Here is a 55,766-nt window from a genome sequence, read left to right as displayed (position 1 = left end):
CCCCCCCCCCCGCCGATGCCGTGTGGCAGGCGAACTGGCTGCGTGACCTCGGTGGCGACGACATCGTGATCGGGCACTGCGATCCGGGCCCGTGGAACATCGTCGGCGAACACGGGCGGCCCGACGCGTTCATCGACTGGGAGTTCGCCGGGCCGGTGGACCGGTTGTGGGAACTCGCCGTGACGGTGTGGCTGAACGCGCAGCTCGTCGACGATGACGTCGCCGAGTTGCAGGGCCTGCCCGATCCGCATGCCAGGGCTCGTCACGCGCGAGCGATCGCCGACGGGTACGGCCTGGCCCGAGCCGCGCGCGACGAGCTGGTCGATCGGCTTGCCGACGTCGCGATCCACAACGCACGTCACGAGGCGGTCGCCGCGGGCGTGACCATCGACAGCACCGCGGCGATTGCCGGCAACGGTTATCCCGTCCTGTGGGGCATCACCTGGCGAGCGCGAAGCGCCTCGTGGATCGCCCGGAACCGCACCATGATCCGCCGCGTGATGATCGAGTAGCCGGCTGCTCGCGGGCGCGAGCTCCGAGCTGGTTCTCATGGGCGTTATGAGGCACGAATAACGCCCATGAGAACCAGCTGGAAGCGGGCGCCGCGCCGCTGGCGGGACCACAACCCTCGTCGCGAACGGTCCGGCGGCGCCGGGCGGCGCAGGGATGCCGGTCGCGGGATGTGAGGATGGCGCGATGCGGTCCGAGCAGCGCCCCCGCGGTGAACCGGTGCTGGCCCGTGCTGCCCGGATCCTGCAGGCTTTCACGCCGGAGGAGCCGGAGCTGTCGGTGTCGGAGGTCGGCCGCCGGGCCGGGTTGCATGTGGCGACCGCGTCGCGGCTGATCGCGGCCATGGTGGGGCTGGGACTGCTGGCTCGTACGCCGGCCGGCCGGGTGCGGATCGGGGTGCGGTTGTGGGAGCTGGCACAGCGGGCCTCTCCGACGCTGGGGCTGCGGGAGGCCGCCATGCCGTTCCTGGAGGATCTGCACGCTGTCATCGGTCACCACGTGCAGCTGGGTGTCCTGGACGCCGGTGAGGTGTTGTTCGTCGAGCGGTTGTCGGCCCGTGACGCGGTGGTCAACGTGACCCGGATCGCCGGGCGGCTGCCGGTGCACGCGTCGTCGACCGGGCTGGTCCTGCTCGCCTGGGCGCCGCGTGAGCTGCAGGAGCGGGTGATCACCGGTCCGTTGAGCGCCTACACGCCGGCGACGGTGACCAGCCCGGCGCGGCTGCGGGCGCTGCTGGCCGGGATCCGCAGGCAGGGTCACGTGGTCTGTGACGGTCACATCCATGCCGACGCCACCGGGGTGGCCGTGCCGGTGCGGTCGGGGCCGGACCCGGCGGCGCCCGTGGTGGCCGGGCTGTCGGTGATCGTGCCGTCGGACGGGCGGGCGTCGTCGCTGGTGCCGGCGTTGCAGGCGGCGGCGCGGGGGATCGCCCGGCGGGTGGGGGGAAGTTCGTCTCTCGTTCAGTGAGAAGGACGCTGTTTCCGCTGTGACCGGGGTCGCATTCTGGCGGCCTCATGTCACAGGAGGTTCACGTGGCGGAAACACGAACCCTGCGGGTCACCGGCAAGGAGCCGGTTGCCGACGACGTGGTGGCGCTGACCCTGGCCGACCCGGGCGGGGCGCGGCTGCCCGACTGGACGCCCGGCGCCCACATCGATGTGATCCTTCCCGGCGGGCTGACGCGGCAGTATTCGCTGTGCGGCGATCGGTGGGACGCCCACTCCTACCGCATCGCGGTGCTGCGGGAGCGCGGCGGCCGCGGCGGATCCGCGTACGTCCATGATGTCCTGGCTGTCGGTGGGGTGGTCGGGCTCGGCGGGCCGCGCAACAACTTCCCGCTCGTGCCCGCCGGCCGGTATCTGTTCATCGCCGGTGGCATCGGCATCACCCCGCTGCTGCCGATGATCGCGCAGGCCGAGCTGCTCGGCGCGGACTGGCAGCTGCTCTACGGCGGCAGGCGCGAGGCGAGTCTCGCCTTCGGCCACGATCTTCTGGGGTACGGCGACCGCGTGCACCTGCGGCCGGAGGACCGGCACGGGCTGCTGGACCTGCCCGGCTTCCTCGCGAGGTGGCGGCCCGGCACCCGGGTCTACTGCTGCGGCCCGGCCCCGCTGCTGGCCGCCGTCGAGCGGGCCTGCGCCGGTCTGCCACCGCACACGCTGCGGACCGAGCGGTTCGTCGCGTCCGCGGCGGCCGGGCTCGCCCGCGGTGCGCCGTTCGAGATCGAGCTCGCCCGGTCGGGGACCGTGCTGACCGTGCCAGCCCACTCGTCCGTCCTGGACGTGGTCACCGCGGCCGGCGCCGGCGTGCTGTCGTCCTGCCGTCAGGGTGTCTGCGGCACCTGTGAGATCACCGTCCTCGCGGGCGAGCCGGAGCATCGCGACAGCGTCCTCGACGACGCCGAGCGCGCCGCCGGCACCCGCATGTTCGCCTGCGTCTCCCGAGCCCGCTCCGACCGTCTGGTGGTGGACCTGTGACAGCGCCCGTCTCGCACGCCGACCCGTTCGGCCACGACAACCTCGAGGACCCCGGCCCGCTGCACGAGAGCCTGCGTGCGGCCGGCCCGGTGGTCCGGCTGAGCCGCTACGACACGTACGCCCTGGCTCGCTACGAGCACGTGCACGCCGCACTCACCGACTGGCAGCGATTCCAGTCCGCCGCCGGGGTGGGGCTGAGCAACTTCCGCCACGAGAAGCCGTGGCGGCCGCCGAGCCTGCTGCTGGAAGCCGACCCGCCCCGGCATGACGCCCCACGCCGCGTCCTGTCGGCGATCATCGGCCCGCGTGCGCTGCACCGGCTGCGCGAGCGGTGGGCGGCCGACGCCGCCGACCTGGTCGACCGGGTGCTCGACGACGACGGGGGTGTCGTCGACGCGGTGCCGGCGCTGGCCGAGGCTTTCCCGCTGCGGGTCTTCCCGGACGCGGTGGGCATCCCGGCGGACGGCCGCGAGAACCTGCTGCCCTACGGCGACCACCTGTTCAACGCGTTCGGCCCGCCCAACGACCTGGTGGCCGCGGGCGCCGGGCGGATCGCCGGTCTGTCCGCCTGGGTGGACGCGCGGTGCGCCCGGGAGGTGCTCACCGCCGATGGGTTCGGCGCCGCGATCTGGGCCGCCGCCGACCGCGGTGACCTGACCCCTGACCAGGCTCCGCTGGTGGTGAGATCGCTGCTGTCGGCCGGCGTGGACACCACCGTGCACGGGTTGTCCGCCGTCCTCTACGCCCTCGCGACCAACCCGCGGCAGTGGGAGCGGCTGTGCGCGCAGCCGTCGCTGGCCCGGGTCGCGTTCGACGAGGCGGTGCGGTGGGAGTCGCCGGTGCAGACGTTCTTCCGCACCGCCACCACCGACGTCACGGTGGGGGAGACCGTCATCCCGGACGGCGCGAAGATCCTGATGTTCCTGGGCGCCGCCAATCGTGACCCCCGCCGCTGGGACGACCCGGATCGCTTCGACCTGGGCCGTGACCCGTCCGGCCACGTCGGTTTCGGCATGGGCCTCCACCAGTGCGTGGGCCAGCACATCGCCCGGCTGGAGGCGGAGTCCCTGCTGACTGCCCTGGCCCGTCGCGTGTCCCGGATCGAGCCGGCCGGGCCGGTCGCCCGCCACCACAACAACACGCTGCGCGCCTGGCGCAGCATCCCGGTCCGGTTGCACCGGAAGTGAGAACCGTTTCATAAGCGCCCAGTCGTGGCGCACATCCGAGGAGACTCCATGCCAACACGTATCCGGCGCCAAATGATCATCTTGAGCGGCGCCTTCGTGGCCATGATCGCGGCTGGCGCCTTCGCCGGTCCGGCCCCGGCTGCAAGAGCCGGGACCACGCCCGACTTCGGCCCTAACGTCAAGATCTTCGATCCCAGCGTGCCGGTCGCCGACATCAACGCGTACCTGCAGAGCATCTCGGCGGAGCCCGAGTTCGGCACCGGCCGCCACGCGGTCTACTTCAAGCCCGGCGTGTACGGCAGCGCCGCCGGCCAGAACACCCCGTCGACCGCCACCGGCATCGTCAACAGCGAAGTCGGCTACTACACCTCGATCGCCGGGCTGGGCTCCTCGCCCGCCGACGTGCGGATCAACGGCGCGCTGCACTCCGAGCCGCGCCAGAACGCCGACGGGTCCTCCGACGGGCTCACCAACTTCTACCGTTCGCTGGCCAATCTCTCGATCAACCCGATCCAGCGGCCGGTCGGAGCGGACGCCCAGCGGGCCCGGCCGGAGGGTGTCGCCGCCGCGCACACCATGCGCTGGGCCACCTCGCAGGCCTCGTCGCTGCGCCGGGTCGACATCCAGGGCGACCTGGACCTCAACGGCGCCTACGGGGCCACGCTGTTCGGCGCGGAGATCGCCGACAGCCGCGTCAGCGGAACTGTCCACAGCGGCGGTGACACCGGGCCGGGCCAGGCGCAGTACTACGTGCGGGACAGCCAGATCGGCGGCTGGAGCGGCGGATCGGCCAACCTGGTCTTCTCCGGCGTGCGGGGCGCGCCGGCCGGCGATCTCACCGGCCGCGGCATCACCACCCTGGCCGCCACCCCGGTGTCCCGGCCCGCTCCGTTCCTCACCTCGCGCGGCGACAACTACTCGGTCTTCGTACCGAAAGCCCGCATCAATGCCTCCGGGGTGAACTGGGCGACCGGCAGCACCGCCGGCACCAGCATCCCGATCTCCCGGTTCCACATCGCGAAGCCCGGCACCGACACCGCGGCGACGATCAACACGGCGCTGGCGGCCGGCAAGCACCTCATCCTGACGCCGGGCGTCTACCGGCTCAGCGAGCCGATCCGGGTGACCAGGGCCGGCACCGTGGTCATGGGGATGGGCTACGCGACCCTGGCGCCGGCCGGCGGGCAGTCCGCGATCGAGGTCGGCGACGTCAAGGGCGTCGTCGTCGCGGGTCTCGTCGTCGACGCCGGCATCGGCGGCACCGTCCTGGTCAGGGTCGGCACCGGCAACGCCACCGCCATCGGCGACGCCACCGACCCGACGACCCTCAGCGACCTGTTCGTCCGCGTCGGCGGCGCCCGGCCCGGCTCCGCCACGATCGCGCTGCGGATCGACCAGAGCAGGGTCGTCCTCGACGACACCTGGCTGTGGCGCGCCGATCACGGCGCCGGCGTGGGCTGGACGAGCAACACCAGCGACACCGGGCTGGTCGTCAACGGCGCGGAGGTGACCGCCCTCGGCCTGTTCGCCGAGCACCACCAGAAGAACCAGGTCGTCTGGAACGGTGAGCGCGGCCGGACGGTCTTCTACCAGAGCGAGTTCCCGTACGACCCGCCGAACCAGGCCGCGTGGATGGACGGCGTCAGGGAAGGCTACGCGTCGTACAAGGTCACGCCGGGCGTGACGACCCACGCGGTCACCGGCACGGCGATCTACACGCTGTTCACCGACTCGACTTTCGCCGGCGCGCCGGTGCACGCCTGGACCGCCATCGAGGCGCCCACGCGTGGCAGCGTGCGGCTCACGTCGATGACCACCGCGGTCATCGCCCTCGGGGGCGGGATCCGGCACGTCGTCGGCGACAGCGGCGCCGCGGTGGACGCGGCCCGGCCGAACCAGGTCGTGCCCGGGTTCGCCGCATCCGCCCGGCTGGCGTCCTTTCCCAGCTGATCTCAGCTGGCAGGCGCGGTCACCCTGGTGGAGGCGCGGGCGATGAGCTCGGGCTGGAAGACGACCTGCCGGTGACCGTGCCGGCCGGGGTCGTCGATCTCCTCGAACAGCAGCTGGGCGGCGACGCGGCCCAGCTGCTGCCGGGGCTGGCGCACCGAGGTGAGCGGGACCGCCGCGGCGGCCGCGAAGGCGATGTCGTCGTAGCCGACGATCGCCAGGTCGCCGGGGACCCGCAGCCGTTCGCGGGTGACGGTCTGCAGGACGCCGAGGGCGAGCAGGTCGTTGGCGCAGAACACCGCGGTGGGCCGGTCGGCGGCGGGCCGGCGGGCGAGGCCGGTCGCGGCGGCGCGGGCGGCGGCGACGGTCAGCCCGGTCGTCTCGATCACCTCCAGCCGCGCGCCGGCGGCGTCGGTCACCGAGCGGGCGCCGGCGAGCCGTTCGGCGACCTGGTGCACGGTGAACGGGCCGCCGACGAAAGCGAGGTGCCGGTGTCCCCGCTCGACCAGGTGGGTGGCGGCCAGCTCACCGCCGACCCGGTCGTCGACGGCCACGGAGCACAGGTTGCGGTGCCCGGATCCGCGGTCGAGCAGCACCACCGGGGTGCCCCGGGCCACCACGTCGCTCAGCGCCTCGGCGACCTGGTTGACCGGGGTGAGCAGGATTCCCTGCACCCGCTGGCTCTCCAACTGGCCGAGGAAGCGCAGCTCGCGGCCGGGGGCTTTGTTGCTGTTGTAGAGCATGACGGTGAGGTCGCGGTCGTCGGCGACCTCCTCGGCGCCGCGGGCGAGGTCGGCGAAGAACGGGTTGGTCACCTCCGGCACGATCAGGCCGATAGTGCGGCTGCGCCCGGCGACCAGGGCGCGCGCGGCGGCGTGCGGCACGTAACCGAGCGCGGTGATGGCGGCTTGGACCCGGGCGCGGGTGGCGGGCGCGACGGCCTGGGGCCGGTTGAGCACGTTGCTGACGGTGCCGATCGACACCCCGGCGCGGGCGGCGACGTCCTCGATCGTGGCCATGGTCGGCAGCGTACGCGAGACGCTTCAATTCCTGGTACCCCCGGGTGCAGGAGAGGCCGCCGCGATCGCAGTGCCCGACCTCCGGTTATTGAATCGTTATAAACGCTGTTGCTCCAGGTAACGTGCATGTTTCATGTGGATCAACGGAACCCGTTCATGTGAGGTTCTTGACGTCCAGGACCGGCGCGCTGACTCTTTAGACGCTTCAACGAAACTTCACCGCGGTCATGTAGGAGGACCTGTGGCATCCCTGTTCCGGCCCAAGACCCTGGTGGCGCTCGGCGCCGCCACCGCGCTCGCCCTGACCACCGCCGCGTGCGGTGGCGACGACTCCTCGTCCGGCGACTCGGCGGCCAAGAACTTCTCGTTCCTGGCCATCAACGAGAACACCACCATCGCCAAGACCCTGACCTCGCTGAGCCAGAAGGAGTGCGCCACCGAGAACACCGCGCAGCCCCTGGAGATCAAGAAGCAGGCGCAGGCCAGCCTCGACCAGCAGCTGCAGCTGCTCGGCGGCCAGGGCGCGCTGCCGCAGCTGTTCACCGCCGCCAACGCGCCGTCGCTGACCAAGCAACTGGCCGGCAACGGCTCGGTGCTCGACGCCGCGAGCGTCTCGCAGGGCGTGCAGCCCGCCGCCACCTCGGTGATCAAGAGCCTGTACGACGACAAGCAGCTGGTCCTGCCGACCGAGCTCAACATCGAAGGCATCTGGTACAACAAGAAGCTGCTCGCCGACAACGGCATCACCGTGCCGGCCACCTGGGACGACCTGGTCGCCGCGTTCGCGAAGCTGCAGGCCGCCGGTGTCCAGCCGATCTCCCAGGCCGGCAAGGGCGGCGACGGCTGGGGCGTGACCCGCTGGGTCGGCAACTACCTGCTGCGCAGCCAGGGCCCCGACGCGCTGAAGAAGGTCGCCGACGGCTCCGCCAAGCTCACCGACCCGCAGTATGTGGCGGCCGCCGACGCGATCGCCGACCTCGGCCGCAAGGGCTACTTCGGCAAGTCGCCCACCTCGATCGACTACGCCACCGCGCTGAACACGTTCGAGACCGGCAAGGCCGCCTTCATCTACATGGGCTCCTGGGCACTGTCGGACTTCAACGACCCGGGCAAGAACAAGATCGGGGCGGACAACGTCGGCTTCCTGAAGTTCCCCACGGTCGCCGGAGGCAGCGGCACCGCCGACCAGATGCCGGCCAACGTCGGCACCGCCGTCGCGATCGCCAAGAAGTCGTACGAGAAGGACCCGAAGACCCAGGCCTGGGTCAAGTGCATCGTCGCCAACTACGGCACCGTCGCGCTGCGCGACTCCTCCCAGATCACCGGCTTCGCGGCCGACGCCGGCGTGCAGGTCCCGGCGCTCACCAAGCAGATCCAGGACGAGATCGCGGGCGTACAGACCAGCGTCCTGTGGTTCGAGGCGTACTTCTCCGCCAAGGCCACCACGGTCAGCCAGAACAGCGGTGGCCAGCTCGCCGGCGGTCAGCTGACCGGCGAGAAGTTCATGCAGACGGTCACCTCGAACCTCGGCTGATCGCCAGGGAGCCGGCATCGGCCGGCTCCCTGGGAAGAAAGGACAAGCGTGCACAGCGTTCTCGGTGACCGGAAATCGGTCGCCCTTCTGCTCGGACCGGCGCTGCTGGTCTATTCCCTGGTCATGCTGGTGCCGATGCTGTGGTCGCTGGGCTACACGTTCTACACCGGCAGCGTGATCTCCGGATTCACGTTCACCGGGCTCGACAACTTCACCAAGCTCTTCGACGATCCGGCCCTGCCGAGCTCGCTGTGGTTCACCGTCAAGTACGCCGTGGTGATCACCGCCGGTCAGGTCCTGATGGGCTACCTGCTGGCACTGCTCTACGTGTTCTTCCTGCGCCGGGCCGGGTCCGTCGTGCGTACGCTCATCTTCTTCCCGGTCATCCTGCCGACCGTCGCGGTCGCGCTGCTGTTCCAGAAGTTCTTCGAGTTCGCCCCGCAGACCGGGCCGGTCAACGCGCTGATCGAGGCGTTCGGCGGCACCGGCGTCGACTGGTTCGCCACCCCCGGGCACGCGTTCCTGGTCGTCGCGCTGATGGACATCTGGCGCTCGATGGGCTTCTACGCGGTCCTGCTCTACGCCGGGCTGCTCGACATCCCGGACGACCTGATGGAGGCCGCCGCGCTCGACGGCGCCACCACCTGGCGGCTGATCCGCAGCATCATCGTGCCGCTGTCCCTGCCGGTGCTGGTCTCCTCGCTGGTGTTCAGCATCAACGGCACGCTCAAGGCGTTCGACTCGATCTACGCCCTGACCGGCGGCGGGCCGGGCAGCGCGACCACCCCGCTGACGCTGTACATGTACCAGACCTCGTTCGCCTACGGCGACTACGGATACGGCTCGACGATCGCACTCACGCTGACCGTGCTGTGCCTGCTGGTCACCGTCCTCATCTTCCGCGCGACCCGCCGCGACGCAGGACAGGAGCAATCGTGAAACTCACCCGCACGCTGCGCCGTCTGCCCGGTCACGCCGTCGTGGCGCTGTTGCTGCTCGTGGTCGCGTACCCGCTGATCTGGTTGTTCCTGGGGTCCTTCAAGACCCAGGACGAGTTCCTCAACGGCTCGACCACCGCGCTGCCGCACAGCTTCACGAACTTCGCCAACTACTCCCAGGCCTGGTCGTCGGTCGCCACCTACCTGCAGAACTCGCTGCTCACCGTGCTGCCGGCGCTGGCGATCATCGTCGTGTTCGGCACCGCCGCCGGCTTCGCGCTGGAGATCCTGGTGTGGCGGGGCCGGCAGACCACGCTGCTGCTGTTCCTGGCCGGCATCATGATCCCCGGCCAGATGATCCTGCTGCCGCTGTTCACCGTCTACTTCAACCTGCACCTGACCGGCACGCTCTGGCCGCTGATCATCACCTACACCGCGACCGGCCTGCCCCTGACCGTGTTCATGATGGCCACCTACTTCCGGGCCGTCCCGCGGGAGGTCTTCGAGGCCGCCACCATGGACGGCGCGAGCATCATCCGCTCGTTCGTCTCGGTCGCCTTCCCGATGATGCGCAACTCGGTGCTGACCATCGCCCTGGTCCAGTTCTTCTTCCTCTGGAACGACCTGCTCATCGCGCTGACCTTCACCACCGACGACGCGCAGCGCACCGTGCAGGTCGGCCTGCTCAACTTCACCGGGCAGTTCGGCGTCGTCGAATACGGCCCCACCTTCGCCGCGATCTGCATCAACGTGCTGCTCATCCTGGCCATCTACCTCTTCCTCAACCAGCGCGTCATGCGCGGCCTCGCGGCCGGCGCGGTAAAGGGCTAGAACCTTGAACCACGATCACACTCAGCTTGCGCGTACGACAGTGAGCGCACCCCGCTTCGAGCACCACACCCGCCCGCTGGGCATCGGCGAGCGCACCCCCCGCCTGTCCTGGCAGGTCACGACCGAGCGGCCCGGGTGGCGCCAGACCGCGTACGAGATCGGGATCGGCGCCTGGACCAGCGGCCCGGTCACCTCGGCCGACAGCGTCCTGGTGCCCTGGCCCGGACCCGCGCTGACCTCCCGCGAACGCGCCGAGGTCCGCGTCCGGGTGTGGGGCGAGGGCGACGCGGAGCCCAGCGCGTGGAGCGAACCGGCCACCGTCGAGACCGGCCTGCTGGACGCGGGGGAGTGGACTGCGGCGTTCGTCGGCGCCACCGACGACACCCCGGGCGACCGCCGGCCCGTGCTGCTGCGCCGCGACTTCACCGTCCGCGACGGCCTGCTGCGCGCCCGGGTCTACGCCACCGCGCACGGCCTCTACGAACTGGAGCTCAACGGTGCCCGCGCCGGTGACGACGCGCTCGCACCCGGCTGGACCAGCTACCACCACCGGCTGCACTACCAGACCTACGACGTCACCGGCCTGCTCCGGCCGGGCCCCAACACGATCACCGGCTGGCTCGCCGACGGCTGGTGGCGCGGCGAGTACGGCTGGAACCGGATCGGCGAACGCTACGGCGCCGACACCGGACTGCTCGCCCAGCTCGAACTGCACTACGGCGACGGCACGACCGAGCGCGTCGTCACCGACGGCTCGTGGACGTGGGCCCACGGCCCGATCCTGCGGTCCAGCATCTACGACGGCGAACACCACGACGCCCGGGTGACCCCGGCCGGCCGGCAACCGGTCCGGGTGCTGCCACCGGCGACAGCCGAGCTGATCGCACCCGCCGGCCCGCCGGTACGCCGCATCGAGACGCTCGCCCCGGTCACCGTGACCCGCGTCGACGACGACACGCACCTACTCGACTTCGGGCAGAACCTGGCCGGGCGCCTGCGCCTCACCGTCGACGGACCGGCCGGCACCCGGATCGGCCTGCGCCACGCCGAAGTGCTGGAGAACGGCCGGTTGTGCACCCGCCCGATCCGCACCGCCGCCGCCAACGACGTCTACATCCTCGACGGCACCGGCACATCCACGTGGGAACCACGATTCACCTATCACGGCTTCCGGTACGCCGAGATCACCGGCTGGCCCGGCGACCTCGACCCGGCCCGCGTGGCCGCCGTCGTCTGCCACGACGACCTCACCCCGGCCGGCGGGTTCACCTGCTCCGACCCGCTGCTGCAACGCCTGCACGACAACGTCCGCTGGAGCATGCGCGGCAACTTCGTCTCCGTGCCCACCGACTGCCCGCAACGCGACGAACGCCTCGGCTGGACCGGCGACCTGCAGGTCTTCGCCCCCACCGCGGCCTTCCTCTACGACGTCACCGGCGGGCTCACCGACTGGCTCGCCGACGTGGCCGCCGAAACCGGCGACGACGGCCTGGTCCCGCTCTACGTCCCGCACATCCCGACCACGTTCCCGCAGTTCCACTGCGCGGTCTGGGGGGACGTCACCACCGTCGTACCGCTGGTGCTCCACGACCGCTCCGGCGACACCAGGCCGGTTACCGGCGGATACGAGACCGCCCGCGCCTGGGTCGAGGGCTGCCGCCGGCTGCTCGACGACCGCGACGTCATCTCCCACGGCCTGCAACTGGGCGACTGGCTCGACCCGGCCGCCCCGCCGGACCGCCCCCAGCAGGCGCGCACCGACCCGTACCTGGTCGCGACCGCCTACCTCGCGCACTCCGCGCGGCTGCTGGCCCGGCAGGCGACCCTGATCGGCAAGACCGACGACGCGACAGTCCACACCGAGCTGGCACACCGGGTCACGGCCGGCTTCCGCCGGGAGTTCGTCACCGCGTCCGGCCGGTGCGCCTCCGACACCCAGACCGCGTACGCCCTCGCCCTCTGCTTCGACCTGCTGCTGCCCGGGCAACGGGCCCACGCCGGCGAACGGCTCGCCCAGCTCGTGCGCGAAGCCGAGTTCCGGATCGGCACCGGATTCGCGGGCACACCCCTGATCCTGGACGCGCTCACCGCCACCGGTCACCTCGAGGAGGCGTACCGGCTGCTGCTGTCCACGGACTGCCCGTCCTGGCTGTACCCGGTCACCATGGGCGCCACCACGATCTGGGAACGCTGGGACAGCATGCTGCCCGACGGCACGATCAACCCCGGCGACATGACCTCGTTCAACCACTACGCGCTCGGCGCGGTCGCCGACTGGCTGCACCGCACCGTCGCCGGGCTGGCGCCGGCCGCGGCCGGATACCGGTCACTGCGGATCGCGCCGCAACCGGGTGGGGGCCTGACCCGGGCCTCGGCGTGGCACCTCACGCCGTACGGCAAAGCCTCGGTGACCTGGCGGCGCGAAGGCGCGACCCTGCACGTCGAGGTGACCGTCCCACCCGGCTGCGACGCGGACGTGGCATTGCCCGGGCAGACGTCGGTGACCGTCGGCAGCGGGGAGCACACCTTCGCGGTGCCGTTCCGCCCGGCCGGGGACGACCCGATCCGGCCGTTGCCGCCGCGCGAGCACTTCTGAGCCGGCCCGGCGGCTCCCGCAGGTTCGACCATCGGGCCCTCACGCGGGCGGCTCCCGTAGGCTCGACCGTCGGGAGCCGCCGTACCGGGTGGCGGCTAGGACCAGGAGATGGCAGTGGCACGCGCGACGATCCGGGATGTGGCTCGCGTGGCCGGCGTCTCCGACGGCACGGTGAGCAACACGCTCAACCGGCCGCACCTGGTCAACGCCGAGACCAGGGACCGCGTCATGCGGGCTATGGCCGAGGTCGGCTACGTGCCGAACGCGGCAGCCCGCGCCCTGCGCAACGGCCGCAGCCGCACCATCGGCCTGGTCGTGCTCGACTTCGGCAACCCGTTCTTCGCCGACGTCGCCACCGGCGCCGAACAGGCCGCGACCGAGGCCGGCGCCGACCTCGCCCTGTTCGACACGGGCCTGGGCCGGCACGACCGTGAGGACCGCCTGCTGCGCCACCTCGCCGAACGCCGGCTCGACGGGCTGATCATCACGCCCAACGACGTCGACCACCCACGATTCGCCACCATCGAGGAACGCGGCACCCCGATCGTCGTGCTCGGCCGCGAAGTGCCCAGCCGCCGGCGCAGCTCGGTGCGCAGCGACGACACTCTGGGCGGGGAACTCGCCGCCCGGCACCTGCTCGACAGCGGCCACCGGCACCTCGCCTTCGTCGGCTGGCGCCACGACGAGCGCTACCAGGGCGCCGGTCACGTCACCACGGCCGGGGGCGCCCACCTCACCTGGATCGGCGTCGACAGCGACGGCATCGGCGACGGCCTCGCCGCCGGCGCGCGGCTCACGGCACTCCCGGCGGCCGAGCGGCCGACCGCCGTGTTCTGCGCCAACGACCTGATCGCGACCGGAGTGATCCAGGCGGTCACTCGGGACGGCCTGCGCGTGCCCGAGGACCTCGCCGTCGTCGGCTTCGACGACACCGACCTGGCCAGTGCCGCGTGCGCGGTCGAGCTGACCAGCGTCCACCAGGCCGCGGCCGAGATCGGGCAGGCGGCGGTCCGGCTGGTCCTCGAGGAGATGAGCGCGGCGGGCCGCACCCCGCGCGACGTGGTCTTCGAACCCGAGCTGGTCGTCCGCGAGTCCAGCGCCACCCGGGTCAGACAGCGCTGAACAGTCGGTGGCCGGTTTCCGGGGGCAGGCGTTGCCTGCGGAGTCAGATGCGGCGCCGGTCGCCGGGGCGGCTGAAGGCCGAAGGGCTGTAGTAACGCGTGACGGTGCCGTCGGCGGCTGTCTCACGGCTGTAGTGCTTGAGGAAGTCCCAGAGCAGAGGCGGTTCCTCGGCGGTGGTGTTGTGGGATCGGTAGAGGTTCCTGGTGAGTTTGAGAATCGGGACGCGGGCGGTCCTGTCGTGCCAGGTCCAGCTCTGGAATCGGTGGTGGAATCCGCTGCGCCGGCCGGCGACGGTGTCCACGTCGGCGAGGGTCAGCCCGTCCACACCGAGGTGATACTGCGCCCAGCTGTCCATCTGGTTCTGCGTGTCGTCCCACAGCGTGCCGACGAAGCCCTGGATGTCGCCGTACCCGTAGATCATGTAGTTCGGGATCTTCTGCCGGCCGGCCGGGTAGGTGACGCCGTCGAGGACGACGGTTCCGGCCGCACTCGGCGCGGCCGGGAAGGAACTGGACGCGACCGCGGCGAAGTACTCGGGGAACGCGATGGCGAGGTTCTGCGTGACACCACTGCCGGCGGACTGGCCGGTGGAGTAGAAACGGGCCGGGTCGACGTCGTAGCGGACGGTGACGGTGTCCCGCAACTGACGGAAGAAGGCCAGTGAGTCACGGTGACTGACCACCACGGAGGTGCGACTGTACTGCTCGCCGACGATGACGAGGACGATGCCCTCGCGATCGGCGACCTTCCACCACTGGGTGGCGTCGACGAAGACCTTGCCGGTCTGGCTGTCGCCGGGCCAGACGAACACGACAGGCGCTTTGCGGCGGGCGGATCGGGGCCGATGGACGAGGTATTCGCGGACGAATCCGGCTACCCGCATGGTGTGGACCTCGATGCCGAGTCGCCGGAAGTCGGCCCGTTCGTAGAGCTGGTTGCCGTAGGCGAAGGAGTTTTCGTAGCGGGTGTAGCCGGTGAGGAACGCGATGATCTGGCCGGTGGTGGCGCGATGTGACCGGACGGCGACCCGGGAGATGGGCCCGGCGTGGGAGGTCATCCACCGGCCCGAGCCGGGGCGCTGCCGGTAGACGGTGCCGAGCACCCGATCGTGACGGCCTGACGGGACGGTGTCGTTGGAGCGTTTCCAGTACGCCAGGCTGGCCGTGAACCGGCGTGTGTCCGGGCTGATGTACCAGGTCGGCAGCACTGTCTCGGCGTAGCGGACGAGCCGGAATCCGGCGGGGAACTCGACCGGGGTGTAGGCCGTCCGGCCGTCGTACTGACGCGACGCGTACGAGGCGAGGTAGGCGGCGTCCAGGCCGGGGGAGTCCACGTACGCCTGAGCGATGACCTTGAGCGGGTTCGCGACCGCCCACGCCTCCAGGACCGGTGCGCCTGCGCCGTACCCGACGAGGTAGCTCTCGCCGAAGATCGAGAAGTAGTTGTTGGCCTGGTAGAAGCCGAGCGCCGCCGTCACATAGGCGGCTTCCGGCTCGGCCCCGGCCCAGCCCGACGGGCCCGGTTCCAGGACGAACAGGGCCTCCTGCCGCTGGTCGGCCGCGGCACGCCAGCCCGATGCCTGGAGGAACTCGGCGGTGTCGGCACCGTCGGGCACCGCGACCACCGTGAAGTAGGAACGGATGGGTGTTTCGGCCGAGATGTATACCTTCGCGGTCCGGGTGGTGCCGCCGACCTCGAACGACTTGGTCCAGTAGCCGGTCATCTCCCGCGGCAGCTTGTTGGCCCGTGAGTAGTCGTATGCGGGATAGGGACGGCCGTCGAGAGGCTTCGCCCGGTCGGGAGCGGGTGCGGCGTGCGCCGGGGCGGCGAGCGGTGTCAGCGCGGCGCCCGCGGCCAGCGCGGCGGTGCCCTGGAGCAAGCGACGTCGGTCGATGTTGGTCATGGCGCGACCGTAGCGGCGATCCGCTGTGCGGTACATCCGGGCCGACTGATGGCGCTCAATACGTCAAGTCGGTGCTTGCGCGTTGCGAAACGAGGAGTTTATCTGGATGGTGGATCGAAGCGCGGTACCGGAGGTCCGTCTGGTGGACCACAGTCGAGACCCGTCCGGCGTTGACAGCGGCCCGGCGACATTGCAGGCTGTTCGGCACGTACTCACCTGTTAGTACATTCCGGTCCGGGGAGGCTGATCGTGCTGACTTCGAGCGGCCGGGCGAACGCCGCTCTGGCGGCCCGCTCGGCGTGGGTCGGCAGTGCCTTGGAGTACTACGACTTCTTCCTGTACGGGACAGCCGCGGCGCTGGTCTTCGGCCGGGTCTTCTTCCCCGAGGGCGATCGGGCCGTCGGCACCCTCGTGTCACTGGCAACCTTCGGTGTCGGCTATGCGGCGCGCCCGCTGGGCGCGATCGTCCTCGGCCATGTCGGTGACCGGCACGGCCGTCGGCGGGTCCTGCTCCTCACCGTCGTGGCCATGGGCATCACGACGTTCCTCATCGGCTGCCTGCCGTCGTATGCCGTGATCGGGATCGCCGCGCCGATCCTGCTGGTGCTGCTCCGGCTGCTGCAGGGCTTCTTCGCCGGTGGCGAGCAGGCCAGCGCCAACTCCGCGACGCTCGAACATGCTCCGGACGGTCAGCGGGCCTACTTCAGCAGCTTCACCCTCATGGGCACCCAGGGCGGCCAGGCGATCGCCACGATGGTCTTCATCCCGGTGGCCGCTCTGCCGGAACACTCCCTGCTCACCTGGGGCTGGCGGGTGCCGTTCTGGATCAGCGCGGTCGTCGCGGTCGTCGCGGTGCTGATCCGTCGTTCGCTGCAGGAGACCCCGGTGTTCGTCCGCGGAGCCGAGCGCGACGACGTCGCCCGGGTGCCGCTCGCGGAACTGTTCCGGCACCACTGGCGGGCCGTGGCGCGGGTCGTGTTCGCCGCGCTGATCGCCACGCCCAGCACGATCTTCACCGTCTGGGCGCTGTCCTACGCGGTCAACACGCTCGGCCTCGACAGGACGCCGATGCTGTGGGTGGGCGTGCTGGCCAACCTGGTCGCGATGGCCGCCATCCCGTTGTGGGGCCGTCTGTCGGACCGGACCGGGCGCAAGCGGCAGTTCATCGCCGGGTCGATCGGCAGCGCGGTGATGACCTTCGCCTATCTGTGGTCGATCAGCACGCGAAGCTATGTGCTGATCGGCATTGTCGGTGTCCTGTTCTTCGGCGTCGTCTACACCATGACCAGCGCCGTCTGGCCGGCCTTCTACGGCGAGATGTTCCCGGCCCGGGTACGGCTGACGGGCACCGCGCTGGGCACCCAGATCGGATTCGCGATCGCCGGGTTCGTCCCCTCGATCATCGGCTGGGTGGTCGGCTCCACCCGTGACGCGTGGCTGGGCGCCGCGGTGATCACCGCCTTGCTCTGCCTGGTGAGCATCGTCGCGGTCAGTACCGCGCGAGAAACCTTCCGGGTGCCGACCGCGCGGCTCGGCGGGTCCTCCGAGCCGCGCGACGACGCCGCGAACGTGGCCGCCTGATGCTGGTCCGCGGCGCGACCCCGGGAGTGTCGACCGTGTACGCGCTGCAGTACGGGTGCCGGGCCGGCGTCCGTGGTGAGCACTTCCTCGGCTGGGACGCCGCGAGCGGCGAACGGCACGACATCGCGTACTACGCCTGGCTGGTGCTCTCCGCCGATCGGACGATCCTGGTCGACACCGGAATGGACCCGGCCGCCGATCCGCCGCTGACCGGCTGGTCGTTCCGGACGTCGGTGCCCGCCCTGCTGGCCGGCAGCGGGATCGCTGCGGCCGGCGTCGACACCGTCGTACTGACCCATCTGCACTACGACCACGCGGGCGGCGTCCGATCGTTGCCCCGCGCGCGGGTGTTCGTCCAAGCGGCGGAACTGGCCTACTGGGCCGGACCCGCGGCGAAGCGGAACACTCGTGAAGCGTGGCTGAGCGACCGCGACGATCTCGGGCACGTCGCGGCGCTGCTGGACACCGGCCGGGCGGTCGCCCTCTCCGGGGACCACGAGGTCGCGCCCGGCGTGTCGGCACATCTGGTCGGCGGCCACACGGCGGGAATGCAGATCGTCGCGGTTCGGACGGCATCCGGGCCGCTTGTGCTCGCCTCCGACGCGCTGCACTTCTTCGAGAATGCCGAGACTGACCGTCCGGGCCCGATCCTGCATTCGATGCCGGATGTCTACGCCGCGTTCGACCGCGCCCGTGAGCTCGCCGCGGGCGGCACGGTGGTGCCCGGCCACGACACATCGGTGCCCACCAGGCTGGGAATCGGGCAGGCGCCCTCCCTGCCGGTCGGGGTGACCAGGCTCGCCTGAACGCGCTCACCGTCAGTTCCATGCATCGTCGTTCGGATCCTCGCCCAGCACCAGTGCGCTCTCCCTGCACAGGTCCTCGCCGAACAGCTGGTTGCCGCGCGTATCGGTAGCCCACGTCTGATCCGCGAGTGCGGCGATCACGCGCCAGGAGCACTCCTCCTCGACCCGCCACCGCCTGACCTGCCGCGCGATCTCCGGCGTCAAGGTGATTCCCCACGCTTCCAGCACGCCACCATGGTGGAGAACACGGTGCTGGGCCGCATCCGGATTTGCTGCCGGCGGCCGGAGCAACGGACGTGGTCGCCGGATCGGGGCCTCGAGGAGTCCGAAACCCGTGATCCGTCCAGCAGAATGACCGGTGTGGATGAGAAGCGTGCGACGACGTGGTCCGCCGACCCGGCCGCGCCCACCTCAGGCATCATCATCGGCATGATCGCCATGGGCATGTCTGCTGCGCCCGGCGTGATCCTGCTCGCCTCGTTCTTCACGAGTTTCTCGTCGAAACTGTCTCGAGGCATGTTCCTGACCTTTGTCCTCCTGGACGTCGTTCTGCTGGGCGTGCCCGCCATCCTGACGGTGCTGATCTGGCTCGATTACCGCCGGAAACGGCGAGAAGTGGTCAAGGTCCGGCTGAGCCATTCCGAGATTGCTGTGACTCGGGCGGACGGCACCAAGGACCGCTACCCCGTCTCGGCGCTGACCGGAGTCGTGGTCGACGGCGAGCACTGGACCGACCGCGCTAGCCTTCGCACCACCGTGCTGAAGTTCCGTCGCTTGAAGCTGACCTTCGGCGACGTGGTGGAGCAGACCCGGCCGGGCCATGCCGAGGACGACAAGTCGTTCGGCGCGGCCCTCGACGAATTGGGAGTCCCGATCAAGCACGGTCTCTACATCGACTACGACACCACCGCCTGACGGTCACCGAGCCGACGATCAGCCGGTGCCGCGCTCACGCATCACGCTCGGCCGGTTCTGCCGCATACGATCCGCGTTCTGCGGGCCGATTCTGTGCTCGTTCGCCCGGGATGAACCGGTGGCTGCGGAACGGATCAGCGCTGGGAGGTCGACTGAAGGTGGGTCAGGGCTGTCACTGAGCCGATAGCCGGCCGGGATTCGGGATGGCTTGCGTACTGGTTGATGGCGTGGGTCAGGAATGCGGCGCTCACGCCTGCGGCCGGGAGCAGGGTGCGGCCACCAGCGCGGAAGCCGCGCTTGCGTACCAGGTCGAGGCGTTCGACGCGCAGAACCACCCGGTGGGCGTCACGGGGGTATGCCGGTTCTACCGTGGCCAGGGCTTCCCACGGTACGAAGAGACGCCCGTACACCTGCCGGTCGATGATCCCGTCCGGGGTGAGACGCACTCCGTACCGGCCCAGTGCCGCCCACCAGAAAGCGGCCAGTTGCCCGCCGATGATGACCAGGGCGGGTGCCGCGAACGCGAAGTCCAGGCCCGTGACGAGTCCCTGGGTTGTGGCACCCAGGAGGAACACGGCGAAGAAGGTGTAACCCGCGGACCCGAGGACGACAGCCGGGTTCGCCGGGACGTCGAGGGCGGGAACTTCGGGCCGTGCGATCAGCTTGGCCGGGTGGAAGGTGCGGCCGACGACGGCCGCGCACAAGATCAACGGAAGGACCGGCAGGACGCCGATCACGAGATCGAGCCGCAGGGAGTGGCCATCGCCTGCCGTGTGGCGAAGCACCTGGAGCAGGACCGCGACCGACAGCGACACGACCAGCACCGCCACCCGCCGCCGGGCCACCCACTCGAGGATGTTGATCATCATGGCGACAGGCTAGGTCGCGAAGGCCGCTCGCATAACCAGTTCTACGGGCACCGGTGCGCCACCAAATGGCTCGGGAGGGCTGGGCGGCAACTCACTCAGCTGCCGTCCGTGCGCTGTGCGATCGGTACTTTCCGGCGGTGGACGTCGAGCACCACGGCCATAGGCAGCCGGGACCCGCGCCGACGCGACGTCCTCATCTGCCGCTGAGCGAGCTTGTTCCGACGGCTGGCATGCCGGCGCCCGACGCCAGGTCAACGGCCGTTCGTCGACGACCGATCACACACTGATCGGGCCAGGGCCACCTCCCAGGCTTCCTTCGCCGTGCACGCGATATCAGGGATCACTCCCGATCCTTCCCAATTCGAGCCGGTGACGGCGTCGATCACGGTGCCCTCCGGCAGCAGGCCCACTACCTGGCCGGTCAACTGCACCGGTGTGACGTGGTCGGCGGCGCCCCGGGTGGTCTCGCCGACAATCACGGCACGGCCTCGTGCCTGGAGGTGGTAGGCCAGCGCCTCCGCCGACGAATAGGTGCGCGAACTCACCAGCACGGCCAGATCCTGGGTCACCGCCGAGCCGGCCGGGCGCGCGCGCGTCCACCACTGGCGACGCCGGTCCCGATAGATCACCTCGGACAATGCCTGCGCGTCGTCGCCAAGAAGACACTCGGCGATCAGCGCAAGAGTCCCCGGGTCGCCGCCCCCGTTGCCACGAAGGTCGAGCACCAGTCGCCTGGCACCGTGCGCAAGGGCGAAGGCAGCCTCGAGATACGGGCCGGCGAAGTCCACCGGATCGAGGGTGTCGAGAGTCAACGTGAAGGTCCCGTCCGCCAGGCGCCGCACCTCGCGGACCCCGGCCGCCCGGTCTCGTACCTGTTCCGGGCCGACCGGGGGCCAGCCGCGCGACCGGGTGTCCGGATCCGCCGTGGCGCCTGCGTCGAAGTGCAGTTCGAGGTGCCTGGTGTGCACCTGCGCGAGGCTTTCGACGGCACGGCAATCGGCTGCGGTCAGCAGTTCCGGTCGGTCGCCGAAGGCGGTTTCCAGATCGGCCGCCAGCCGGTCGAGACGTGGGCCTGGCGGCATGAGCCGGTGTAGCCAGCGGATCAGGTGATGAACGAATTCGGTGACCCCGGTCTGCTCGCCAATCCCCATGGTCAAACGGTAGAGGGCACCTGGGCGCCCGTCACGGTTCACCACTCTGCCCTCGGCAGAGCCATCGCTGACGCGGTTCCCGAAGCGCCGTGGGTGGTGCGCGCTCATCTGCCGCCGTCCGCGTCTTGTTGGCAACTGGACCATGGGCGTGGCGTTGCTGTGCGAGGATCCGCGGCGTGACGTCATCGGGGGTGAGGAAGGCTGACCGGCTCCGTCGTGCAGCCGAGTCCCGAACTCTCGTGCGCATCAAGCGGTCTCCGCGCAATGCCGACCGAGTCGACGGCATCGTGGTCGCCGTCGGCTCCCAGTGGGCCTTGATCGCGCGTACCGGTGATGGAGGCTTCTTCGAGGGTTCGGTCGCCATCCGCGTCAAGGACGTGGTGAAGGTCAGGAAGGACTCCTCGTTCCAGGAGCGCTTCGCCCGGACTCAGGCCGAGTGGCCGCCCACCGCCCCGCCAGGTCTCGACCTGGACACGACAGCGGGTCTGCTCAGGGGCATGAGCGCGATCTCGCCGCTGCTCGGCATCGAGCAGGAAAGACGGTTCCGCTCGCAGATGGCGTGGATAGGTGTCGTCGCCCAGGTCACCGAACGGTGGCTGTGGCTGCACGAAGTTCGCCCGGATGCCACCTGGCACAAGCGGCCGCGCGGCTACAAGCTTCGCCGGATCACCAAGGTCTTCATGTCGGATCGCTACCTCACCGCCCTCGCCGCCATCGCCGGGACGGGCCCCGCACGCTGACACCGAAGGCGTCCTCAGCCGGCCGATTCCTCACCTTCCTGAGGGAGGCATGTCGTCGTGAACCGTCAGGGCTGGGAGCAGGCGGAGCGCAGCCGCGATACCGGCGAGCACGGCAACCCCGCGGGCCCGGCGGCGATTCGTTGTCATGGGTTGCGGTGTCGGCAAGAGTGGTCCGGAGCTGAGGAAAGGGAGGGAGATCATGGGGCGGTGGTCGGGACGGTCGAGCGGATCTGGCGGTATCCCGTCAAGTCCACCGGCGGCGAGATGGTGGACGAGGCCGCCGTGGATCTCCGGGGTCTGGCCGGTGACCGGCTCTACGCGGTACGCGACGCGGAGCGGTGTGTGATGACCAACGAGGCCCAGCAGGATCTGCCGCATTCCCCGCTGATCCTGCGAGCCGTCGCCCGGGCACATGACATGCGGCTGGACGCCCTGGCCACGGTCGCGCAACCGGGACGTGTGCGAGTGGGGGACACCGTCGAGCTGACCTGAGCGAGGTGCTGGACGCTCAGCCCAGGATGGCCGGTGGGCGCGCTGGCGAAGCAGGCCCGCCGTAGTTTCCGGACCGGGAACAACGCGCCGGCGTACGTGCGACGCCGACGCGTTGCGGCCCGACGGTCACCAGCCCACAGGGCCGTTCACGTCGAAGAAGCTGCCAGTGGGCCCGTCCGCCGCGAGCGTGGCTGCGCGCACGACGACCTTGGCGCCTTCAGCTGGGGGCTGCGCCGCAGGGTCGGGGTTCATGTCGGTGGCGTTGGCCCCTGGGCACACCGAGTTGACCTTGATCGGTGTGTTCTCGAGTTCGACGGCCAGCCATCCGGTGAGCGCGTTGAGGAGGGTCTTCGACGCGGGGTAGGCGAAGAACGGGAGCTGCTCGAAGGGACTGTCTGGAGACACGACCGTTGTGATCGACGCGAGGGTGGTGCTCACGTTCACGATGCGGCCGGCCTGTGCTTGCCGTACCAGCGGCAGGAACGCCTGGGTGACGCGCAGCGCTCCGTAGAAGTTCACGTCCAGTGAGCGCCGGAGCGTCTCCAGGCGCACCGTACTGGGACGGCCTTCTCCCTCCGGGAATCCCGCTCCGGCGTTGTTGACCAGCACGTCCAGGGCGCCGGTCTCGTCGCCGATGCGGGCGGCAGCGGCCCGGACGCTTTCCGTGTCAGTCACGTCGAGGCTGACCAGCCGCACGTCGCCGTCACCGGCGAGGTCCTTGACGGCGGCTTCGCCGCGCTCCTGGTCGCGACTTGCCAACCAGACGGTGAAACCCTGCCGGGCGAGCTGGCGTGCAGTCTCGAACCCGATCCCCTTGTTGGCGCCTGTGACGAGCGCCGTCTGCTTCGTAGCGGTCATGATCTCATGCTGCAGGCCAAGCGCTGTACGCTCCATAACGTGACGTCCGAATTTCTGTACAGATCGTCCAGGGAGTCCTCGCCGCTGGCATCCAGCGATCCGATCGCTGACGCCATCGGACTGCTACGCCCCCGCGCCGTGGTGGAGCCCGGTTTGCACGCTGCGGGAGCGTGGGCGCTACGGTTCGATCCGTTCCCGCATGTGAAACTCGGCATCGTCGTGCGGGGCGAATGCTGGCTGGCCCTGCAAGGGCACGAGCCTGTGCTGCTGCGAGAAGGCGACTTCTATCTGCTGGGCAACCCGCCGCCGTACGTGCTGGCCAGCGCACTCGGCGAAGAGCCGCGCGCCGCGACGTCGTTGTGGGACAACGCCACGAACGGCGCTGTGCACATCGGGCCCGAGGTCGAGGAGGACACCTACCTCTGTGGCGGGCACTTCTCGTTCGACGACACCAACGCCTCCATGTTGATCGATGTGCTGCCGCCACTGGTGCACGTCCATGCCGCGGATCCTCGCGGGAAGCTGCTGGCACACCTGAGCCAACTGCTGGTCGCCGAAGTCGAGACCACCGCCGTCGGCGGCTCCCTGGTCCTGGACCATCTCGCCCAGATCTTGTTCGTCCACATGCTCCGCGCTCACGCGGACCACGCCGACCAGCCGACCGGCTGGCTGGCAGTGCTCAACAACGACGGTATCGGAGCCGCACTGCGCGCCATGCACGCAGACGTGGCCCACCGTTGGACACTCAAGGAACTTGCCGCCATCAGCCGCATGTCACGATCGGCGTTCGCCTCATCCTTCAAGAGCCAGGTCGGAACCCCGCCGCTGGAGTACCTGATCGAGTGGCGAATGAGCCTCGCCCGCGATGCCCTGCGCCGCGGCACACGATCGATCTCCGAACTCGCGTTCGCAACCGGCTACGAATCCGAGAGCGCGTTCAGCACCGCGTTCCGCCGCGTGGTCGGCTCCTCGCCCAAACAGTTCCGCAACGCAGCACAGCACGCCATGAAGACCGACCCGAGCCAGCAGCGAACTCATGAGGAGTTGGCGACCGCACGAGCCTGACGGTGACCGCGACGACCGCTGGCGCCGCGGCTCTCCCACGAGGGGTGTCTCGCAGAAACGGTCCATTCTGCTGGAAGCGACACATGCGGGCCGGTCAGGACCCAGGTTGGTAGACCTCGATCTTTCCGGTCGGTCGCGGGCTGAAGCTGTCGTTGAAGAAGTATTCGCCGCGGCGCCTGAAGGTGTAGGTGAACGATTCTCCCGGCTGGAGGCGGATGTCGAACAGTCCTTCGAAGAACTGGGTCGCGCCGTGCACGTTGACGTTGTCGGCCGGGTTGAGGAAGGTGACCGTGGTACCGACCGGCACCCGCAAGTGGGTCGGGGCCATGGCGTTGACGGCGGTCGACTCGGTGCTGCCGATCGTTCCGGTGGCGGCGTCGTAGGTGCGGGCCAGCACCACGGTGTTGTTGACCGCGCTGCCCTCCACCGGGCGGCCGGAGACCGGGCGGCGGATCACCGGCGGCGGCGGTGCGGGCGCGGGTGGCACCGTGCCGCCGAGTTTGAAGGCCCAGAGGAAGTCTCCGCGCGGCGCCGAGTCACCGTAGGGGATGCCGGTGCCGCCCGCGTACACCGCGAGGTACTGGACACCGTCGACCTCGTACATGATCGGACTGGAGCTGATCGCGGCACCGGTCTGGAAGCGCCACCTCTCCCGGCCGTTGTGCGCGTCGAGGGCGAGCAGGTTGCCGTCCGGCTGACCGATGTAGATCAGATCACCGGCCGTGCTGAGCACCCCGTTGCCGTGTGCCAGCGAGTACGGCATGCGCCGCTTCCAGCGCACCCTGTTGGTGCTCGGGTCGACGGCGACGACCCCGCCGGTCTGGTACTCGCCCGGCGGGCGGAGCCCGTTGCTGGCCTCGGTGAGCGAGTGCGCGGCGGCGACGTAGCCGTACCCGGTGTAGACGAGTCCGGTGGAGTGGCTGAACGACTGGTGGTTCCAATCGGCGCCGCCGCCGTGGCCGGGAATGGACAGCACCGGGACATCCCAGTGCGGGTCGTAGAGCGCGCCTCGGACGTAGTTGGGCACCGCGCGGTTCGGGTCGCCGGGCACCGAGGTGCCGAGCGGCTGGTCCACCACGCGGGTCTCGGTCCACGGCCCCTGCCGCGGGAACGGCTGGGTCGGCCAGGTCTTCTGCCGGGGTTCCTGCGGCACCGGCACCTCGTCGATGCCGAGCGGCGCGGAGCCGTCGGTGCGGTCGAGGATGAAGTACATGCCGGACTTGCTGCCGTACACGACGATCTTGCGCATCCGGCCGTGGATCCGCACGTCGGCCAGGACCGGCGCCATCACGTTGTCCATGTCCCAGATGCCGTGGTGGATGGATTGGAAGTGCCAGCGGTACTGTCCGGTCGTGAGGTCGAGGGCGACGATCGAGCTGGAGAACAGGTTCATGCCCGCACGGCCGGAGCCGTCCTGCGACGAGTTGTTGCCGCGGGCGTTGCCGAAGGTCCAGTAGACCAGGCCGAGTTCCGGGTCGAGGGCCGGGTGGATCCACGGCGTCGCTCCGCCGGCCTGCCAGGATTCGCCGGCCCAGGTGTCGTTGCCGAGCTCGCCGGGGCCGGGCGTGCCCCAGAAGTTCCAGACCAGTGAGCCGTCGGCGGCGCTCAGCGCCAGTGCGGCGGCGCGGGCGCTGTCGTGGGTTCCGACGTGCAGCAGGCCGTCGTGGTAGGTGATGGCGACCTTCTCCATGGTTCCGTACCCGGTGATCTGTCGCTCCCAGACGACCGTGCCGGTGGCCTGGTCCAGCGCGATCATCCAGTTGCCCTTGCCGTGGGTGAAGACCCGGCCCTCGCCGACGGCCACGCCGCGCCTGGTCACCGTGCCCCGCGTCTGGGTGTACTTCCACTTGGTCTGCCCGGTGCGCCCGTCGACGGCGAAGACGTTGCCCAGCGCCGACTCGATGTAGAGCACGCCATCGACCACGACCGCGGTGCTCTGGTTGGTGCCGGTGGTCAGGCCGCCCTCGATCCGGTTGACCCAGGCGGCACCGAGCCGGCTGACGGTGCCGAGGTGGATGTCGTCGAGTGCCGAGTAGTTCTGGTTGCCGTAGTTGCCGCCGACCTTGGGGAAGTCCTTGCCGCCCGGTGTCGTGCAGGACCGTGCCGGTGAGGGCGCGGCGGTCGCGGGGAGCGGAGTCAGTGTCGCCGCGGCGGCCGTGACGGCGACTCCGCGGAGGACGTCGCGCCGGGGAACCTCGATTGCCACGTCAGATCCTTTCTCGACAACGGACCACTAGGCGGACCGGAGGATCCGCTGGATGGGTCACGTCAACGTAACCCCGGCATTGATCGATGGCAATGAGTTCTTCATCGGCGTTGCAGGTGCCCGCGTGTCGCCGCGATGGCCTGCCGGGCGTGTTCCTTGCCGCCGACCTGGGCGACCAGCGTCGCCCGCGGAATCTCCAGCGCATAGGGAATCCCGGCCGGAAGAGCATCAAGGATGCCGCGTACGTCGATGCCGCCCTCGCCCGGGAACAGGCGCTCGAAGCGAGCAGCGTGGATGAGCCCCTCGTTGGTGTCCGGTACCCCGGGCGGCGCGTCGCAGACGTGAGCGAAGTGGAACCATGCGGCGGGCAGCTGGCGCAGGTCCGCGACGCTGGAGCCGGATCGCGCGAAGTGCAGCAGGTCGATGAGGATGCCGGCGTTCGGCTGGTCGGCGCCGCGCAGGACGCGTACCGCCGAGGGCAGGTCCGGGGTCTCGGTCCAGGAGGGGAACTCGAGGTCGACGGTCAGCCCGAGCGGCCGGGCCATCTCGCACAGCTGCGCGAACCGCTCGGTCTTGCGGTTGCGATCGGGATCGGGCAGCTGAGTGATGACATGGCGCGCGCCCAGCTCGGCGCCGGTCTCCAGGAAGCGCTGAAAGTCCCGGGGGTCATCGCCGGGGCTGATCCGGGCCAGTTCGATGTCCAGGACTTCGATGCCGGTGGCGGCCAGGCGAAGCTTGGTGGTGCGCAGCAGGGCGGGGTCGGTGGCCAGCGGATAGTGCGGCTCCTGCGTGGTCACGCGGGTCAGGCGCAGTCCGACGTAGCGGTAGCCGGCCTCGGCCGCCGCGTCGACCAGCTCCGGCGGCGACAGGCTCAGTGCGGTCAGGTGCGCCAGCGAGTAGTCCTGGCGTACCGGGGTGGACGCGGGGGCGTCGCGCAGGGTGGCCAGCCGGCGTTCCCGGTGGGCCGCCATCCGCACCGGCGCACTGACCGGCCCGCCGTACCCCGCGTACCGGTCGATGCGCTGCACGACGGCGAAGAAGACTCTCGATCCGAGCATCTCGGTGTAGAAGTGCAGGTACGCACCGTGCTCGTCGCGGTCGTACAGGACGGAGTTCGCCTGTAGTGCGGCCACGAACCCGGGCGCGAGGTCCAGGCGGGCTCCGAGGTCGGTGTAGTAGTTGTCCGGGATGGTGAGCAGGGGCGCTCCCCGCGCGCGCATCGCCGCGGCGGCGGCCAGTGCGTCGTCGGTGCGGAAGGCCACATGCTGAGGACTGGGCACGGCGGGCGCCCAGTCGCCGCGCCGTAGCGGTGCGGTGTTGAGCGTGATCCTGACGCGATGCCGCGGATCGGTGGCGGCCCGGCTCCGGATCAGTCCGAACGGCGCGGCGATCTCGGTGGTCGCACCGGCGCGCAGGCCGAGCACTACGCGGTAGAACAGGGCCGCGTCGTCGAAGTCGTCGACGGTGTCGGTGAGCGAGAGGTGATCGGTGCCGGTGACCACGGCGGTGGTCGCCGGAGCGTCGACGGGAAGGAAGTCCTGGGCCCAGCTCTCCCGGTCGGGCCCGGTGCGCACGAGGAAGACGGCGGTGCCGTCGGGCGCGGCGATGGAGGCGAGTTCCGCCTCCTCCGGCTCGTGCAGTCGCGGCAGCACGGGGGCCAGCAGCTGCTCGGCCCGCCGGGTGGACCGCGCCGGGTCGGCGGTCTCCACCGCGAACGCGCAGACCGACGCCGTGCCGGGGGTGACGGTTCGTTGGGCGTCGAAGTTCAGCAGGATGCGGGCGTCGGCCTGCTGCCACAGCTGCACCGGTTTCGACCGGTGCCGGCCCACGTGCGCGAAGCCGAGACCGGCCAGAGCCGTGGCCACCATGGGTCCGGAGGTCTCGTCCACGGCCAGTTCGGTGAAGACGATGCCGCTCAGCTCGGGCGCCGCCGGCAGCCCGGACGACGCGCCCGGGGCGCCGGCCGTTTCCTGCAGGGCCAGCAGCGATCGCATGCCGTCGATCGCGGTGTGCCGGGGATCGGCCTGCTGGTAGACGTCGTTGAGCACGTCGAGTGCCAACGGTCCGTCGTAGCCCGTGTCGAGGCAGTGGCGCAGGAAGGTGGCGAGGTCGAGGTGGCCGAGGCCGGGGAAGAGTCGATGGTGGCGGCCGCGTTCGGCCAGGTCCATGGTCGCTCGTGCGGCGTCGGCGAGCTGGAGGTGGAACAGTTTGTCGCTGGGGATCACCCGGATGCCGGACGGGTCGTCGCCGCGCGAGAGCACGTGGAAACTGTCCAGGCACAGGCCGAGCGCCGGGTGCCCGGCACGGCGCACGATCCGCCAGGCGTGCGGGTAGGTGCTGACGTGCCGGCCCCACGCCTGAGGTTCGTACGCGATGCGCAGGCCGCGCCGTTCAGCGCGTACCGCCAGTTCCCGCAACTGTTCGGCGGCGAGCTCGTCGTCGTCCACGGCGTCGGGTGACATCGAGGAGGCGACCAGTGCCGTGCTGGTGCCGAGCTGTTCGAGCAGGTCGAACGTGTGCTCGGCGCGGCGCAGGCCGGCGGCGAAGATCTGCGGTGGGACCGCCTCCAGGTCACCGAGGCCGGCGTAGGCGTCGACGGACAGGCCACGCCGCGCGCACTCGTCCCGGATCCGCCGTGGCGACCAGGACGAGGCGACCAGGTCGCTGCCGGTCAGTTCGATGCCGTGAAAGCGTGCGGCCGCGGCCGCGGCCAGCTTGTCCTCGAGCGTTCCGGACAGGCATGACGTGGCGATGGACTTCCGGTGGGCAGGCATGGGATCAACCCAGGAAAGTCGGCCGGACGGCGGGCGGGATCGGTCCCTTGTTGCGCCTGCCCTGCCCCATCTCCTCCCAGGCGTGGGCGAGGATGCCGACGCTGCGGCTCAGCACGAACAGGCCGCGGGCCAGGGGTGCGGGGAAGCCGAGTTCGGCGTAGATGACGGCGGTGGCACCGTCGATGTTCATCGGTACCGGCCTGCTGCGTCCGGCGTTGAGGTGCGTCTCGACGGCCAGGGCGGCCCGGAGGTGGTCGCCGGGAACCACCTTCGTCGCGACCGCCTTCTCGACCAGGGTCAGCAGCGGATCCCGGCGCGGATCGCGGGTGTGGAACCGGTGTCCGAAGCCGGGCAGGTACCGGATCCCGCGGTTGCGCCACTCCGCGATCACCGAGGCGGCGGCGGCGCTCAGCTCGAGCCCGGAGGACTCCCGGGCGCGGATCTCGTCGAGCAGCAGCACGCATTCCTGGCCGGCGCCGCCGTGTGAGTCACCGAGGGTGTTGATGGCGCTGGCCATGGCGTTGTTGAGCCCGACCCCGCAGGTGGCGGCCATGCGGGCGACCGCGATCGACGGGGCGTGCGGGCCGTGGTCGACCCCGGCGACCAGGGCGGCCTCGAGCAGTGCGGCCTGCTGGTCGCCGGGGTGCTCACCGCGCAGCATCAGCCAGATCATCGCCCCGAACCCGATGGACCCGATGAGGTCCTGGACCGGCGTGCCACGCAGTTCGATGCGGTTGGGTTCGATGCGGGACACCGCGGTGCCCCACCAATCAGCGGCCAGCGAATCCGTCATGGCGAAACTCTAGCTCCGGTCCGCTGAGCGGTCTAGCAGTACCGTACAGCGGAATTTACGTCGATGAAATCAACGGTTGTGAAGGGCGAGAGATCGTCCCTATAGTGAGCGGGACCTCACAGCGGCACCCTAGGTCCGCCTGGCGGACCATGCTTACGGCGAAGGGCAGGTCCATGGCAAAACTTCCTCGGCGCGCGGTACTTCGAGGCGCCGCCGTCACCGCCGCAGCGACCGCGGCCACTACCACCGCGGCTGCGGCGGTCGCGTCGCCGGCCGAGGCGGGTGACCGCCACGCCGGTGGGAAGGAGCCCACCAGCAAGCAGCCGATCACGACGAACATCCCTCGTGGTCAGGAGCAGTACTTCGACCCGTACTACAACGTGGTCCGCGGGCAGGTCCCGGCGTCGTACCACCCGTGGGTCAGCAATCGGCAGGACCGGGTGCTGCTCTACACCCGTACGGCGGGACCGCGGCACGCCCATCTCGGCCCCGCGCTCGCCGGCGGGCTGAACCCGGCCCTGACCCCGGCGCACGTGCTGCAGAACGCGATCGTCAAGTGGCTCGGCGAGGCCGGCGTCGGCGTCGACTGGACCGAGGACGTGACCCAGTTGCCCGGCATCGGCAGCCCGTACAAGGCAGTGATCTTCGGCAGCACCAGCCGGGACACGCTGTGGAAGCACGGCACCGCGGTGCAGCCCGGCTCGGCGGTGAACACCACCACCGGCGCGCATCTGGACGCCGGGAAGACCGCGCTGCGCCAGTACGTGCGGGCCGGCGGCGGCTTCGTCGGCATCCACAACGCGATCGGCGGCACCGAGTACAACTGGCCGTACTACGAGGGGCTGTGCGGCGGCACGCAGTACTACGACCACGGCGCGTTGCAGACCGGCACGGTGGTCACGCTCGCCAGGGACTCCTCGACCGCGGGACTGCCGGCGCGGTGGGAGTTCAAGGACGAGTGGTACAACTGGATGCCCTTCCCGACCCGGGTGAAGTTCCTGCTCGGCGTCGACGAGTCCAGTCTGGCCACGCGATCGGGCACGCACCCCGGGCACGGCAGGTTCCACCCGATCTCCTGGTGCCAGTACTACGACGGCGGCCGCTCCTGGGTGACCGCGCTCGGGCACGACTCGGCCGCGTGGACCGACGGCTCCGGCTACCCCGGGCAGGCGTTCTTCAAGAAGCACATCGTCAACGGGGTCCTGTCCGCCATGGGCAACCTCCCCTTCTGCGGCTGAGGCGGGCGATCGTGGAGAGACGCAAGTTCCTGACGAGTGCGGCAGCGGGCGCGGCCGGTGCGACGGTGGTGGGCCACCCGGCCCTGGCCGCCGGGCCCGCCGTTCCCTCGCAGCCGGCGGCCTTCGGACGTACCGGCAAGGATTTTCCGAAGGTCTGCGGCGACCTCGGCAACACCAATCACTCGAACCTGAGCCGGATCACCAAACGCACCGTCAACCGGCTCGGCGGCGCGTGGCACACCAACCTGGAGGGTGGCAGCACCGCCGCCGCTCAGCAGAGCACCGCGGTGGTCCAGGACGGTGTGCTCTACGTGCAGACCACCCAGCAGAACGTCTTCGCCGTCGACGGCCGGACCGGCGCGATCAAGTGGAAGACCAACCTCGGCACCAAGAGCACCAACATGCGCGGGGTGGCGCTCGGCGAGGGCAAGGTCTTCTCCACCTCGGGCGCCAACATCGTCTACGCGCTGGACCAGCGGACCGGCGCCGTCGTCTGGCAGAAGGCGCTGATCACCGCCGACGAGGGTGGCGCCGAGAGCGGGTGCGACCCGGGCAACGGCCAGTGCGGTGGCCTGACCGGGACCCTGGCCGGCGCCGTCGTCTACTTCGACGGGCTGATCTACGTCGGCATGCAGGGCAGCACCGGAGGGGCACGCGGACGCGCGTACGCGCTGAGAGCGGCCACCGGGGAGATCGCCTGGACGTTCTGGTCGGCGCCCGGGCCCGGCGAGTTCGGCAACGACACCTGGGCCGGCGACTCCTGGAAGACCGGCGGCGCCGTGCCGTGGATCCACCCCGCGATCGACCCGGAGCTGGGCCTGGTCTACTGGACCTTCAGCGGACCCTACCCGCGTACGGACGGATCCTCGCGCGCCGGCGACAACCTGTTCGCCAACTCGATCGTGGCCCTGGACGCCCGGACCGGCAAGCGGCGCTGGCACTTCCAGTCCGTGCACCACGACATCTGGGACATGGACAACGTGATGGCCCCGGTGCTCATCGACATCGTCGTCCAGCACCGTAAGCGCAAGGTCGTCGTCTACGGCAGCAAGGTCGGCATGTACTACATCCTGGACCGGCGCACCGGCGAGGCGATCCACGGCATGACCGAGCGGCCGGTCCCGCAGGACGAGCGGCAGAGGACCGCGCCGACCCAGCCGTTCCCGGGCGGCAAGCCGTTCGTCCCGCAGGAGCCGCGGATCGACAAGGCCACCAGGCCGGTGCCGTTCTACGAGACCGGCGGCCTCTACACCCCGCACTGGGACCGGCCGGTGATCATCTTCCCCGGCGCGGGCGGCGGCGCCGACTGGGCGCACCTGTCGTTCAACCCGCACACCGGATGGATCTACGTCGGCTACGGGCTGATCAACTCCGGCTATTCCAACGCCCGCGACGGGCGGGTCAACACGTCCCGGCCGCTGGGGGAGTACTTCGCCGGGGGCATCGCCGCGGTCGACCCGGTCACCAACACGCCGGTCTGGGTCAAGGACGGCGAGTGGTCCCTGGCCCACGGCAACGGGATCCTGACCACCGCCGGCCGGGTGATGTTCCAAGGTGGGCCGGACGGCGTGCTGCACGCCATGGACGACGTGACCGGTGACGTGCTGTGGAGCTTCCAGACCGGCGCCGGCGTGCACACCAGCCCGATCGCGTACGAGATCGACGGCGAGCAGTACATCGCGGTGCTCGCCGGCGGCAACGGCCTGCCGTACCCGGACATCCCCAAGGGCGACCACCTGTGGGCGTTCAAGCTCGGCGGAACCGTCGCGCCCGCGCCCGCCCCGACACCACCGTCGAAACGCAACGACGTGCGCGCCGCACCGGTCACCGGCGCCGCGGCCGGGTACACCGTGACCATCGGCCGGGTCTGGGACGCCACCCGCGGCGCACCGGGCGCCACGGAGAACACGGTCGCGCAGAACGCGATGTCACCGCAGCACCTGACGATCCCGGCCGGCGCCACTGTCACGTTCGTCAACCCGGCGGGCAACGCGTCGGCGCACGCCGCCGTGTCGTTCTTCGACGACGAGTTCGACACCGGGGTGCTCATGCCGGGCAAGTCCTGGACCCACACGTTCACCAGGCCCGGTACGTATTTCTACAACGATGCCATCTACCCCCAGAACACCGGAAAGATCGTAGTCACGTAATCGTTCCGCGAAGGAGAGTCATGCCCACGACACCGAAGACACCGAAGCGCCGCGTCTGGACCAAGCCGCGTACCGAATGCCTGGAATCCCGCGCGGAGATCTCCGGCTACGCCGGCGCGGAACCGTGGCCGATCCGCTGACCCGAGACGAGTTCGCCGCCGCCCTGCGGGGCCTGGCCCCGCGATACTGGGACCGCCATCCGTTCCACCGGCGGCTGCACGCGGGCGGCTGCACCCCGGGCGAGATCCGCTCCTGGGTCGCCAACCGGTGGTACTACCAGACGATCCTGGCGCGCAAGAACGCGGCGATCATCGCGAACTGCCCGCTCCCGGAGGTCCGGCGCCGGTGGCTGGAACGGGTGACCTTCCACGACGGATCCCGCGACGGCGAGGGCGGGACGGCCGACTGGCTCGCCCTCGCCGACGCCGTGGAACTGGAGCGTGCCGCCCTGCTCGACGAGCGGCACGTCGCCCGCGGCACCCGCTTCGCGGTCGACGGCTACCTGCACTTCTGCCAGACCCGGCCGTGGACCCAGGCGGCTGCCGCCGCTCTCACCGAACTGTTCTCGCCGGAGCTGATGGCCGCCCGGGTCGCGGCGTGGCGCGAACACTACGACTGGATCAAGCCGGAGGGCTACGCGTACTTCCAGAACCGCATCCCGGTGGTGCAAGGGGACGCCACGTACACCCTCGACCTGGTCCTGACCCACTGCCGCACCGCCGACGAGCAGCAGGCGGCGATCGAGGCGCTCACCTTCAAGTGCGACGTGCTCGGCGCGATCCTCGACGCCGTCGACCATCAGGGAGGAGTGCCGTGAGACCTGGCCTGGCCACCGGCGTACGGCTGGTGCACGATCCGGTCCGTGACGCCGACGCGTTGCTCTACCCGGAGGGTGCCCTGCTGCTGGAGGGTCCGGCCGTGGACGTGGTCCGGGCCTGCGACGGGCGGCGTGACCTCGGGGGCATCGTCGCCGAGCTCGCCCGGACCTACGATGAGCCGCGTGCCGACGACGTCACGCGGCTCATCGACCAGCTGACCGGCCGGCGTCTGCTCACCGACGCCGGCCGGTCGGCCGGTCGGGAACGCTGTGCCGGTGCATTCACCGGCGCCGCGCCGCTGCCGATCGGCATGGTCGCCGAGCTGACCTACCGCTGCCCGCTGCGCTGCGGCTACTGCTCGAACCCGGTCCAGATCGACCCGGTCCGCGACGAGCTCACCACCGCGGAGTGGCTCGCCGTGCTGGATCAGGCGCGGGCGCTCGGCGTGCTGCAGGTGCACTTCTCCGGCGGCGAGCCGGTGCTGCGCCCCGACCTGGCCGACCTGGTGGCCCACGCCCGGGAGCTGGGCATGTACACCAACCTGGTCACCAGCGGGGTGGGGTTGTCGCACGGGCGCCTGGACCGGCTCGGCGCCGCCGGCATCGACCACGTCCAACTCTCCGTGCAGCACGCCGATACCCCGGCCGCCGACGCGATCGCCGGGCTGCGCGCCCACGAGAAGAAGATCGAGGCCGCCGGGATGATCCGGCAGGCGGACCTGCCACTGACGATCAACGTGGTCCTGCACGCCGCCAACGTGGACCGGCTCGCCGACCTCGCGGAGCTTGCCGCCTCGCTGGGCGCCGGCCGCCTGGAGCTGGCGCACACCCAGTACTACGGCTGGGGGCTGCGCAACCGGGCGGCCCTGATGCCCACGACCGAGCAGGTGCGCCGCTCGGCGGTTGCCGCCCGCGAGGTCCAGGAGCGCTACGGCGACGTGATGGAGATCGTCTACGTCCAGCCGGACCACTTCACCGGCCGGCCCAAGCCGTGCATGAACGGCTGGGGCTCCCGGCAGTTCGCGGTGTCGCCGACCGGGGTGGTCCTGCCGTGCCTGGCCGCCGCGCAACTGCCCGGTCCCCGGCCACCCTCGGTGCGCCGCGACGGCCTCGCCGACATCTGGCACGACTCCGAACTGTTCAACCGCTTCCGCGGCACCGCCTGGATGCCGGACCCGTGCCGCGGCTGCGACCTGCGCGAGGTGGACTTCGGTGGCTGCCGCTGCCAGGCCTTCCAGCTCACCGGCGACCAGACGGCCACCGACCCGGCGTGCTCACTGTCGCCGGATCACGGTCTGCTCGCGCCGGCCGGCACGCCACGGCCACCGATGGTCGCACGTCGATACCGATGAGGGTACGAGTGCTCGGCAGCGCCGCCGGTGGTGGCGCCCCGCAGTGGAACTGTGCCTGCCCGGTCTGCCGGGACGCCCGCCGCGACGGGCGCGACCGGACGCAGGACACCGTCGCGGTCACCGGCGACGGCACGGCCTGGTATCTGCTCAACGCGGGCCCGGACATCCGGACACAGATCCTGCGTACGCCGGAGCTGGCGCCCGGGCCCGGGCTGCGCGAGACGCCGCTGCGGGGCGTGCTGCTGACCACCGCGGAGCTGGATCACACCCTGGGCCTGCTGAGCCTGCGCGAGGCCGTACGGATCAGCGTCTTCGCCACCGCGACGGTGACGCACGCCCTGACCACCGCGTTCCCCCTGCGCCCGATGCTCGGCGCCTACACCGACCTGGACTGGCGGGACATGCCCACCGGGGTGGTGCTGGACGGCGGGCTGGTCGCGCAGCGGATCACGGTCGGTACGAAACGTCCCCGGTATGCCGGTGACGCGCCCGGTGACGACTGGGTCTCGGCGCTGCGGCTGACGGACACCCGCGGCGGCTCGTCGTTCGTCTACGCGACCTGCCTGCCCGTGTGGACACCGGCTTTCGACGTCTTCGTGGCCGGTGCCGACGAGGTCCTGCTGGACGGCACGTTCACCACCGACGACGAGCTCACCCGATCGACGGGCCGGCCGGGTACCGCGCAGCGCATGGGGCACCTGCCGATGGCGGTGTCGCGCCCGATGACCGCCCGGCATCCGGCCACCCGATTCCGTTACGGGCATCTCAACAACACCAACCCGTCCTCCGGTGACGACATCGCCGGAGACGGGCTGGAACTGTTCACCGATCACTGATCGGGCCACGAATTGCACGCCGTCTCTTGACATCGCATGTCCGTGCGTCAATAACTAACGTACTGGTTCGTACAAAGAACTGGAGGCCGTCGTGAACGACGAGCGTCACCTGGTAGGGCTGATCGGTTCGGGGATCGGGACATCGATGAGCCCGGTCCTGCACGAACGCGAAGCCGACCGGCAGGGCCTCCGCTACCTGTACAAGATCATCGACCTCGAGGTGCTCGGCCTGGCCGCCGGTGACGTGGGGGAGCTGCTGTCGCACGCACGGCAGCTGGGCTTCCGCGGGCTGAACATCACCCACCCCTGCAAGCAGGAAGTGGTCAAGTACCTCGACGAACTGGCACCCGAGGCGGCCGAGCTCGGTGCCGTGAACACTGTCGTCTTCCGGCACGGGCGCGCGGTCGGTCACAACACCGACCGGTACGGATTCGCCCAGGGCCTGGCTCGGGCACTGCCCGCCGTGGCGCCCGGGCACGTCGTGCTGCTCGGCGCGGGCGGTGCGGGCCTGGCGGTGGCCTCGGCGCTGGCCGCCGCGGGCACCCGCCGGCTCACTGTCGCGGACCTCGATCTCGACCGCGCACAACGGCTGCTCCGATCGATCACGGCTCACCATGACCTGACCGTCGAGGCGATCACGCCGGAGGCCGCGCCCGATCGGCTCGCCGCCGCCGACGGCCTGGTCAACGCGACTCCGATAGGGATGGAGGGCCATCCCGGGGTGCCGATCGACCTGGTGCACGTGCGACCGGAGCTCTGGGTTGCCGACGTCATCTACCGCCCGCTGGAGACGGAGCTGATTCGCGCGGCCCGGCAGCGGGGCTGCCGGGTGGCCGACGGCGGCGGCATGGTCGTCTACCAGGCCGCCGCCTCGTTCCGCCTGTTCACCGGGCGGGCGGGCGACGAGGAGGCGATGTACCGCGATTTCCTCGAACTGGCCGGCGGTGATCGTGATGCCTAGGCCACCGTCACCGTCGCCGGTCCGGGACGCCGGCCAGCCCCGGCCGTCCGGCGTCCCGCCAGCGGTGCAGCAACTCGGGCAGCTCCGCGTTGTGCTCTCCGAGCCCCGGTGGTGGCGCGGTCGGGGTCAGCGGCTCGCCGTCGACGAGGATGCCGTTGCCGCTCACCCGCAACGTCCCGCCCGGAGCGCGGTCCACGGCCGAGCGGGGCGTTCCCGGCGGGAACGCGAGGTCGGCGAGGAACCCACGACCCGTCACCTGGTCGGCCGCGACCGCTTCGGCGACGGTCAGGATGCGCGCCGCCGGAACTCCGGCCGCCTGCAGGATCCGTTCCCATTCGCCGGCCGGACGGCACCGCAGTGCCTCGTTGAGCTGCGCGTTGAGCGCGTGGCGGTTCTTCTTGCGGGCTTCCCGCTCGGCGAAGTCGGGGTGGGTGATCAGGTCGGGACGGCCCACGAGCCGGCACAGGGTCTCGTACTGCTCCTGCCGGTTCGCCGCGATGTTGAGCGGACCGTCCGCGGCGTCGAAGGTCCCGGACGGCGCGGCGGTGGCGTTCTGATCACCCATCGGTTCCGGCTCGACCCCGCTGACCAGGTAGTTGGAGACGGCCCAGCCCATCGCCGACAGCGAGGCCTCCAGCATGGACACGTCCAGGAAACGTCCCTTGCCGTCGTGCCGGCGACCGGCCAGCGCCGCACTGATCGCCAGCGCCGCGCTGAGTCCGCCGACACTGTCGGCGACGGGGAAGCCGACCCGCAACGGAACGGTGTCGGGAGTGCCGGTGATGCTCATCATCCCGGACAGGCCCTGGATGATCTGGTCGTACGCCGGGGCCTGGCTCATCGGCCCGTGCTGACCGAAACCGCTGATCGCACAGTAGACGAGCGCCGGGTTCAGCGTCCGCAGCCGCTCCCAGCCGAATCCGATGCGATCGAGCACGCCGGCCCGGAAGTTCTCGACCAGCACGTCGGCGTGCGTCACCAACTCCGCGAAGGTGGCCCGGCCACGATCGTCCTTCAGGTCGAGTTCGACGGACTTCTTGCCGGCGTTCTGGGCCAGGAACGACGCGCCGAGCTTGGCGCGATTGAGTTCCGGGTCCGGCCCCAGCCGCCGGGCGAGATCGCCGCGGCCGGGGACCTCGATCTTGATGACCTCCGCGCCCAGCAGCATCAGGTGGTATGTGCAGTAGGGCCCGGCGAGGACGTTGGTGAGGTCGAGGACGCGGACACCGTCGAGCGGCCGATCCTGCATGCGCGTTTCTCCTTCCGATGTCCCCGGCCGGATCGAAGGGGTCCGGGCCGGGGGTTAGAACGACGAGCCCAGCGGATGATCGAAGCCGCGCTCGTTCATCTGTGTCGCCGCGGCGAGCAGGGCCCGGGTGAACCCGGCGACGCGCTCGTCGGTGAAGCGGACTGTCGGCCCGCTCAGGGTGAGCGCTGCCACCACCGTGCCGGAGCGCCCCAGGATCGGGACCGCCACGGCGGACAGCCCCGCGTCGCGTTCGCCGTGGCTGATCGCGTACCCCTGCTCGGCCGCCTGGTCGATCCACTCCCGCATCCGGGCCACGTGCTCCTCGCCGTAGGGGGAGGAGCGGGTCACCCGCTCCAGCAGGGCCGGCGAGGCGCCGCGCAGCAGCACCTTCGCCGAGGCGCCGGCCCACAGCGGCAGTTCGTCGCCGACCTGCACGACGTGCCGCAACGCTTGCGGGCTCTCCTGCTGGGCGATGCAGATCCGCACGATGTCACGAGCGACGTAGACGTTGACCGTCTCCCGCTCACCGGCCGCCAGTTCCCGCATCAGGCGCTGGGTCTCCGGGGGGAGCTCCCAGCCGCGCTTGGCCAGGTGCGCCCAGCGCCACAGGCCGGGGCCGGCCATGTAACCGGAACTGGTCGCCCACAGCAGGCCGCTCTGCTCGAGGGTCTGGACGATCCGGATCACCGTCGTCTTGGCCAGCCCGGTCGCCGCCACGATGTCGCGGATGGCGATCAGCGGCCGGTCCTCGCTCAGCAGCGACAGGACGTCGAGTGCACGCTGGATGCTGCGGACGCCCTGGACGTCGGACGTCTCCTCGCCGGTGGCCTTGCGGCTGCTCACGGATGGCACGGTGGCTCACTCCCTCTGTCGCGTCGCGACCACGTCACCGTGGCGCGACGCCGCCGCGGCATGCGGCGGTGGTGTCTCGGACACCGACGATTCTGCCGTCCCGGCGACGAGGACATCTGCTCGTAACTTTTCGACCATGCCTATTGCCTTCGCCCGGCGGCCAACCGTACGTTACACCCAAGTCCGCACAGCGGTCCAGATTGACCGTAAGTGGTCCACTTGACGGACCAAGGAGGTAAGGATGCTCGACGCGATCCTCGACACCGCGCCGGGATCGGTGGTTTCCGTGCCGGCCCTGCTCGGCGGGAAGTGGATCGGCGACGGACCGTCCGCCGAGCGCATCGGGCCGTACACCCGTACGGTGGTCAGCCGGGCCCGCGTGGCCGAGCCGGGCGACGCCCGCCAGGCCGCGGAGTACGCGAAAGCGAGCGCACGGACGGTGGCCCGCCTGGCGCCGGCCACGCGAGCCACGATCCTGCAGCGCGCCGCCGAGCTGGCTATCGCGCACCGCGAGGCGATCGCCCGCCTCGTCGCGCTGGAGCTGGGCAAGCCGCTCAAGGACGGCCGCGGTGAACTGGACCGGGTGGCCGACACGTTCGCGGTCTGCGCGGCCGAGGCCCGGCAGATCGGCGGTGACGTGCTGCCGGTCGCCGGCTGGGCCCGCGGGGTCGGCAACACCGCATTGACCTACCGCGCCCCGGCCGGGGTCGCCCTGGCCATCACCCCGTTCAACGCGCCGGCGAACCTGCTCGCACACAAGCTGGGCGCCTCGTTCGCGGCCGGCAACAGCACCATCGTCAAGGCGCCGCCGCAGGCACCAGCGGTCTCGGCCGCGATCGTCGCGGTGCTGCTCGCGGCGGGCGCGCCGGTCGAGTCGGTGCAGCTGCTGCACGGCGGCGGCGACGTCGGTGCCGCGCTGTGCGCCGCCCCCGAGGTGGCGGTCATCAGTTTCACCGGCAGCGCGGAGACCGGCGCCGCCGTCGCCCGGGCGGCCGGCGCCAAACGCCTGGTCCTGGAGCTGGGCGGGAACGCCGCGACGATCGTCTGCGATGACGCCGATCTGGCGGCCGCGGCCCGCGTCTGTGCCCGCACCGGCTACACGAACTCCGGGCAGAGCTGCATCTCGGTCCAGCGGATCTACGTCGCGCGAGCCTGTTTCGAGCGGTTCGTCGATCTGCTCAGCACCGAGGTGGCGACCCTGCGGGTGGGCGACCCGCTCGACCCGCGGACCGACGTCGGCTCGATGGTGGACGAACAGGCCGCCGAGCGGGTTCTCAGCTGGGCCACCGAGGCAGCCGGCGGCGGCGCCCGGATCACCGTCGGCGGCTCTCGTGACGGTGCCACGCTCACGCCGACCGTGGTTGCCGACCCGCCCGCCGACGCCTCCGTGGTGACCCAGGAGGTCTTCGGCGCGCTGGTCACGGTGCTGCCGTTCGACGACTTCGACGAGGTTCTGCGGACCTGCAACAACAGCCGGTTCGGGCTGCAGGCCGGCCTGTTCACCGGCGACATCGGGCGCATCCTCACCGCCTGGCGTGAGCTCGAGGTCGGTGGGCTGATCGTGAACGGCTCGTCGAACTTCCGGCTCGACCACATTCCGTTCGGCGGGGTGAAGGACTCCGGCTTCGGCCGGGAGTCGCCCCGCCACATGATCGAGGACTACACGGTGGTCAAGACGCTGATGCTGCGCGACCTGTCGATCTGGGGAGAGAACTAGATGTCCGAGCCCATCACCGGGGCCGCGGCCCTCGTCACACAGCTCGTCGACTACGGCGTCGAATACATCTTCGGCACGTGCGGGCACACCAACATCGCACTGCTCGACGCGATCGGCCGTAGCCCGATCCAGTTCGTCATCGCCCGTCACGAGCAGACCGCCGCGCACGCCGCCGACGGCTATGCCCGGGCCACCGGCAAGCCCGGTGTCGTCCTGATGCACGTCGGCCCGGGCATGATGAACGCGGTGACCGGCGTGGCCACCGCCGCCCTGGACTCGGTACCGCTGATCGCCATCTCCGGCGACATCCCGTCCTACATGTACGGCCGGCACCCGCACCAGGAAGTCAACCTGCACGCCGACGCCGACCAGACGGCGATCTACCGCCCGTTCGTCAAGCGCGCCTGGCAGGTGCACCGCGTCGAAGACCTGACCAGGTTCACCGAGCGCGCGTTCTGGACCGCCACGTCCGGCCGGCCCGGCGCGGTCCTGCTCAACGTGCCGATGGACCTGTTCTCCCGCCCGCTGCCCGACAGCGTGCCGGCCTACCCGCTGCCGCAGACCACCACCCGGCCGGACCTGGCCGACGACGACGCCGAGCGGATCGCCGCCGCTCTGGTCTCGGCGCACCGGCCGCTGATCTATCTCGGCGGCGGGCTCGGCGGTCCGGCCGGCCGTCAGGCGCTGCGCGAGCTGGCCGAGCACCTCGACATCCCGGTCGCGCACTCGCTGATGGCCAAGGGCGCCCTGCCCGACGACCACCCCCTGGTCCTGGGCATGACCGGCTTCTGGGGTCTGACGGAGACCAACGCGTACGCCCGCGACGCCGACCTGGTCCTGGCGATCGCCACCCGCTTCGCCGAGACCGACGCCAGCTCCTGGGATCCCGACTACACCTGGCGGTTCCCGCCGAGCCGGCTGATCCAGATCGACATCGACCCCGCCGAGATCGGCCGCAACTACCCGGTGGAGATCGGTGCGGTCGCCGACGCGGGCCTCGCGGCGAAGAAGATCCTTTCCGCGGTACGCCGTCAGCACCCCGGCGGCAGCGATCGCCCTCACCTGCGCGAACAGATCCGGGCGGCCCGCACCGAACTGTTCGCCGGCAGCGCCGAGCGGGGACGCAGCGAGAAGTTCCCGCTGCGCCCGGAACGCATCCTCGCCGACGTCCGGGCGAACCTTCCCGACAACGCGGTGCTGGTCACCGATGTCGGCTGGAACAAGAACGGGGTGGCCCAGTGCTACCCGCTGCCGGAGGCCGGCCGGTTCATCACCCCGGGTGGCGCCTCGACGATGGGCTTCGGCCCGGCCGCCGCGCTCGGGGTGCAGATCGCCGACCGGGACCGGGTGGTGGTCGCGCTGATCGGCGACGGTGGCATGAGCGCCCAGCTGCCGGCCCTGCCCCTCGCGGTCGAGCAGGGTCTGCCGGTGATCTTCCTGGTGATGAACAACCGGGCCCACGGCACCATCTCCGACCTGCAGGCCAACGCGTTCGGCCGCAGCTACGGCTGTGACTTCGTGGACCCGGAGGGCAACCCGTACAGCCCCGACTTCGCCGCCCTGGGCCGGGCCTGCGGCGCCGACGGCTACGACATCGCCGAGCCGGGCGATCTCGGTGCCGCGCTCAAGTCCGCCGTGGAGCGCCGTCGTCCCGCGGTGATCGACGTGCCGATGGTCAACGAACCCGTCCCGACGCCGGGCCACTGGAACATCAAGGACATCTACCAGGGACTTTTCGAATAAACCGATGATTGAGGTGACACGCACATGTTCCGACGACGCGCCACCGCCATATCCGCCTTCGCTGTCTTTTCCGCCGTTTCCGTGATCCTCGCCGGGTGCAGCGCTCCCGGCTCCGACGACAAGTCCTCCGGGGACAGCTCTGGCCCGATCAAGATCGCACTTGTGGACGCGCAGAGCGGGCAACTGAGCTCGCTGGGCGCGTGGGAGCTCAAGGGCGCCCGGCTGGCCGTCGACGAGTGGAATGCCGCGGGCGGCGTCAACGGCCGCCAGATCGAGCTGGGCGTCTTCGACGACCAGGGCGACCCGACCACCGGCACGAACCTGGCCCGCAAGATCGACAGCGAGGGCTACATCGCCATGATCGGCACCGCCGAGAGCGCGGTGACCATCGCGATGGCACCGATCCTGAAGCAGGCCGAGATCCCGAACATCACCTCCGGGCAGTCGCCGGGCCTGGTCGCGGCCGGTTCCGAGTTCCTGTTCCTCAACGGTCCGACCAGCACCACCTACGACGAGACCCTGGCCAAGCACATCGTCGACAAGCAGGGCACCAAGAGCATCGCGATGATCACCAACAACGGCTCGTACGGCAAGGGGGAGCACGACGCGTTCCTCAAGGCCCTGCAGAGCCGCAGCGTCACCCCGGTCGCCGATCAGGTCGTCACCACCGACCAGAAGGACTTCAGCGCGGTGCTCACCGGCATCCGGCAGAAGAACCCGAAGGTCATCTTCCTGGGCGCCGAAGAGGTCGAGTCCGGATTGATCGTCAAGCAGGCCCGGGACCTGGGCATCACCGCCACCTTCGCCGGCGCCGCCCCGCAGGGCACCCCGGTCTTCATCGACACGGCCGGCGCCAAGAACGCCGAGGGCACCATCGTCAGCTCGCCCTACCTGGGCAACGACATCAGCGACGCTTCCAAGAAGTTCGCCACGGCGTACAAGGCGAAGTTCAACGAGGAGGCCGAGCTGCACGGCGCGAAGGCCTACGACGGCACGCAGATCCTGCTCGCCGCGCTCAAGACCAGCAACGTGGCCACCGGCAAGGCGCTCGCCGACGCCATCCGCGCCACCAAGTACCAGGGACTGCTCGGCAACTTCGCGTTCGACACCACCGGCGTCGGCATCTCGGCGACCGCGATCGGCACCATCCAGAACGGCAAACTCGTCGCCGCTGCCGGCTGACCGTGTGCTCCCGGCGTCCCGGCGCCGGGAGCCGCCCATCCAAGGAGAACCATGCAGATAACTCTGCAGACGATCATCGGCGGGGTCAGTCTCGGCGCCGTGTACGCCCTGGTGGCGTTGGGATTCTCCCTCGTCTACCGCACCATGGGCCTGGTCAACTTCGCCCACGGCAACGTCGTCACCGTCGGCGCCTACCTCGCGTCCACCTTCTACCTGTCCACCAAACTGCCGTTCGCCCTGGCCATGCTCGTCGCGATCGCGGTCACCGGGCTGATCGGCCTGATCATCGAACGGGTCCTGCGGCCCCTGGAGAACCGCGACTTCGACCTGATGCTGATCGGCACGATCGGTTTCGGCATCGTCCTCGATGCGCTGGTCATCATGATCTGGGGCGCCACCGGCCGGGCGGTGCCCTCGCCGGTCCCGTCCGCCCCGATCGAGGTGCTCGGGCTGCGCATCCGCACCTACGACCTGGTGGTGCTGGCCATCGCGGCGGTGGCCACGGTCCTGCTGGTGCTGTTCCTGTCGCGCACCAAACGGGGTGCCGCCATGCAGGCCGTCGCCATGGACCACGAGGCCGCCACCGCGGTCGGCATCCACGTCGGGCGCAGCAACGCGATCGCGTTCATGATCGGCGCCGGGCTCGCCGCGCTGGCCGGCGGCCTGGTCGGCCCGCTGCTCTACGTCAGCCCGGCGCTCGGCGGCACGCTGGGCATCAAGGGGTTCGCCGCGGCCATCCTCGGCGGCTTCGGCAGCATCCCCGGCGCGATCGCCGGCGGCCTGGCCATCGGCATCCTCGACTCGTTCACGGCCGGGCACTTCCAGGGCTACTCCGAGCTGGTCACCTTCCTGGTCTTCACGGTGATCATCATGGTGCGCCCGACCGGCATCTTCGGCGAAAGGACGGTGAACCGGGCATGAGAACGAAGATCGCCGTGGGGGCGGGGCTTGCGGTTGCCGCCTGGCTGCTGCCGTACGGCTTGGACTCGTACGCCATCCATGTCGTGAATGTGATTCTGATCTTCGCGGTGCTCGCCGTGGGCCTGGGGCTGTGCATGGGCGTGGCCGGTCAGGTGAACCTGGCCCAGGTCGCGTTCTTCGGCGTCGGCGCCTACGCCACCGCGATCCTGACCACCCACAACGGCCTCGGCTTCTGGGTGTCCGGGGCGCTGGCGCTGGTCGCCACCGTGCTGATCGGCCTGGTCGTGGGCACGCCGGCGCTGCGGGTGCAGTCGCACTACCTGGGCATCGTGACGCTGGGCCTGGCTCTCGCCTTCACCAACTGGGTCACCAACGCGCAGCTCAGCGGTGGGGCCGAGGGCATCTCGGCGATCCCGGTCCCGACGCTGCCCGGCGTCGACCTGTCCAGCGAATACCTCTACTACTACCTCGAGCTGATCGTCTTCGTGCTCGCGCTGGCGTTCGGGCTGTTCGTGGTACGGACCGGGCTGGGCCGCCGGCTGCGGGCCATGCGCGACGACTCCCTCGCGGCCGGCGCCCTGGGCGCGGAGGTCCCGCTGCTGCGGATGACGGCCTTCCTGCTGGCCAGCGTGTACGGGGGAGTGGCCGGCGTGCTCTACGCCGGCCTGATCCGCTACGTCGCGCCGGAGTCGTTCGGCATCGCCAACATGTTCCTGCTGCTCGGCATGGTGATCATCGGTGGCCGGCAGAGCCTGATCGGCTGCGTGGTCGGCGCGGTCAGCCTCTACCTGGTCCGCGAATGGCTCGCCGATCACCCCACGATCGCCCAGCTCGCGTACGGCGCCGTCGTCGTGCTGGTCGTCGTCTTCGCGCCGACCGGTCTCGCCGGGCTTCCGGAGCGACTGCGTGACCTGCTGCGACGCCGGCGCGGTGAGTCCGGCACCGCCGCCCGCCTGGCACCGTTCCGGCCCTATGCCGAGCGAGCCGGGCAGACCTCCGGGACGGGAACGCCGATCCTGACCGTCTCCGCGGTGACCATGCGGTTCCGCGGTCTCAAGGCGCTCGACGAGGTGTCGCTGACCGTTGCACCGGGGGAGATCCGTGGCGTGGTCGGGCCGAACGGCTCCGGCAAGACCACCCTGTTCAACGTGATCAGCGGCCTGTATCGCCCGACCGGTGGGCGGGTCGAGTTCCTGGGCAGGGACCTGACCGGCAGCAGCCCGTACCGGCTGGCCCGGGCGGGCATGTCCCGGACGTTCCAGAACCTGCGCCTGTTCGGCGACCTCACCGTCGAGGAGAACATCCTCGTCGCCCTGGACCGTAGCCGTACCCTCGGGGCCTGGCGCTACCTGCTCGGGCCGATCGCCGTCCTGCGACAGGACCGGGAGTTGCACCGGCGGGCCCGTGACGTGCTCGACCGGTACGGGCTCACCGAATTCGCCGCGCTCGCCCCGAAATCCCTGCCGTACGGGATCCAGCGGCGCGTCGAGATCGCCCGTGCGGTGGCCGCCGCGCCGTCGCTGCTGCTGCTCGACGAACCCGCGGCCGGGCTCAACGGTGAGGAGGTGCGCCAGCTCAGCGAAATCGTCCGGTCGATCCGGGACAGCGGGGTCACGGTCATCATCATCGAGCACAACATGGGCCTGGTCATGTCGCTGTGCGAGCGGATCACGGTGCTGGCCGGCGGCCGGATCATCGCCGAGGGTGAACCGGCCGAGGTGGCGCGCACGCCTGCGGTCATCGAGGCCTACCTCGGTGACTCGATGGATTCCGACGACCTGCCATCCATCCCGGAGGTGACCAAGTGACCACCGTGTCCCAGCCGGCGACCACGACCGGACAGACGCTGACGGTCGAGGGACTCACCGTCCACTACGGTGGCGTCTGCGCCGTACGCGACATCGGCTTCTCCGTCCCGGCCGGCGAGGCCATCGGGGTGATCGGGGCCAACGGCGCCGGCAAGACCTCCACCCTGAAAGCGGTCATGGGGCTGATCCCACGACAGGTCGGCGCGTTGCGGTTCGGCGACGTCGACCTGACGCGGGTGCCGGCCCGCGCCATGGTCCGGCACGGCATCGGTTACGTCCCGGAGGGCCGGCACGTCTTCGCCGGGCTGCCGGTGGAGAAGAACCTGCTGCTCGGGGCGTACGCCCGTAAGTGGAACGCCGAGACCCGCGCCACGCTCGCCGAGACGTACGAGCTGTTCCCCGTCCTCGGCGAGATGCGCCACCGGCTGGCCGGCGCCCTCTCCGGCGGGCAGCAGCAGATGCTCGCCATCGGCCGGGCGCTGATGTCCCGGCCGAAGCTGCTGCTGCTCGACGAGCCGTCGATGGGCCTGTCGCCGAAACTGGTCGAGGACATCCTGGCGGTCCTGCTGCGGCTGCGCGGCGAGGGGATGAGCCTGCTGCTGGTGGAGCAGAACGCCAAGCTGACGTTCGAGGCGACCAGCAGCTGCCTGGTGGTGGAGAACGGCGAAGTGGCGATGACCGGCACCTCGGACCGGCTGCGCCACGACCCGCAGGTACGGCGAATCTACCTCGGCCTGTGACGATGCTGCTCGGGCGACCGCTGCGCGTCGGCCGGCACGAGTTGCGTAACCGGGTGGTCAGCCCGCCGATGGAACGCAACTACGGCACCACGGACGGGCGGGTCACCGACCGCTATGTCGCCTACCTGCGGGCCCGGGCCGCCGGGGGAGCGGCCCTGGTCTTCACCGAGGCGACCTACGTCCGCGCCGACGGGCGCGGACGGGTCCGGCAACTCGGCGCCCACGGTGACCATGTCATCGCCGGGCTGCGCGTGCTGGCCGGCGCGGTGCACGCCGAGGGCGCCCTGCTCGGTGTGGAGCTCAACCACGCCGGGCGCGTCGGTGACCCGGCTGTCTGCGGTTTCCAGCCGGTCGCGCCGTCCGCAGTGCCGTTCCGGGGCCGGCCGCCGCGCGAGCTCGAGACCACCGAGGTCGGTGATCTCGTCGACGCCTTCGCGGCGGCGGCCCGGCGGTGCGCCGACGCCGGCGTGGACGTGCTGGAGATTCATGCCGCGCACGGCTATCTGATCCATCAGTTCCTCTCGCCGCGCACCAACCGGCGTACCGACCGCTACGGCGATCCAGCACTGTTCCTCACCGAGATCCTGCAGTCGGTGCGCCGGTCGGCCCCGCACACCACGGTGTTCCTACGGCTGTCGGCATTCGAGGGCGTGCCGGACGGGCTGGACGCCGACGCGACCCTGGCCGTGACCGAGCGCCTCCCCCTGAACCTCGTCGACGCCCTGGACATCTCGGCCGGGTGCTACGAGGCAGGCGAGTGGATGGTGCAACCCGGCGAGATCCAGCGTGGCGTCCTCGCGCCGTACGCGGCACGATTCCGCCGGTTCGGCAAGCCGGTCGGCGTCGCCGGTCGCATCGTCACCGGTGAGTCGGCCGAGACGATCCTGCAGTCCGGGGCCGCCGATCTGGTCGCCGTCGGCCGGGCCCAGCACGCCGACCCGCAGTGGGTGGCGACCACCCTGGCCGGCGAACACCCCCGGCCGTGCATCGGCTGCAACCAGGGGTGCATCGACAGTCTGCACACCCAGCAGCCGATCTGGTGCGTGGTCAATCCGCGGACCGGACGGGAGCACCTGGCGCCCGCGCCGCCGGTACCGTCACGTCGGGTGCTGGTCATCGGGGCGGGCGTGGCCGGCCTCGAAGCCGCTCGATCGGCAGCTCTCGCCGGGCACGTGGTGAGCCTCTGGGAGGCCGAACCGGTGATCGGAGGAGCGTTCCGGCTCGCCGCGGCGCTCGCCGGCAAGCCGGAGTTCGGCCGGCTCCTCGACTGGTATGCCGCCGAACTGGTCAGACTCTCCGTCGAGCTGCGCCTGTCAACGCGCGCGGACGCTACGACGGTGACCCGTCTCGCGCCGGACATCGTGGTCCCCGCGGTCGGCGGGACCGGCGTGCGCCCGCCGATTCCCGGCATCGACCACCCGCGCGTGCACGACCTCGACGACTGGCTACGCCACCCGCGCACCAGCGATCGGGTGACCGTCTGGGGCGCCGACCGGGTGGGCCTCGCGCTGGCCGACGCCGCGGCGACGGCCGGATGCCGGACAACGCTGATCAGCGCCGGATCGGAGCTGGCTCCCGAAGCCGGCCCCCGGGAGAAGGGATTGACGGTGCGCAGGCTGGCCGGCAGCCCCGGCGTCGAGATCCGGCTGGAGACCACCCTTGAAGCGATCGAGGAGCACCACCTGCTGCTCGGTCACGCCGGCCGGCGCCAGTGGACCCGCATCGCCGGCCCGGTCGTGGTGTCCCAGGGCGTCACCCCGCGGCACCTCGACATCGGGACGGGCCCCTGGCAGGTCGTCCCGGCCGGCGAATGGCCGCAGGTCACGCGCTGACGGTTGCACCCAGCCGCTGCGCCCGATGAGCCGCCATCCGGACCGGCTCGTTGGCGAAGCCGTAACCGCGGTAACCGGAACGCTGCACGACTTCGACGAACACCCGCGAACCCATGACCGGCGTGAACAGCTGCAGACAGTAGCCGTGACCGTCCTGGTCGTACATGGCGCCGGCCCGGCGTACGAAATCTCCCAGGCCGGCCGGCAGCTCGGTGCGGGCCTCCAGGTCGTCGTAGTAGTTGCCGGGGATCCGCAACAGCTCGATCCCCGCCTGCGCCAGTGCGCCGGCCGTCCGGGCAAGGTCATTCGTGGCCAGGGTCAGGTGCTGCGGATGCGGGACCGCCGGCGCCCAGTCGCCGCGGCGCAGCACCGGCACACTCAGCGCGATCCGTACCCGCCGGTCGTCGTTGCGGATCGCCAGCGTGCGGATCAACCCGAACGGCGCCGCGAACTCGCCCGCCTCGTCGTCGCGCAGGCCCAGGACGCTGCGATAGAACAGCGCGGCTTCGTCGAACCGGTCGAACGGCTGGGCCAGCGAGAGATGGTCGATCGCGGTGATGCCGGTCGAGGGCCGGGGCGGTTCGCCGGTGGGCAGGAAGTCGTCGAGCCAGACCTGTTCGGCGCCCGGTTCGGTGCGGCAGAAGAACACCTCGGTGCCGTCCGGGGCAGCCACCGCGGTCAGCTCCGCCTCACGCCGGCGACGCTGACGCGGCAGCGGCCGGGCCATCAGGTGCTCGGCCCGCCGGGCGGACTGCTCGGGATCGGCACTTTCCAGCGCGAAGGCGCGGATGGCGGCCTCGCCCGCGCCGGAGTTCAGCAGGATCCGGGCGTCGCCCTGCTCCCACAGCTGCACCGGCTTCGACCGGTGCTGCCCGCTGTGGACGAAACCGAGAGCCCCCAGCAGGGCTTCCAGCTGCGGTCCGGACTGCGCATCCACGCCGAGTTCCGCGAAGGCGATGCCGGACAGCTCCGGAGCCGGCACGGTGTCGCCGGCCGTCGCGTCCAGCAGCGCGGTCAGGGACCGGCGCGCGTCCACCGCGGTCCGGTGCGGATCGGCCTGGCGGAAGACGTCGTTGAACACCTCGAGCGACAGCGGGCCGGTGTACCCGGCGGCCAGCACCGCCCGGGTGAATCCGACCAGGTCCAGCCCGCCCTGCAACGGGAACAGGCGATGATGCCGGCTCCATTGCAACACGTCCATCGACAGCCGGGGTGCGTCGGCCAGCTGCAGGAAGAAGATCCGATCGGCGGGCAGGCCGGCGATGCCGGCGTAGTCGTCGGTGCGCGACAGCACGTGGAAGCTGTCGAGGCACAGCCCCAGCGCGGGGTGATCGGCGCGGCGCACGATCTCCCAGGAGTGCTGCCAGGTGGACACGTGCCGCCCCCAGGCCAGTGCCTCGTAGGCGATGCGCATCCCGCGCTCGGCGGCCAGGTCGGCGAGTGCCCGGAGCTGCGACGCGGCCAGGTCGTCGTCGGCGATGGCGTCCGGGGCGACCGACGAGCAGATCAGAACGGTGTCGGCGCCGAGGCGGCCCATCAGGTCGAGCTTGGCGAGCATCCGGCGTCGCACCGCCTCGAACCGGGCCGGGGGAGCACCCTCCGCGTCCCGGAACGGCTGGTAGAGATCGATGGCGAGGCCGAGGTCCGCCACCCGCGCGCGGATCCGCTCGGGCGACTCGGCCGAAGCGAGCAGGTCGTTCTCGAAGATCTCGACAGCGTCGAACCCGGCTGCGGCGGCGGCCTCCAGGCGGTCCTCCAAGGTGCCGGACAGGCACACGGTCGCGATACTCGTGCGCGGCATACGCCACCTTCCGGGAGTGTACGAACCAGTACGTACACTGTAGGACGCTCATCGTTTAGAGTCGACACCTCAGAACGATCGAGAGGCGCGACATGGTTGCCGGAGCCACCCCACGCTCACGCGACGCCGACCGCACCAGGGCGGAGATCATCGACGTGGCCACCCGCGAGTTCTCCGATCAGGGGTATGCGGGCGCCCGCGTCGACGAGATCGCGGCCAAGACCAGCACCACCAAGCGGATGATCTACTACTACTTCGGTGGCAAGGAAGGGCTGTACCTGGCCGTCCTGGAACAGGCGTACCGGCACATCCGCTCCCTCGAACAGCAACTCGACGTCGACCACCTGGAGCCCGTCGACGCCCTGCGCCAACTGGCCGAGCTCACCTTCGACCACCACGAGTCGCACCAGGACTTCGTCCGGCTCGTCGCCATCGAGAACATCCACTACGCCCAGCACCTGCAACGCTCCGAGTCCCGCGAGGTGCTGGCCGCCCCGGCGCTCGACGTCCTCACCCGCATCATGGAGCGCGGTCGCGCCGCCGGGCTGTTCCGCGACGACCTGGACGCCCTCGACGTTCACATGATCATCAGCGGGTTCTGCGTGTTCCGCGGGGCGAACCGGTACACGTTCCGCGCGATCTTCGAACGCGACCTGCTCGACCCGGGCCGGCGTGACCATCTGCGGCAGATGATCGGTGACATGGTGGTCGCCTACGTGACCTCGCCCGGCGCCCCCTGACCCCGGCGCTCCGGCCGCGTCGCAGCCCGGCCTCGCCGCTGATGATGTTGTTGCACCTGCCGTAGCGTCATGTGCTGTGGTGGAGGCACACAGCACGAAAGGCTCTGTCTGCGATGTATCCCTCCATCAGACCTCCCCGCCACGTCAAGATCGGTGATGCGGCCGCGTTCGCCGGAACCACCCCGCGCGCCATCCGCCACTACCACCAGATCGGTCTGTTGCCCGAGCCCGAGCGAGGCGTGGACGGCCGCCGCTACGGCTACGACGACATGATCCGCCTTCTGTGGATCCGCAAGATGGCAGAGGCCGGCATCAGCCTGGACGACATCCGGGCGGCCTTCGGCGAAGCCCGGCGCATCGAGGACATCCTGAGCAGGCTGGAGGAGACGCTCGCGGCGCAGGAGGCCACGATCAAACGTCAGCGCGCGGCTGTCCAGCGCCTGCAGGCGGTCGGCAGCCCACTGGGGTTGCTCTCCGAACTGGTCACCGACCGGCTCAGCCAACTGCCCCCGAGCGAGCTGCGAGCGTCGGACGTGGACACCCTGCTGGTCACCGAACGGATCTTCGGGCCGCTGGGCGCCGCCATCCAGGCCAGCGTGTTCATCGTGCTGGCCACGCACCCCGATCTGAGGGCCGAGCAGGACCGCCTCGACGCGGCCGAGGCCGCCCTCGACGACGGCGTCGAGCCCGACGACCCGCGCGTCGAAGAACTCGCCGTCCTGCGATGCGCCCACCAGGTGGCACTGGATCGGGCCATCGAGGCAGCGGGGCTGGACAGGGACGAGGAGAAACTCTTCGAGATCTACGACGCCGACCTGAAGGGGGAGGAGGAGCGCGGACAGATGAGCGCTGTCGAAGCCGTGAACAAGATGCCGTACGGATTCTCTCCCGCTCGGATGCGCTGCGTGGAACTCGCGGGACAGCTCCTCGCCGAGGCCTACTCCGCGAACAGCTGATCACCTGTGCTGCCGATCCGGCTTCTTGACGGCCGCTTGACTTCAACCCAGGTGGAGTTCTTAGCGTCCCTGGCATGCATCGGGTCGACAGCGAGGAGCGGATGATGGACGAGGTCACGCAGCGAGTGGCACTGGACGACCCATCGGCTCGTACCACTGCGGAGAATGTCGCCAGGGATCTGGCGGCGCAGTTGCAGCGAGGCGGCGACACCCTGGACGCCGACGCCTACGACGCCTGGTTCGCCGCCGACATCCTCTGGGGCAGTCCGTACGGGGCGACGCTGACAGGCTTCGCGGGGTTGAACGCGATCCACCATCGGATGATGGACCCGTCCGGGCCGCTGACCACGCTCCCGGCGCCGGCCTCACGTTTCGAGGTCGTGTCGGTCCTGGCGCCCGCGCCCGGCGTCGTCGTGACGCAGATCCGCCGGCAGGCACTCGTCGCGGACGGCTTCTCCGAGATGGCGCTCTACGTGTTGATCGAGCGCGAGGGCCGGTGGTGGCTGGCCGCCGCTCAGAACACCCCGATCCGGCAAGCCGCCCGCGTCCCGGGCGACTGAACCACCGTGCCGGTGGGATCTTGCCCGTTCCAGGCGTTACAGGTGCGCGAGCCAAGGATGTCCCGGGTGCACGCGGGCGAGCAGCCCGGCCAAGGTCGCGCGCTGGTCCGGGGTCAGGTGCGGGACGGTCTGCTCGAAGTCGGCCTGGTCCTTCGGGCGTGCGTTCTTGGCCTTGAAGAGCAGGACCAACTCCGGCCTGAGGTACGGAACAGCGTCCTCGGTGTAGCGGATGATCTCCCGGTACGGGAACCGGACGGTCGGGTCACGCCGGCAGATCCAGGTGTCGCCCCGGTGTGGCTCACGGAACACGTCGACCAGGTAGTCGCCGGTGTCCGGGTCGCGTAGCCACGTCTGGTGCGTGGCCGCGAGCTCCTCCTGTGTCGCGTTCTCCCACAGGTGGCCACTGCCCACCGTGTCGAAGACGTAGCCGGGGAAACGCCCGCGGATCTCAGTGAAACTCGCGGCCGGGATCGCGATCTCGAGGTCACCGTGCTCGCGAGTCTGCTCGCCGCGGAACAGGTCCAACGCCCAGCCCGCGGCCACGCACCAGGGCGTCGCCGTGCCGGACAGGCGGGGTGCGATCTCGCCCGGCGTCCAGCACGACGACCATCTGGCCGGCAGGGCGTCGATCTCGGCCGGTGTCAACTGATGGCCACCGGCGGGCAGGTGCTCGCTCACCTCAGGAAATCTAGCCGCGACGTCGACGGCCCCGGGCGACCTGGCTGAGCAGGAGGGGCGTTCAGGAGGCGAGCCGGGCGACGAGGCCGTGGCGTGGCGCGGCCAGTTGGGCGAGCAGGAAGGCGCCGGTCAGCGTGAGCACGATCGTGCCACCGACCGGCAGGTCCCAGGACCAGGACAGGTAGAGGCCGATCACGGTGCCCCCGGCGCCGATGGCAGGGGCCAGGATCATCATGACCGCGAGCCGGTCGGTGAGCAGCCGGGCGGTCGCGGCCGGGGTGACCAGCAGCGCCAGGACCAGGATGTTGCCGATGGTCTGCACCGCCATCACCACGGCTAGGGTGACCAGGACGTAGAGCAGCAGGTCGAGCCAGAAGGTCCGCAGTCCCAGGGCGCGGGCCATCTCCCGGTCGAGGGTGACGGCCACGAACTCCTTGTGCAGCAGGAACGCGGCGAGCAGGACCGCGATCGTGGTGCCGCCGACAACGTACAGGTCGCGGTCGGGGATGCCGGTGATCGAGCCGAACAGGAACTGCTGCAGCGACCCGGCATACCCGGGCGCGCGGGAGATCACCACGATGCCCAGGGCGAACGCGGCGACGAAGAAGATGCCGATGACCGAGTCCTCCTTCAGCCGCCGGTTCTGGGCGAACACGCTGACCAGCAGGGCGGTGACGATGCCGGCGACGGTGCCGCCGACGACCAGGCTGCCGGAGAACAGGAACGCGACGGCCAGCCCGGGGAAGACGGCATGTGCCACCGCGTCACCGATGAAGGCCATTCCTCGCAGTACGACGTAGCACCCGACCACTCCGCACATCGTGGCCGCGAGCACGGCGATGGTCAGCGCCCGGGGCAGGAAGGCGAGGTCCGGGTTGGTCAGGTCGGCCAGGAACTGTAGGGGTGACATGTCAGCCTCCGACCGGTAGGGCGAGTGCTTTGAGCAGGTGGCTGCCGGGGCCGACGTCGAAGGTCCGCATCCAGATCGCCGGGTCTCTCAGGTCGGCGGCGGGCCCGTCGGCCACGACGGTGCGGTTGAGCAGGACCAGCCGGTCGCAGGTGTACGCGGCGGCGGTCAGGTCATGGGTGGCCATGACCACGGCACGTTCGGCGGCGATGGTGGTGAACAGCTCGGCCAGCGTCTCCTGGGCGGGCATGTCCAGGCCGGTGAACGGCTCGTCGAGCAGCAGCACCGGCGGCGACAGCACCAGCGCGCGGGCGACCAGGACCCGCTGACGCTGACCGCCGGAGAGTTCCCCGACCGGACGTTTGCGCAGGTCGGTGAGGTTGACCTGGTCGAGGGCGTGCCAGACCGCCTGCCAGTGGGCGACCTTCGGGCGACGGAACAGGCCGATGCGCCAGACCAGGCCGCTGAGCACGGCGCTCTCGACCGTCGCGGGGAAGTCCCAGGTGAACTCGTGGCGCTGCGGCACATATCCGGGGCCGGCGCCGGCAATGGTCACGGTGCCGGCCTTGAGGGGAATCAGCCCCAGGGCCGCGCGCATGAGGGTGGTCTTGCCGGCGCCGTTGGGCCCGAGCAGGCCGACGAACTCGCCGGCGTCGACGCGCAGGTCGACATCGTGCAGGACGGGGCGGCCGCCGAGGTCGGCGTGTACTCCGGTCATCTGCAGCGCGGCGCTCATCGGCCGGCCCCGTGAGTGCGTTCGGCGCGGCGGCGCACCGCGGCTTGACGCGCGGCCAGTGCGGCGATCAGCAGCGCCACCAGGAGACCGGTGCCGAGCAGGAACGGCAGATGGTCCGTACGGGAAGAGTCGTCGCCTGCTGGAGCGGCGGCGGCCCGGACCGATCCGGATGGCAGT

The 55,766-nt window shown here is 70.6% G+C and carries 48 protein-coding genes (1 of these 48 cut by a window edge); 32 read left to right on the top strand and 16 right to left on the bottom strand.

Translation table 11 applies throughout. From position 1 onward, the window contains the following. The 5 genes from Acy02nite_RS25095 to Acy02nite_RS25075 all read left to right on the top strand — a co-directional run. Positions 1 to 512: phosphotransferase (locus tag Acy02nite_RS25095; protein ID WP_203744626.1), on the top strand; the 512-nt coding region annotated here is incomplete at its 5' end. Positions 513 to 696: 184 nt separating this feature from the next. Beyond that, positions 697 to 1,476, top strand: coding sequence for an IclR family transcriptional regulator (locus Acy02nite_RS25090; RefSeq protein WP_203744624.1), 780 nt, complete (start codon positions 697 to 699; stop codon positions 1,474 to 1,476). A gap of 65 nt (positions 1,477 to 1,541) precedes the next feature. Further along, on the top strand, positions 1,542 to 2,486 hold the full coding sequence (locus Acy02nite_RS25085) for a PDR/VanB family oxidoreductase (protein ID WP_307872293.1): 945 nt from the start codon (positions 1,542 to 1,544) through the stop codon (positions 2,484 to 2,486). Further along, entirely contained in the window at positions 2,483 to 3,673 is a 1,191-nt protein-coding gene (locus tag Acy02nite_RS25080; RefSeq protein WP_203744620.1) for a cytochrome P450, read from the top strand. Before Acy02nite_RS25085 ends, Acy02nite_RS25080 begins: the two co-directional genes overlap by 4 nt. A gap of 72 nt (positions 3,674 to 3,745) precedes the next feature. Then, entirely contained in the window at positions 3,746 to 5,623 is a 1,878-nt protein-coding gene (locus Acy02nite_RS25075; RefSeq protein ID WP_239175180.1) for a pectate lyase-like domain-containing protein, read from the top strand. Between the two features lie 2 nt (positions 5,624 to 5,625). On the opposite strand, the gene Acy02nite_RS25070 is transcribed toward Acy02nite_RS25075, so the two are convergent. After that, the gene (locus tag Acy02nite_RS25070; RefSeq protein ID WP_203744616.1) at positions 5,626 to 6,639 is read right to left on the bottom strand and encodes a LacI family DNA-binding transcriptional regulator; all 1,014 of its coding nucleotides are present in this window, start codon (positions 6,637 to 6,639) and stop codon (positions 5,626 to 5,628) included. A 241-nt stretch (positions 6,640 to 6,880) separates the two neighbouring features. Here Acy02nite_RS25070 and Acy02nite_RS25065 point away from each other — a divergent pair, with 241 nt between their 5' ends. The 5 genes from Acy02nite_RS25065 to Acy02nite_RS25045 all read left to right on the top strand — a co-directional run bounded on the left by Acy02nite_RS25065 (position 6,881) and on the right by Acy02nite_RS25045 (position 13,660). Next, complete coding sequence (locus Acy02nite_RS25065) at positions 6,881 to 8,173, top strand: ABC transporter substrate-binding protein (protein WP_239175179.1); 1,293 nt, start codon at positions 6,881 to 6,883, stop codon at positions 8,171 to 8,173. A 48-nt stretch (positions 8,174 to 8,221) separates the two neighbouring features. Further along, positions 8,222 to 9,112, top strand: coding sequence for a carbohydrate ABC transporter permease (locus tag Acy02nite_RS25060; protein ID WP_203744612.1), 891 nt, complete (start codon positions 8,222 to 8,224; stop codon positions 9,110 to 9,112). Next, a complete protein-coding gene (locus tag Acy02nite_RS25055; protein WP_239175178.1) occupies positions 9,109 to 9,942 on the top strand; it encodes a carbohydrate ABC transporter permease in 834 nt (277 codons plus the stop codon). The genes Acy02nite_RS25060 and Acy02nite_RS25055 overlap by 4 nt, the downstream gene beginning before the upstream one ends. 40 nt (positions 9,943 to 9,982) lie before the next feature. Next, on the top strand, positions 9,983 to 12,538 hold the full coding sequence (locus Acy02nite_RS25050) for an alpha-L-rhamnosidase (RefSeq protein ID WP_239175177.1): 2,556 nt from the start codon (positions 9,983 to 9,985) through the stop codon (positions 12,536 to 12,538). Between the two features lie 108 nt (positions 12,539 to 12,646). Further along, the gene (locus Acy02nite_RS25045; RefSeq protein ID WP_203744608.1) at positions 12,647 to 13,660 is read left to right on the top strand and encodes a LacI family DNA-binding transcriptional regulator; all 1,014 of its coding nucleotides are present in this window, start codon (positions 12,647 to 12,649) and stop codon (positions 13,658 to 13,660) included. A gap of 43 nt (positions 13,661 to 13,703) precedes the next feature. On the opposite strand, the gene Acy02nite_RS25040 is transcribed toward Acy02nite_RS25045, so the two are convergent. Beyond that, on the bottom strand, positions 13,704 to 15,563 hold the full coding sequence (locus Acy02nite_RS25040; protein WP_203744606.1) for an alpha/beta hydrolase family protein: 1,860 nt from the start codon (positions 15,561 to 15,563) through the stop codon (positions 13,704 to 13,706). A 249-nt stretch (positions 15,564 to 15,812) separates the two neighbouring features. Here Acy02nite_RS25040 and Acy02nite_RS25035 point away from each other — a divergent pair, with 249 nt between their 5' ends. Together Acy02nite_RS25035 and Acy02nite_RS25030 are read left to right on the top strand one after the other, a co-directional pair. Further along, a complete protein-coding gene (locus Acy02nite_RS25035) occupies positions 15,813 to 17,144 on the top strand; it encodes an MFS transporter (RefSeq protein ID WP_203744604.1) in 1,332 nt (443 codons plus the stop codon). Beyond that, positions 17,144 to 17,950 (top strand): N-acyl homoserine lactonase family protein, encoded by an 807-nt coding sequence (locus tag Acy02nite_RS25030; protein ID WP_203744602.1) that lies wholly within the window; start codon positions 17,144 to 17,146, stop codon positions 17,948 to 17,950. The genes Acy02nite_RS25035 and Acy02nite_RS25030 overlap by 1 nt, the downstream gene beginning before the upstream one ends. 12 nt (positions 17,951 to 17,962) lie before the next feature. On the opposite strand, the gene Acy02nite_RS25025 is transcribed toward Acy02nite_RS25030, so the two are convergent. Next, on the bottom strand, positions 17,963 to 18,178 hold the full coding sequence (locus Acy02nite_RS25025; protein WP_239175176.1) for a hypothetical protein: 216 nt from the start codon (positions 18,176 to 18,178) through the stop codon (positions 17,963 to 17,965). 6 nt (positions 18,179 to 18,184) lie between these two features. On the opposite strand from Acy02nite_RS25025, the gene Acy02nite_RS25020 reads away from it, so the two are divergent. After that, complete coding sequence (locus tag Acy02nite_RS25020; protein ID WP_203744600.1) at positions 18,185 to 18,865, top strand: hypothetical protein; 681 nt, start codon at positions 18,185 to 18,187, stop codon at positions 18,863 to 18,865. A 134-nt stretch (positions 18,866 to 18,999) separates the two neighbouring features. On the opposite strand, the gene Acy02nite_RS25015 is transcribed toward Acy02nite_RS25020, so the two are convergent. Together Acy02nite_RS25015 and Acy02nite_RS25010 are read right to left on the bottom strand one after the other, a co-directional pair. Next, complete coding sequence (locus Acy02nite_RS25015) at positions 19,000 to 19,734, bottom strand: hypothetical protein (protein ID WP_203744598.1); 735 nt, start codon at positions 19,732 to 19,734, stop codon at positions 19,000 to 19,002. A 251-nt stretch (positions 19,735 to 19,985) separates the two neighbouring features. Beyond that, the gene (locus Acy02nite_RS25010) at positions 19,986 to 20,885 is read right to left on the bottom strand and encodes a S41 family peptidase (RefSeq protein ID WP_203744596.1); all 900 of its coding nucleotides are present in this window, start codon (positions 20,883 to 20,885) and stop codon (positions 19,986 to 19,988) included. Positions 20,886 to 21,124: 239 nt separating this feature from the next. Between Acy02nite_RS25010 and Acy02nite_RS25005 the strand changes: the two genes are divergently transcribed. Both Acy02nite_RS25005 and Acy02nite_RS25000 read left to right on the top strand, forming a co-directional pair. Continuing rightward, entirely contained in the window at positions 21,125 to 21,625 is a 501-nt protein-coding gene (locus Acy02nite_RS25005) for a hypothetical protein (protein ID WP_203744594.1), read from the top strand. A gap of 207 nt (positions 21,626 to 21,832) precedes the next feature. Then, entirely contained in the window at positions 21,833 to 22,117 is a 285-nt protein-coding gene (locus Acy02nite_RS25000; RefSeq protein WP_203744592.1) for an MOSC N-terminal beta barrel domain-containing protein, read from the top strand. A gap of 126 nt (positions 22,118 to 22,243) precedes the next feature. Here Acy02nite_RS25000 and Acy02nite_RS24995 read toward each other — a convergent pair whose 3' ends face one another. Then, entirely contained in the window at positions 22,244 to 22,975 is a 732-nt protein-coding gene (locus tag Acy02nite_RS24995; protein ID WP_203744591.1) for an SDR family oxidoreductase, read from the bottom strand. Between the two features lie 39 nt (positions 22,976 to 23,014). Between Acy02nite_RS24995 and Acy02nite_RS24990 the strand changes: the two genes are divergently transcribed. Continuing rightward, a complete protein-coding gene (locus Acy02nite_RS24990; RefSeq protein ID WP_203744589.1) occupies positions 23,015 to 24,040 on the top strand; it encodes an AraC family transcriptional regulator in 1,026 nt (341 codons plus the stop codon). 94 nt (positions 24,041 to 24,134) lie between these two features. On the opposite strand, the gene Acy02nite_RS24985 is transcribed toward Acy02nite_RS24990, so the two are convergent. From Acy02nite_RS24985 to Acy02nite_RS24975, 3 genes are all read right to left on the bottom strand, one after another. After that, complete coding sequence (locus tag Acy02nite_RS24985) at positions 24,135 to 26,246, bottom strand: outer membrane protein assembly factor BamB family protein (protein WP_203744587.1); 2,112 nt, start codon at positions 26,244 to 26,246, stop codon at positions 24,135 to 24,137. Positions 26,247 to 26,347: 101 nt separating this feature from the next. Further along, entirely contained in the window at positions 26,348 to 29,020 is a 2,673-nt protein-coding gene (locus Acy02nite_RS24980; RefSeq protein WP_203744585.1) for a TIM barrel protein, read from the bottom strand. A 4-nt stretch (positions 29,021 to 29,024) separates the two neighbouring features. Then, a complete protein-coding gene (locus Acy02nite_RS24975) occupies positions 29,025 to 29,813 on the bottom strand; it encodes a citryl-CoA lyase (protein ID WP_203744583.1) in 789 nt (262 codons plus the stop codon). A gap of 173 nt (positions 29,814 to 29,986) precedes the next feature. Between Acy02nite_RS24975 and Acy02nite_RS24970 the strand changes: the two genes are divergently transcribed. From Acy02nite_RS24970 to Acy02nite_RS24945, 6 genes are all read left to right on the top strand, one after another. Further along, positions 29,987 to 31,051 (top strand): ThuA domain-containing protein, encoded by a 1,065-nt coding sequence (locus Acy02nite_RS24970; protein ID WP_203744581.1) that lies wholly within the window; start codon positions 29,987 to 29,989, stop codon positions 31,049 to 31,051. A gap of 11 nt (positions 31,052 to 31,062) precedes the next feature. After that, positions 31,063 to 33,201, top strand: coding sequence for an outer membrane protein assembly factor BamB family protein (locus Acy02nite_RS24965; protein WP_203744579.1), 2,139 nt, complete (start codon positions 31,063 to 31,065; stop codon positions 33,199 to 33,201). 124 nt (positions 33,202 to 33,325) lie between these two features. Next, positions 33,326 to 34,018 (top strand): pyrroloquinoline-quinone synthase PqqC, encoded by a 693-nt coding sequence (gene pqqC, locus Acy02nite_RS24960; RefSeq protein ID WP_239175175.1) that lies wholly within the window; start codon positions 33,326 to 33,328, stop codon positions 34,016 to 34,018. Beyond that, complete coding sequence (pqqE, locus tag Acy02nite_RS24955; protein ID WP_203744575.1) at positions 34,015 to 35,370, top strand: pyrroloquinoline quinone biosynthesis protein PqqE; 1,356 nt, start codon at positions 34,015 to 34,017, stop codon at positions 35,368 to 35,370. Before pqqC ends, pqqE begins: the two co-directional genes overlap by 4 nt. Continuing rightward, a complete protein-coding gene (gene pqqB / locus Acy02nite_RS24950; RefSeq protein WP_203744573.1) occupies positions 35,367 to 36,206 on the top strand; it encodes a pyrroloquinoline quinone biosynthesis protein PqqB in 840 nt (279 codons plus the stop codon). The genes pqqE and pqqB overlap by 4 nt, the downstream gene beginning before the upstream one ends. Before the next feature lie 91 nt (positions 36,207 to 36,297). Next, positions 36,298 to 37,167: a shikimate dehydrogenase gene (locus Acy02nite_RS24945; protein ID WP_203744571.1), complete on the top strand. Its 870-nt coding sequence runs from the start codon at positions 36,298 to 36,300 to the stop codon at positions 37,165 to 37,167. A 7-nt stretch (positions 37,168 to 37,174) separates the two neighbouring features. Here Acy02nite_RS24945 and Acy02nite_RS24940 read toward each other — a convergent pair whose 3' ends face one another. Then, positions 37,175 to 38,416, bottom strand: a complete 1,242-nt coding sequence (locus Acy02nite_RS24940; RefSeq protein ID WP_203744569.1) for a CaiB/BaiF CoA transferase family protein — start codon at positions 38,414 to 38,416, stop codon at positions 37,175 to 37,177. Between the two features lie 54 nt (positions 38,417 to 38,470). Next, the gene (locus tag Acy02nite_RS24935) at positions 38,471 to 39,259 is read right to left on the bottom strand and encodes an IclR family transcriptional regulator (protein WP_203744567.1); all 789 of its coding nucleotides are present in this window, start codon (positions 39,257 to 39,259) and stop codon (positions 38,471 to 38,473) included. 250 nt (positions 39,260 to 39,509) lie between these two features. Between Acy02nite_RS24935 and Acy02nite_RS24930 the strand changes: the two genes are divergently transcribed. From Acy02nite_RS24930 to Acy02nite_RS24900, 7 genes are read left to right on the top strand one after another with little or no spacing between them, the layout of a single operon-like run. Next, the gene (locus Acy02nite_RS24930) at positions 39,510 to 40,985 is read left to right on the top strand and encodes an aldehyde dehydrogenase family protein (RefSeq protein ID WP_203744565.1); all 1,476 of its coding nucleotides are present in this window, start codon (positions 39,510 to 39,512) and stop codon (positions 40,983 to 40,985) included. Continuing rightward, entirely contained in the window at positions 40,986 to 42,728 is a 1,743-nt protein-coding gene (locus Acy02nite_RS24925) for a thiamine pyrophosphate-binding protein (protein WP_203744563.1), read from the top strand. Positions 42,729 to 42,752: 24 nt separating this feature from the next. Next, entirely contained in the window at positions 42,753 to 43,910 is a 1,158-nt protein-coding gene (locus Acy02nite_RS24920) for an ABC transporter substrate-binding protein (protein WP_203744560.1), read from the top strand. Between the two features lie 51 nt (positions 43,911 to 43,961). Next, positions 43,962 to 44,831, top strand: a complete 870-nt coding sequence (locus Acy02nite_RS24915) for a branched-chain amino acid ABC transporter permease (protein WP_203744558.1) — start codon at positions 43,962 to 43,964, stop codon at positions 44,829 to 44,831. Beyond that, entirely contained in the window at positions 44,828 to 46,639 is a 1,812-nt protein-coding gene (locus tag Acy02nite_RS24910; protein ID WP_203744556.1) for a branched-chain amino acid ABC transporter ATP-binding protein/permease, read from the top strand. Before Acy02nite_RS24915 ends, Acy02nite_RS24910 begins: the two co-directional genes overlap by 4 nt. Further along, positions 46,636 to 47,379, top strand: coding sequence for an ABC transporter ATP-binding protein (locus tag Acy02nite_RS24905; RefSeq protein ID WP_203744554.1), 744 nt, complete (start codon positions 46,636 to 46,638; stop codon positions 47,377 to 47,379). Before Acy02nite_RS24910 ends, Acy02nite_RS24905 begins: the two co-directional genes overlap by 4 nt. Positions 47,380 to 47,381: 2 nt before the next feature. After that, positions 47,382 to 49,211, top strand: a complete 1,830-nt coding sequence (locus Acy02nite_RS24900) for an oxidoreductase (protein ID WP_239175182.1) — start codon at positions 47,382 to 47,384, stop codon at positions 49,209 to 49,211. On the opposite strand, the gene Acy02nite_RS24895 is transcribed toward Acy02nite_RS24900, so the two are convergent. Then, complete coding sequence (locus Acy02nite_RS24895; RefSeq protein WP_203744550.1) at positions 49,201 to 51,012, bottom strand: sugar phosphate isomerase/epimerase and 4-hydroxyphenylpyruvate domain-containing protein; 1,812 nt, start codon at positions 51,010 to 51,012, stop codon at positions 49,201 to 49,203. The genes Acy02nite_RS24900 and Acy02nite_RS24895 overlap by 11 nt on opposite strands. Before the next feature lie 92 nt (positions 51,013 to 51,104). On the opposite strand from Acy02nite_RS24895, the gene Acy02nite_RS24890 reads away from it, so the two are divergent. The 3 genes from Acy02nite_RS24890 to Acy02nite_RS24880 all read left to right on the top strand — a co-directional run bounded on the left by Acy02nite_RS24890 (position 51,105) and on the right by Acy02nite_RS24880 (position 53,268). Beyond that, the gene (locus Acy02nite_RS24890; protein ID WP_203744548.1) at positions 51,105 to 51,752 is read left to right on the top strand and encodes a TetR/AcrR family transcriptional regulator; all 648 of its coding nucleotides are present in this window, start codon (positions 51,105 to 51,107) and stop codon (positions 51,750 to 51,752) included. 113 nt (positions 51,753 to 51,865) lie between these two features. Then, positions 51,866 to 52,708: a MerR family transcriptional regulator gene (locus tag Acy02nite_RS24885; protein ID WP_203744546.1), complete on the top strand. Its 843-nt coding sequence runs from the start codon at positions 51,866 to 51,868 to the stop codon at positions 52,706 to 52,708. A 74-nt stretch (positions 52,709 to 52,782) separates the two neighbouring features. Continuing rightward, complete coding sequence (locus Acy02nite_RS24880; RefSeq protein WP_239175174.1) at positions 52,783 to 53,268, top strand: DUF4440 domain-containing protein; 486 nt, start codon at positions 52,783 to 52,785, stop codon at positions 53,266 to 53,268. A 36-nt stretch (positions 53,269 to 53,304) separates the two neighbouring features. Here Acy02nite_RS24880 and Acy02nite_RS24875 read toward each other — a convergent pair whose 3' ends face one another. From Acy02nite_RS24875 to Acy02nite_RS24860, 4 genes are all read right to left on the bottom strand, one after another. After that, positions 53,305 to 53,946 (bottom strand): nucleotidyltransferase domain-containing protein, encoded by a 642-nt coding sequence (locus Acy02nite_RS24875; RefSeq protein WP_203744544.1) that lies wholly within the window; start codon positions 53,944 to 53,946, stop codon positions 53,305 to 53,307. Positions 53,947 to 54,007: 61 nt separating this feature from the next. Continuing rightward, positions 54,008 to 54,856: an anchored repeat-type ABC transporter permease subunit gene (locus tag Acy02nite_RS24870; RefSeq protein WP_203744542.1), complete on the bottom strand. Its 849-nt coding sequence runs from the start codon at positions 54,854 to 54,856 to the stop codon at positions 54,008 to 54,010. 1 nt (position 54,857) lies between these two features. Next, positions 54,858 to 55,589: an anchored repeat-type ABC transporter ATP-binding subunit gene (locus Acy02nite_RS24865; RefSeq protein WP_203744541.1), complete on the bottom strand. Its 732-nt coding sequence runs from the start codon at positions 55,587 to 55,589 to the stop codon at positions 54,858 to 54,860. After that, on the bottom strand, positions 55,586 to 55,766 hold the final stretch of the coding sequence (locus Acy02nite_RS24860; RefSeq protein ID WP_239175172.1) for a choice-of-anchor M domain-containing protein. It continues 725 nt past the right edge of the window; only the last 181 of its 906 coding nucleotides appear in the window; its start codon lies beyond the right edge, outside the window; its stop codon occupies positions 55,586 to 55,588. Before Acy02nite_RS24860 ends, Acy02nite_RS24865 begins: the two co-directional genes overlap by 4 nt.

The sequence above is a fragment of the Actinoplanes cyaneus genome (assembly GCF_016862095.1).
GTDB classification, from domain to species: domain Bacteria; phylum Actinomycetota; class Actinomycetes; order Mycobacteriales; family Micromonosporaceae; genus Actinoplanes; species Actinoplanes cyaneus.
This window is presented reverse-complemented; position numbering and strand designations above follow the sequence as displayed.

Bases quoted from the DNA above. Each gene is read 5' to 3' on its own strand.
- Acy02nite_RS24870 (WP_203744542.1), bottom strand. From the start codon at position 54,856: ATGTCACCCCTACAGTTCCTGGCCGACCTGACCAACCCGGACCTCGCC.
- Acy02nite_RS24920 (WP_203744560.1), top strand. From the start codon at position 42,753: ATGTTCCGACGACGCGCCACCGCCATATCCGCCTTCGCTGTCTTTTCC.
- Acy02nite_RS24895 (WP_203744550.1), bottom strand. From the start codon at position 51,012: ATGCCGCGCACGAGTATCGCGACCGTGTGCCTGTCCGGCACCTTGGAG.
- Acy02nite_RS24980 (WP_203744585.1), bottom strand. From the start codon at position 29,020: ATGCCTGCCCACCGGAAGTCCATCGCCACGTCATGCCTGTCCGGAACG.
- Acy02nite_RS24915 (WP_203744558.1), top strand. From the start codon at position 43,962: ATGCAGATAACTCTGCAGACGATCATCGGCGGGGTCAGTCTCGGCGCC.
- Acy02nite_RS25020 (WP_203744600.1), top strand. From the start codon at position 18,185: ATGGTGGAGAACACGGTGCTGGGCCGCATCCGGATTTGCTGCCGGCGG.
- Acy02nite_RS24940 (WP_203744569.1), bottom strand. From the start codon at position 38,416: ATGCAGGATCGGCCGCTCGACGGTGTCCGCGTCCTCGACCTCACCAAC.
- Acy02nite_RS25010 (WP_203744596.1), bottom strand. From the start codon at position 20,885: ATGGGGATTGGCGAGCAGACCGGGGTCACCGAATTCGTTCATCACCTG.
- Acy02nite_RS24865 (WP_203744541.1), bottom strand. From the start codon at position 55,589: ATGAGCGCCGCGCTGCAGATGACCGGAGTACACGCCGACCTCGGCGGC.
- Acy02nite_RS25015 (WP_203744598.1), bottom strand. From the start codon at position 19,734: ATGATGATCAACATCCTCGAGTGGGTGGCCCGGCGGCGGGTGGCGGTG.
- pqqB (WP_203744573.1), top strand. From the start codon at position 35,367: ATGAGGGTACGAGTGCTCGGCAGCGCCGCCGGTGGTGGCGCCCCGCAG.
- Acy02nite_RS25040 (WP_203744606.1), bottom strand. From the start codon at position 15,563: ATGACCAACATCGACCGACGTCGCTTGCTCCAGGGCACCGCCGCGCTG.
- Acy02nite_RS24885 (WP_203744546.1), top strand. From the start codon at position 51,866: ATGTATCCCTCCATCAGACCTCCCCGCCACGTCAAGATCGGTGATGCG.
- Acy02nite_RS25075 (WP_239175180.1), top strand. From the start codon at position 3,746: ATGATCATCTTGAGCGGCGCCTTCGTGGCCATGATCGCGGCTGGCGCC.
- Acy02nite_RS24910 (WP_203744556.1), top strand. From the start codon at position 44,828: ATGAGAACGAAGATCGCCGTGGGGGCGGGGCTTGCGGTTGCCGCCTGG.
- Acy02nite_RS25030 (WP_203744602.1), top strand. From the start codon at position 17,144: ATGCTGGTCCGCGGCGCGACCCCGGGAGTGTCGACCGTGTACGCGCTG.
- Acy02nite_RS24975 (WP_203744583.1), bottom strand. From the start codon at position 29,813: ATGACGGATTCGCTGGCCGCTGATTGGTGGGGCACCGCGGTGTCCCGC.
- Acy02nite_RS24890 (WP_203744548.1), top strand. From the start codon at position 51,105: ATGGTTGCCGGAGCCACCCCACGCTCACGCGACGCCGACCGCACCAGG.
- Acy02nite_RS24925 (WP_203744563.1), top strand. From the start codon at position 40,986: ATGTCCGAGCCCATCACCGGGGCCGCGGCCCTCGTCACACAGCTCGTC.
- Acy02nite_RS24995 (WP_203744591.1), bottom strand. From the start codon at position 22,975: ATGACCGCTACGAAGCAGACGGCGCTCGTCACAGGCGCCAACAAGGGG.
- Acy02nite_RS24900 (WP_239175182.1), top strand. From the start codon at position 47,382: ATGCTGCTCGGGCGACCGCTGCGCGTCGGCCGGCACGAGTTGCGTAAC.
- Acy02nite_RS24930 (WP_203744565.1), top strand. From the start codon at position 39,510: ATGCTCGACGCGATCCTCGACACCGCGCCGGGATCGGTGGTTTCCGTG.
- Acy02nite_RS25045 (WP_203744608.1), top strand. From the start codon at position 12,647: ATGGCAGTGGCACGCGCGACGATCCGGGATGTGGCTCGCGTGGCCGGC.
- Acy02nite_RS25070 (WP_203744616.1), bottom strand. From the start codon at position 6,639: ATGGCCACGATCGAGGACGTCGCCGCCCGCGCCGGGGTGTCGATCGGC.
- Acy02nite_RS24970 (WP_203744581.1), top strand. From the start codon at position 29,987: ATGGCAAAACTTCCTCGGCGCGCGGTACTTCGAGGCGCCGCCGTCACC.
- Acy02nite_RS24880 (WP_239175174.1), top strand. From the start codon at position 52,783: ATGCATCGGGTCGACAGCGAGGAGCGGATGATGGACGAGGTCACGCAG.
- Acy02nite_RS25090 (WP_203744624.1), top strand. From the start codon at position 697: ATGCGGTCCGAGCAGCGCCCCCGCGGTGAACCGGTGCTGGCCCGTGCT.